Origin of the sequence: Microbacterium sp. zg.B48, assembly GCF_024623505.1 — a bacterium.
Classification (GTDB): Bacteria; Actinomycetota; Actinomycetes; order Actinomycetales; family Microbacteriaceae; genus Microbacterium.
Map to the genome: position 1 here is coordinate 57,672 of NZ_JANJFE010000014.1, position 43,782 is coordinate 101,453.

Consider the following 43,782-nt stretch of genomic DNA (forward strand, 5'->3'; position numbering starts at 1 on the left):
CGGGCTTGATCGGCTCGGAGTACAGCTCCTGCATCCGCTGCGTGGCGTCGCCGGCGTCGAGGGCGGCGATCTCGGCGAGGTACGGCTCCGGGTCGTCGTAGCGGGTCCACAGGCCCTCGAGATCCAGTACGCCCAGGCCGCCGAGCTGGCCGAGCATGATGGCGGTGGCCGGGCTGACGACCGAGTCCATCGGAGCACCGAGGACCGGGATGTCGAATTGGAACGCGTCGATCGACCACGCGGTGGAGACGTCCTCCGGGTTGCGGGTGCGGCGGGACGGAACGACCGCGATGTCGTCGAACGTATAGGCGCGACGCGCGCGCTTCGCGCGACCGATCTCGATCTCCATGCTCACACGATCAGCCTACCCGGGCCGGTTCGGGCCGCGGTGGCCACGGCGGTTCCTGCCGCGCCGACCGCGGCATCCCTCCCTCTCTGCACGACCCTCGGCTCCCCTGTCACAACACGCCGACCCGCGCGGCAGAACGCGACAGGCGAACCGGAACCCCTCTCCGCTCCCCTGTCACAACACGCCGACCCGAGGAGCAGAACGTGACAGGCGAACCGAAACCCCCCTCCGCTCACCTGTCACAACACGCCGACCCGAGGAGCAGAACGTGACAGGCGAGCCGGAAGGGAGGCAGCGCGGAGCGCCGGAAGGGAGGCAGCGCGGAGCGCCGGAACGGCGGGCAGCGCGGGAAGGGGGCGCCCGCTACGCGGCCGAATACCGTCCGGAGGCGACGGCCCGCGCGCGGGCCTTGGCGGCCTCCTCCTCGCGGTTCTTGGGCGGGGCGACCGCGACGAGGTCCTCGAGCAGGTGCGCGGTGACGTGCGCGATCTCGTGCACGGCGCGGTCGAAGGCCTCCTGGTTGGCCTTGGACGGCTTGGTCGTGCCCGCGATCTTGCGGACGTACTGCAGCGCGGCCGCGTGCACCTCTTCGGAGGTCGCCGCCGGCTCGAAGTTGTGAAGGGTGTGGATGTTGCGGCACATGCCGTCCACGGTACGCCGGGAGCGGCATCCGGCGCGAGGGAGGTCTCAGCGGCTGCGCAGCGCCCTGGTCAGCGGACCATCCAGGACGAACAGCAGGAACGCGATCGAACCCACCCACGGCGCCAGGACGACGACCCCGCCCGAGATCAGAACGGCGCTCAGCGCGGCCCGCGCCGCTGCCCGCACATCCTCCTCCGACATGTCCGGAAGCATCACGGCGCGATTGCGCACCGCCCACGTCCACTGCAGCCATCCGCACACGATCGCGAGGAAGAAGGTGACCGGCATGAGCAGACGCCCGGCCAGGAACTCGGAGTAGTCGGTGGTCAGGCTGGTGGCGAACGGGACAAGCACGATGAACAGCAACCGCGCGTTGTTGAGCCAGATCAGCGTGGCATCCACGCGGGCGATGTGCTCGAACTGCTGCACGTGCGTGGTCCACAGCAGGCACAGCAGCGCGAAACTGAGCCCGAAGTTCAGGAACAGCTCCCACATGCCGCCCAGCTCGGCCCACATCTGGGCGTCGGTGGCGACCTTGCCGAACGGGTGGGTGGTCAGATCCAGCACCAGCAAGGTCGCGGCGATCGCGAAGACGCCGTCCGTGAACGCCTCCAGGCGAGCCGTGGACTGCGTCGCCGCCGGGTGCCGTCGCGTCCGGATCATTCGCCCAGCGTAGGGGAACGGATGCCGCGGCACCGCCACCCCTCGCTTGCCTGCGTCGTCGCGTCCCACGGCGGGAGCGGGCTCGCGCCGAAGGCGGGAGCGGCCGACGCTCGGCCGGCGGGGGCGGACCTCACGCGGCCGGCGCGGCGCTCGCGCGGGCGCCCTCCTGCGCGGCGCTCCGGTCCGCGGCCCGCTGGTTGGCGATCGCCTCTTGGTCCGACGCATCCGGCGCCGCGGGCTCGCCGAGGCTCATCATGAGCCGGTTCGCCCAGGCGAAGAACGCGGCGGCCTCCACGACGTCCTGGATGTCCGCGGGCGAGAGCCCGACCTCGCGGAGACGGACGACGTGGTGCGCGGCGAAGCGGGGCGGCGAGGCGGTCAGCGCCGTGGTGGCGTCCGCGATGGCGCGCCAGCGCTCGTCCAGCTCGGTGTCGACGCCCTCCTCGAGGAGGCGGATCACGTCGGCTTCGCGCGTGGTGAAGGTGGCGGTGAAGCGCGCGTGCACGCTCGCGCACAGCTCGCAGCCGTTGTAGCGCGAGGCGACGGTCGCGGCGAGCTCGCGTTCACCGCGCGCAAGGCCCGGGCGGCCGAGGAAGATGGCGCGGTCCAGGTCGGTGCGGGTGGACAGGGCAGCGGGGTGCCAGGCGAGCAGCCGGAAGTACGGCGAGTCCGGCCACACGCTGGATTCGTACGCCTCGATCTGCGCGGGTGTCCCGGTGTCCGGCCCGACCGGAGTGATCCACGCGTGCCAGGCGCGCTCGGCGATGGTGAAGCGGGTGCTCATGCGTCCTCCTCCGCGAGCGCCAGCTCCTCCTGCACGCGCAGGGCGTGCGCGACGCGCACCTGGTAGCTGACGAATCCGACGATCTGGCTGATCACGATCACCTCGGCGGCGCTCCAGCCGGCCGCCGTCAGCGCGGTCAGGTCGTCTCGGGTGGATGCGGCGGGACGAGCGACGAGCAGGTCGACGTGGCGCAGGGCGGCGCGGATCCGACGGGGAGCGCGCACACCCGCTGCGCCGTCCGGGCCGTCGGTGGCCAGCGCGGCGGCCTCGGGGTGGGCGGTGCGAGCGAGGTACCACTCGGTGGCGGCCGCGTCTCGGTCCACCCATGCGGCGCGCGCGGCGATGAGGTGCCGCAGGTCGGCGTCGACGCCGGGCACCGGGTCGGCGAGCTCGACCTCGAACAGCGCATCGTAGGCGGCCTGCGCCGCTTCGCGCACGGCGGGACGGTGCGCGCGGGGGGCGTCGGAGTCGGTCTCGGCGATCTCGCGGATGACATCGGTCACGGTGCGGGGCGTCCTTCCGGGTGTGTTCCGGATGCCGCGGCATCCGTGATCGATTCGGCCAGGCGCAGCGGATCGTCGTCCTCGAGAGCGCGGCCGAGGTAGGCCTCGCGGACCCCCGGGTGGGCGAGCAGGGTCTGCGCGGACCCGGCGATGGCGATGTGTCCGGTGCGCAGGACGTAGCCGCGGTCGGCGACCTGCAGGGCCAATTCGGCGTTCTGCTCGACCATGAACACGCTCACCCCCCAGTCCGTGCGCATCGAGCCGATGAATTCCAGCACCCGCTCGACCACGATCGGCGCGAGCCCCATGGTGGGCTCGTCCATGCAGATCAGGCGCGGTCGGCTCATCAGGGCGCGTCCGAACGCGAGCATCTGCTGCTCGCCACCGGACATCGTGCCCGCGGCCTGCCGGCGCCGTTCGGCCAGGCGCGGGAAGAACGCGTACACCTCGGCGAGCGTGCGGCTCTTGGCCCGGCCCGGGCGGACGTAGGCCCCGGTGAGCAGGTTGTCCTCCACGGTCATCGCACCGAACACGCGCCGCGCTTCGGGAACCGAGGCGAGCCCGGCGGCGATGCGGCGGGGGGTGCTCCAGCGGGTGATGTCCTCGCCGGCGAAGTGCACGGTGCCGCGTACCGGTCGCACCAGTCCGAGGGCGGTCTTCATCGTGGTCGACTTGCCCGACGCGTTGCCGCCGAGCAGGGACACGACCTCGCCGGCGTCGAGGGTCAGCGACACATCGACCAGTGCCGGGCTGGCGCCGTAGTAGACGCTCACATCGCGGAATTCCAGCAGCGGCTCGGTCATTCCTGCACCGCCTCGGCGAAGGCTTTGCCCAGGTACGCCTCGATCACGCGGGGGTCGCGGCGGACCTGCTCGGGCGTGCCGTGCGCGATGACGCGCCCCTCGTCCAGGACGAGGACGCGGTCGCTGAGCCGGAACACCAGATCCAGCTTGTGCTCGACCAGCAGCACCGTCTGACCCTGCCGTTTCAGCTCCTGCAGCTGCTGCAGCACCTCGCCGGTCTCGGTCTGGTTCATCCCGGCAGTCGGCTCGTCCAGGACCAGCACGCGGGGACCGGAGACCAGGGCGCGCGCGATCTCGGTCCTGCGCCGGTTCGCATAGGACAGCGAATACGCGTAGTCGTCGACGCGCGGCGCGAGCCGCGTGCCGAACCGGTCCAGCTCCGCCACGACGTGGGCATGATCGGCCGCGTCCTGCCGTCGCCGCGCCCGCGACGGGAACAGGGCACCGAAGGTCTCGGCCAGCAGCGGGATCCAGCGGATCCCCGGGATGTGTCGCAGACGCGGCAGCGGACGCCCCACGCGCTGCACGGGCTCGAGTCCGACCAGCACGTTCTCGGCGATCGTGAGGTTGCCGATCACCCGGCCGTTCTGGAACGTCCGGGTCAGTCCCTTCTCCGCGATCCGGTACGCCTTGCGCCCGGAGATCCGCTCGCCGTCCAGCACCACCGTGCCGGCGTCGGCGGGCAGGGTGCCGCAGATCATGTTGAGTGTCGTGGTCTTGCCGCTGCCGTTCGGGCCCACGATGGAGAGCACCTCGCCGGCGCGCAACTGGAAGGACACGTCGTCGACGACGGTCAGCCCGCCGAACCGTTTGGACAGACCGGACACGTCCAGAACCGCGGCATCCGTCATGACACGACCTCCGATTCCACGCTCGCCCGCCGGCGTCGCCGCCCGAGGACCCGGTCGGACCGCGCCCAGATCCCCTGCGGTCGCAGCAGGATCAGCAGCAGCAGCACGACGCCGTAGAACAGCAGGCGCCAATCGGCGAGCGGCCGGAACAGCTCGGGGATGCCGACCAGGATGACCGCGCCGACGATGGCGCCCATCGGCGCGCGCAGACCGCCCAGGATCGCGATGGTCACCGCGAGCACGGACAGGGAGATGCCGAACTGGGACGGCTCGATGAACGTCACCTGCGCGGCGTACAGGGCACCGGCGAAGCCGGCCAGGACCGAGCCCAGCCCGAAGGCGAGGGACTTGTATGCGGCGGGGTGGATGCCGCTGGCCGCAGCCGCGATCTCGTCCTCGCGCACCGCGGCCCACGTGCGGCCCAGGTGCGACGAGCCGAGTCCGGACACCACCAGGAGTGCCAGGACCAGGATCGCGAACGTCAGCAGGTACATCCCGGTGGCGGAGTTCACCGACAGGCCGAACACGGTGGGGCGAGGGATGCCGAAGATGCCGCGGGCGCCGTTGGTGATGCCCCCGAGGTTCAGCGCCAGCGCCGCGATGAACGCCCCGGTGGCCAGCGTGGCCATGGACACGTAGTGCCCGCGCAGACGCCAGGTGGGAGCGGTGATCACGACGCTGAAGATGGCCGCGACCAGCCCGGCGGCCACGAAGCTGGCCCAGAAGTCCCAGCCCGCCTGGGTCACCAGCAGCGCCGACGTGTATGCGCCGATCGCGAGCGCCCCAGCCTGACCCAGCACGATCTGGCCGGCGAAGCCGCCGGCCAGGGTGACCGAGAGGGCGAACAGGGCGTAGATCCACACCAGTGCCCCGGTGCGAAGCAGGTAGTCCCCCGCGATGAGCGGTACCAGCGCGCCGGCGGCGATCAGTCCGACGGCGACCCACCGGTTCAGTCGCACCGGCTTGCCGGCACCGAAGAACGTGCCGGTCATGGGCTCGCTCGCGGTTGTGGAGCGTCGGCCCAGGATGCCGTTCGGCCTGATCCACAGCACCAGGATGAGCGCGCCGAAGGTGATCAGCTGGCGCACCGAATCGCCCCACAGGGCGACGCCGAACGCCTCGGCCACCCCGAGCACGAGGCCTCCCACGATCGCGCCGGGCAGCGAGCCGAGCCCGCCGATCGTGGCGGCCGCGAACGCCTGGATGCCGGCGGTGAATCCCATCGACGGCGACACGTTCGAGAAGTACATGCCCACGAGCACGCCCGCGACCCCGCCCAGGGCGGAGGCGACCACGAAGGAGACCGCCTGGATGCGCGCGACGGGGATGCCCATCTGCGCGGCGGCCTCGGCATCCTGCGATGTCGCCCGGATGGCGCGGCCCACCCGGGTCTTGGCCAGCACGATGGCCAGCACCGTGACGCACACGACGGCGACGCCGATGATGACGATCGCGATCGTGCCGAAGCGGAAGCCGAACAGCTCGAGGTTGCTGCGCTCCAGCAGCGGCGGAAAACGCCGGGTCTCGGCGCCGAACACGCGCTGCGAGGTGTTGTCGATGATGATGCCGGCTGCGAAGGTCGCCAGCAGCACGGCGATCCCCGGCGCGGCGCGCAGCGGCCGGACCGCGATCAGGTAGATCACGAAGCCGAGCAGGCTGGTGAAGACGATCACGCCCAGCAGCACGGCCCACAGCTGCCAGCCGAGCACTTCGGCGAAGAACCAGCCCAGCATGCCGCCGGCGGCGAAGACCGATCCCTGTGCGAAGTTGACGATGTTGGAGACGCCGAAGATCAGCGAGACCCCGACGGCCAGCAAGGCGTACGTCGAGCCCCCGACGATGCCGGCGAGAAGGATGTCCATTCGAGTCGATTATCCCAGCACGCCGGTGCGGGTTGCGCTGCGGCTTCCGCGCACCGGCATGCGCAGGGTCAGTCGCGCAGTTCGAACGCGCCGTCGCGGATGACGAGGGCGTACTGGTCGGCATCCACGACGCGGCGGTTATCGGCGAAGGTGATCGGCCCGTACAGGATCGTGTCGAAGTCGCTGCCCTCGGCCAGCGCATCGCGCAGGCTCTCCCGGGTCAGCTCGCCCGCCGTTGCCGCCTGCTCGGCGGCCTGGACGACCACGGAGAGGGCGTCGTACGCGCGGATGGCGTAATCGGGGGGCGTTTCGACGTCATACTCGGCGGCGAAGTCGGCGATGAAGGCCTGCACCTTCTCGTCCGGGTTGGCGGGCGTGAAGTAGCTCAGCGTCTGAACGCCTTCGGCCGCGTCGGCGGCCAGTTCGACGAACTGCTGGTTGTAGATCGAGCTGATGCCCACGATCGGCACATCGATGCCCAGCTCGCGCGCCTGAGCGGTGATCAGGGCGCCGTCGGCCGCATAGGAGATCAGGACGATGACCTCGGGGTCGGCGGCCTGCGCGGCCAGCAGCAGCGGGCGGAAGTCTGTGCTCTCCGGGTTGTAGCCGGTGGCGTAGACCTCCTCCAGACCGGCGTCCTCGGCACCTTCGGCGAAGAACCCGTGCGTGTTCAGGCCCCAGTCGGTGTCGTGGTAGAACACGGCGGCCTTGTCGCCCTGCTCGGCGGCGAACTCGGCCAGACGCGGCGCCTCGTACTCCTGGGACACCCAGGTCGCGAAGATGTAGTCGCCCGGGTCGGTGACCGTGGACGCGGACGCGGAGAAGGCGAACTGCGCCAGTCCGGCGGCCTGGTAGATCGGGCTGCCCGCGGCGGTGGCGGGCGTGCCGAAGTCGCCGAGCACGGAGAGGATGGACGCGTCGTCGACGAACTTCTGCGCGACCGAGGCCGCCTGGGCGGGGTCGGCCTGGGTGTCTTCGTAGACGAGCTCGACGTCGCGGCCGTCGACGCCGCCGGCGTCGTTGATCTGCGCGAGGGCCAGCTCGAAGCCCTGCTCGAAGTACTCGCCGTACTGCGCCTGGTCGCCGGTCTGCGGCAACGCGACGCCGAAGCGGACAGGCTCGGCGACGGAACCGGAGGTGTCGGCGCTTCCCGCGCCGGACGCGCAGGCCGAGAGGGCGAGGGCGAGCGCGGCAACGCCGGCGATCGCGACGGCAGGGCGGGACAAGCGCATGAGGACTCCTGGAAGGCTCGGGCTCGGCTACCTCGGGCGGTGCGGAGCAGTATGACGTTACGGAGGCGTCCGTCCGCGCTCGAATCCGGCGACACAGTGCGTCACAGTAGCCCTGAAAGGGCGGCGAATTCGCAGTGCCCGGGACCGACTGGGATGATCGAGCAGGACGACCGGACCGGAGGGCGCGAAATGGCAGTGTCGGGCGCGCGCATCGCCGTGATCGGAGCCAGCGTCCGCGGCACGGTGCTGGTGGAGCGGCTCCTGGCCAGCGCGCCGGAGCTCCTGGATGCGCCGCTGCGGATCGAGGTCTTCGACCCGCACCCGCCGGGATCAGGACGGATCTGGCGGGCGGGGCAGCGCCCCGAGCTGATCATGAACACCGTCGCGTCGCAGTCCACCGTGTTCTGCGACGAGACCGTCCGGTGCGCCGGCCCGGTCCGCCCGGGACCGACCCTCGCGCACTGGTGCGAACAGGTCAGCGGCGAGCCCGGGCTGGCCGACCTGCCCGAGGTCGTGCGCGCGGAGGCGGCCCGCACGGTCGCCGGCACCAGCCCCAGCCGACTGCTGTACGGCCACTACCTGCGCTGGTGCTTCGCGGCCATCGCGCAGGCCGCGCCCCCGACCATCGAGGTGGCGGTCACCGCGGAGCGGGTCATCGACCTGGTGCCGACCGGCAGCGGATTCCGCATCCGCACCGATGCCGGGCCCCGTGGCGTGGTCGACGCCGTGATCCTGGCGACCGGATGGCTGGCCCGCGACGATGGGCCGCGGCATCCGCTGATCGTCCCGCCCGACAACCCGATCGACCAGGACCTCTCCGCCATCGGCGCGGGCGAGACGATCGCCGTGCGGGGCCTGGGAATGGGCTTCTTCGACACGGTGAGTCTGCTCACCGAGGGTCGGGGCGGGTCCTTCGCGGAGCAGGCGGACGGAACGCTGCAGTACCTGCCCAGCGGGCGCGAGCCGCGCATCCTGGCCGGGTCCGGGCGCGGGGTGCCCTACCGCGCCAAGCCGCTGTTCGGCGGCGTCCCCGGCTTTCCCGCCCAGCGAGTGCTGCGCGGCGCGCTGCCCGCGCTCATCGCGCGCCGACCGGTCGATTTCACCGTCGACGTGCTGCCGCTGATCGAGCGCGACGCGCTGGTGGACGGGTACCAGACCCTCGCCCGCGTCCGGCCGCAGGCGGTATCGGATGCCGCCGCTCTCCTCTCCGCAATCGCGTCGGGCGAGGAGATCGACGCGCTGGTCGCCGCGCACGTTCCGGACCCCGCCGACCGCATCGACCTCGCTGCGGCGGGCGAGCCGCTGCGCGCCGCCGATCCGGAGGACGACATCGACGCGGTGATCGCCGAGGTGGTCGCCCGCGACGCGGTCGAGGCCGTCGCAGGCCTGGACAGCCCGCTGAAGGCCGCGCTGCACTCCTACCAGGCCGCGCGCAGTGCGCTGATCGACCTCGTCGCGTTCGGCGGGCTCACCCCGGACTCGTATGCCGCGTACCGGCGGTTCCTCGCGACGGCCGCGTCGTTCGGCAGCGGACCCCCGCTGGTGCGACCGCGGCAGCTGCTGGCGCTGCACCGCGCCGGCGTCGTCGCCTTCCTCGGCCCCGGGATGCGCGTGGACGCCGGCGAGGATGCGGTGACCGTCTCCGGTGACCGGCATCCGGCCGTGCGGGTGTCCGCGCTGGTGGAGGCGTGGCTGCCGCCGCAGACCGTGCAGCGCACCGCCGACCCGCTGCTGGGGGCGCTGCGCTCGCGCGGACTGGCGCGCCCGTGGCGGCACGCCGACGGGTCCGCCTCGGATGCCGTCGACATCCGCGCCGCCGATGGCGCCCTGGTCGGGGCCGACGGCACGGTCCTGGCCGGGCTGCACTCGATCGGCGTGCCGCACGAGGATGCCCGCGTGTACACGCTCATCGCGCCGGTCCCGGGGACGAATTCGCCGGTCCTGCGCGAGGCGGATGCCGCGGCCCGCGCCGCGCTCGCGCACGTCGCCGCCACGCGGAGGGCAGCGCGGGCCGCGCCCGCTCGGACGGTCCGTTCCGCGCCCGCCGATGAGGAGCCCGCCCATGCCTGACCGCTTTTCGCATCTGATCCTCGGCGGCGGCGTGATGGGACTCGCCACCGCCTGGGCGCTGACCCGCCGCGGACACCGCCCGCTGGTGCTGGAGCGCTTCGAGCGCGGGCACCGGCGCGGCGCGTCCCACGGCGCGACCCGCAACTACAACAACGCCTACGCGGAGCCGGCCTACCTGGACCTGCTCGAACGGGCACGAGGCGGGTGGGCCGACCTGGGCACCCCCGGCGGTGAGCCGCTGCTTCGCCTGCACGGCCTGGTCAGCCACGGGCGTCCCGCGGAGCTGATCGCCACCGAGGCTGCCCTGCACGACCGCGGCATCCCGGCCGAGCTCCTCAGCGGCACCGAGGCGGCACGACGGTGGCCGGGCATGCGCTTCGAGCAGACCGTGCTGCACTCGCCCGACGCCGGCGTCGTCCGCGCCTCCGCCGCACTGCGGGAACTGGAGCGGCGGATCGTCGCGCTCGGCGGCGAGGTGCGCTACGGGGCCGAGGTCACCGCGATCGAGCCGCGCCCGGACGAGGTCACGGTGCGCGTCCGCGACGACGCCGACCTCACGGCACCGGTCGCGGTCGTCACGGTCGGCGCGTGGAGCGCGCCGCTGCTGGCCGGACTGATCGCGCTGCCGCCGCTCACGGTCACCGAGGAGAGTCCCGCCCACTTCGCGGAGGTCGCCGCGCCCGCCGCCTGGCCGTCCTTCAACCACCTCGTGGGCGTCCCCGGCGACGTGTACGGCATGCCCACTCCGGGCGAGGGTATCAAGGTGGGGTTCCACCGGGTCGGCGCCGTGGTCGACCCCGACATCCGTCCGTTCACGCCCACGCACGAGGACGCGCTGCGCGCGTACGTGCGGGAGTGGATGCCGGGACTCGACGCGGACGCGGCATCCTTCATCAGCTGCACCTACACCTCGACGGAGGGCGGCCGATTCGTCCTGGACCGGCGCGGTTCGCTGGTGGTGGGCGCGGGCTTCTCCGGGCACGGGTTCAAGTTCGCGACCGGCATCGGCGAGACCCTCGCCGACCTCGCGGTCGATCCGGCCGCGCAGGCCGACCCGGTGTTCCGGCTGCCCTGACCGCGCGTTCGTCCGCGCGGGCAGGCCGGAACCGACGGCGGTTCGGGCCGCTCCGGTCCTCAGCGGCGACCTGACCCGCAGCGGCTGCCGGCAGCGCGCTACCGCCTGCTGTAGTTGGGTGCCTCGACCACGATCTGCACGTCGTGCGGGTGCGACTCCTTCAGCCCCGCGGCCGTGATGCGGACGAACTTGCCCTTCATCTTCAGCTCTTCGATCGTGCGCGCGCCGACGTAGAACATCGACTGCCGCAGGCCCCCGACGAGCTGGTAGGCGACGGCCCCGACCGGTCCGCGGTAGGCGACCTGACCCTCGATCCCCTCGGGGATCAGCTTGTCGTCGCTGGGGACGTCGGCCTGGAAGTAGCGGTCCTTCGAATACGAGGTCTTCTTGCCGCGCGTCTGCAGCGCGCCGAGCGAGCCCATGCCGCGGTACTGCTTGAACTGCTTGCCGCCCTGGAAGACGATCTCGCCCGGGGACTCGTCGGTGCCGGCCAGCAGCGAACCGAGCATGACGGTGTCCGCACCGGCGACCAGCGCCTTGGCGATGTCGCCGGAGTACTGCAGGCCGCCGTCGGCGATCACGGGGATGCCGGCTTCGCGCGCGGCGAGCGAGGCCTCGTACACGGCCGTGACCTGCGGCACGCCGACACCCGCGACGATGCGCGTGGTGCAGATCGAGCCCGGTCCGACACCGACCTTGACCGCGTCCACGCCGGCGTCGATGAGCGCCTGTGCGCCCTCGCGCGTCGCGACGTTGCCGCCGACGACGTCGATGTGCTCGAAGGACGGGTCGGCCTTGAGGCGACGGACGATGTCGATCACGCCGGCGGACTGCCCGTTGGCGGTGTCCACGACCAGGACGTCGACCCCGGCATCGCGCAGCGCCTCGGCGCGCTCCCAGGCGTCCCCGAAGAAGCCGATGGCGGCGCCGACGCGGAGCCGGCCGTGCTCGTCCTTGGTGGCGAGGGGGTACTTCTCGCTCTTGTCGAAGTCCTTCACCGTGATCAGTCCGGCCAGCTTGCCGTCCTCGTCGATCAGCGGCAGCTTCTCGACGCGGTGCTTGGCGAAGATCGCGATCACGTCGTTCGCGCCGATCCCGACCGGCGCGGTGACCAGGCCCTCGCTGGTCATGACGTCCTTGACCAGGGTCGTGCTGCGCTCGAAGCCGGACACGAACCGCATGTCGCGGTTGGTGACGATACCCACCAGCCGGCCGTCCTCGTTCACCACCGGAAGCCCCGAGATGCGGAACTGGGCGCACAGCGCCTCGACCTCGTCGACGGTGGCGTCCGGGGTGGTGGTGATCGGGTTGGAGATCATCCCCGACTCGCTGCGCTTGACGCGGTCGACCTGGGACGCCTGCTCTTCGATGGACAGGTTGCGGTGCAGGATGCCGAGCCCGCCCTCACGAGCGATGGCGATCGCCATCCGCGCTTCGGTGACCGTGTCCATCGCGCTGGAGACCAGCGGGGTGGCGACCGTGATGCGGCGGGTGACGCGCGAGGAGGTATCCGCCTCGCTGGGGATGACATCGGTGTGCCCGGGCAGAAGCAGGACGTCGTCGTAGGTCAATCCCACGAAACCGAAGGGGTCGGGCTGCTGCATGCGCTGCTCTTCCTGCGCCGCTCGGCGCGAAATGGGACGTCGACGGCCAGATTGCGGGAGGGGTGCTCCTCTTCAGATTCTAAAGCGTCGGCGGGGCCGATTTGTTCCCCCGCGGCTTCCGAGGTACACGCGCGGCCGCGGTGACGGACGCCCCGCGCTCCGAATACTTGTCCACAGCGTGTTGTAGGTGAAACAAGACCGACACATTACGCTCGTACCGTCGTCGTCACGGCTGATGCGACCCGTAGCGTCGAGCCGTGTGGCAGCCGGACTGGAGGTTACGTGGGTTCCACGACTACGCTCGCGGGGCGTTCGCTGAAATGGCTCATCATCGCCATCGGCACGCTGCTCGCAGCCACACTGCTCGTATTGCAGACGCCGGGCGCGGCTCGCGCCGACGCACCCGACGAACCCGGCGGTGACCAGGAGCAGACGTCGTTCTACTTCGCCGGCACGATCACGAACAAGGACGAGCCGCTCGCGGATGTCCGCGTGTCGGTGGAGGGCAACGGCTTCGACGCCGAGACGCTCACCGGCGCAGACGGACGCTGGCGCCTGTACGTCCCCGAGAAGGACACGTACTCCCTCGAAGTGGACGAGTCGACGCTCCCGGACGGGGTCATCGTCGAGAACAATCCGCGGGATGTCGAGTTCGGCCTAACCGGCTCCGCGATCGTCAACATCTTCCTGAGCCCCGGCGAGCGCACGCAGACCAGCTTCCTGGACCAGGTGCTGGACCGGCTGATGAACGGCCTGAACTTCGGGCTGCTGCTCGCCTTGGCCGCCATCGGCGTCTCGCTCATCTTCGGCACCACCGGTCTGACGAACTTCGCGCACGCGGAGATGATCACCTTCGGCGCGGTCATCGCGCTCGTGTTCGGCGTCTGGCTGGCCTGGCCGATGTGGATCGTGATCCCGGTGGTGATCCTGCTCGGCGGCGTGCTCGGCTGGACCCTGGATGCCGGGCTCTGGCAGCCTCTGCGGCGCAAGGGTCTCGGCCTGGTGCAGGTGATGATCGTCAGCATCGGTCTGTCGCTGGCTGGACGCTACCTGTTCCAGTTCTTCATCGGCGGCAGCACCTACCAGCTGCCCGGTGCCGGCGGAGCGCGCGACATCACACTCGGCCCGATCTCACTGTCCCTGCTCGATGTGATCTCGATGGGCATCAGCATCGTGCTGCTCGCGGCGGTGGCGTTCTGGCTGCTGCGCACGCGCATCGGCAAGGCGACGCGGGCGATCTCGGACAACCCCGGCCTGGCCGCGGCATCCGGGATCAACGTCGACCGCGTCATCCGGATCGTTTGGATCCTCTCGGCCGCGCTCGCCGCGATCGCGGGCGTGCTGTGGGCGTACTTCCGACCCGGGATCAAGTGGGACATGGGCACGCAGGTGCTGCTGCTCGTGTTCGCCGCCGTCACCCTGGGTGGTCTCGGCACGGCGTTCGGGGCACTCCTGGGCGCGATCATCGTCGGCATCCTGGTGGAGATCTCCACCCTGTGGATACCGCCCGACATGAAGTACGTGGGTGCCCTTGCGGTGCTGATCATCATCCTGCTCGTCCGACCTCAGGGCATCCTGGGTCGCAAAGAGAGACTCGGTTAGGGGGCGACATGGACTGGGGACAGATCTTCAACAACACGGCCTACTGGGTGTTCAGCCCGGAGACCATTGCCTACGCCCTCGCGGCAGTCGGACTGGCAGTGCAGTTCGGTTACGGCGGTCTGCTGAACTTCGGCATGGCCGGCTTCATGGCGCTCGGCGCTTACGGCTACGCGATCTCGATTCTGAGCTTCGGCCTGCCCTGGTGGGCCGGCATCCTGGTCGGCTGCCTGGCAGCGGTCGCGTTCGCCTTCATCCTGGGCATACCGACGCTGCGATTGCGCGCGGACTATCTGGCCATCGTGACGATCGCGGCGGCCGAGATCGTCAGGCTCTTCCTGACCACGCAGCTCTTCGACGAGTGGACCAACTCCGCCGACGGACTCAGCGGCTATCACGCCGGCTTCCGCGGGGCCAACCCGTTCCCGCCGGGCACGTACGGCTTCGGCCCGTGGCAGTGGACCGAAGCTCAGCTCTGGGTGCGCGTGTTCGGCGCCCTGCTGCTGGCGATCGCCGTCTACATCGTCTGGGCGATCATGCGCAGCCCGTGGGGCCGCGTCCTGAAGGGCATCCGCGAGGACGAGGACGCGGTGCGCTCGCTCGGCAAGAACGTGTTCGCCTACAAGATGCAGGCCCTGATCATCGGTGGCGTGTTCGGCGCGCTCGGCGGCGTGGTCTTCGCGCTCCCCTCGGCAGTGGTCCCGGCGACCTACACCACCTCGATCACGTTCTTCATCTGGACGATCCTGCTCCTCGGCGGCGCCGCGACGGTGTTCGGGCCGGTGCTGGGAGCTGTGATCTTCTGGGTGATCATGGGATTCCTCGGCAACGTGCTGCCCGCCCTGGCCAACTCCGGCATCCTGCCGTTGTCGTCGGTGCAGGCCGGAACGCTGCGCTTCATCCTGGTCGGCGTCGCCCTGATGCTGATCGTGATCTTCCGTCCACAGGGCATCCTCGGCAACAAGAGGGAGCTGACCTTTGTCAAATAACGGCTCGGCAGATAACGGCATGGCAGACAACGGCACGACCAACGGTGCGCCAGGTGACGGCACGGCGGCCACCGGCGGCGGTGAGGCGGTCGAGGTGACGCCGACCGGCAGCATCCGTCGCCCCAAGTCGGGCGGTCTGGCCAAGGGCGAGAACGTCCCGGGCGTCGCGAAGGTCGACCCCATCCTGATCGCCGACAACGTGACCCGCCGCTTCGGCGGCCTGCTGGCCGTCGATGTGGAGCACGTCGAGGTGCCGCGCGGCGTCATCACCGCGCTGATCGGGCCCAACGGCGCGGGCAAGACCACACTGTTCAACCTGCTGTGCGGATTCGACAAGCCGAACACGGGCACGTGGAGCTTCGACGGCAAGAACCTGTCCGGCATCCCGTCGTTCAAGGTCGCCCGGATGGGCCAGGTCCGCACGTTCCAGCTGACCAAGGCGCTCTCGCTGCTGACCGTGCTGGAGAACATGAAGCTCGGCGCCACCGGGCAGAAGGGCGAGGGCCTGTTCTCCAGCCTGATCCCTGCGATCTGGCGCAAGCAGGACGACGCGATCGAAGAGAAGGCGCGCGGCCTGCTGGAGCGCTTCAAGCTCGACGCGAAGGCCGAGGACTATGCGGCGAGCCTGTCCGGCGGGCAGCGCAAGCTGCTCGAGATGGCGCGGGCACTGATGAGCGACCCGACGCTGGTGATGCTCGACGAGCCGATGGCCGGTGTCAACCCGGCGCTGACCGAGTCGCTGCTGGATCACATCCTCGACCTGAAGGACCTCGGCATGACCGTGCTGTTCGTCGAGCACGACATGCACATGGTCCGTCACATCGCCGACTGGGTGATCGTGATGGCGGAGGGCCGCATCGTGGCCGAGGGCCCGCCGGAAACGGTCATGCACGACCAGGCCGTGATCGACGCGTACCTGGGCAGCCACCAGGACGTCGACCTCGGCGTGGTGACCGGCCGTGTCGCGGGCGAGCTCGGCGCTTCGGGCGCAGAGCTGCTCGACGAGATCAAAGAAGCGGAAGAGGCCGCGATCGCCGACGCCGAAGGAGAGCACCGATGATGGCATCCACGAGCACCGGATCCACCGGAGCCTCGGCGCACGCCGAGGGCAAGACCGACCGGATGGTCGTCGAGCTGAAGGACGTGGTCGCCGGCTACCTGCCCGGCGTGAACATCCTCAACGGCGCGAATCTGTACGCCCGCAAGGGCGAGCTGATCGGCATCATCGGCCCCAACGGCGCCGGCAAGTCGACGCTGCTGAAGGCCATCTTCGGGATGGTGAAGGTCCGCGAGGGAACGATCACCGTCAACGGCGAGAGCGTCATCGGTCTCAAGTCCGACCGGCTCGTCCAGCGCGGCGTCGGCTTCGTGCCGCAGACGAACAACGTCTTCCCCTCGCTGACGATCGAGGAGAACCTGCAGATGGGCCTCTTCCAGGCGCCGCGCACGTACAACGAGCGCCTGGAGTTCGTGACCGGGATCTTCGCCGAGCTCGGCAAGCGCCTCAAGCAGCGTGCCGGGTCGCTCTCCGGCGGGGAGCGGCAGATGGTCGCGATGTCCCGCGCACTGATGATGGACCCGGCCGTCCTGCTCCTGGACGAGCCGTCGGCGGGTCTGTCGCCGGTGCGGCAGGATGACGCGTTCATCCGCGTCTCCGACATCAACAACGCCGGCGTGACCACCATCATGGTGGAGCAGAACGCCCGCCGCTGCCTGCAGATCTGCGACCGCGGCTACGTCCTGGACCAGGGTCGCGACGCCTACGAAGGCACCGGCCGCGACCTGCTGAACGATCCGAAGGTCATCGGCCTGTACCTGGGCACGCTCGGCTCCGACGGGGTCTAGCGCCGTACGCAAGCCAGAAGCGGATGCCACGGCATCCGCTTCTGGCTTTTCCATGTCCGCCGGTGGACCGGGTCGACAAACGCGAAGGGCCCCGGATCGCTCCGGAGCCCTCGCTGCGTGCGGCTGGATCAGCCGATGCGCTCGAACATGTTGTCGGCACCAAACTCGAAGATGCCGACGGTGGCCTCGGTCGGGTCGCCGTTCTCATCGAACGTGATCGGACCGGACTTGCCGTCGTAGTCCGCGACGCCACCACCGAGGATGATGTCGGCGCACTCCGCGTACGTGGTGCACTTCTCACCGTCTCCGGTGCCGCCCGAAACTTCCTGCAGCTTGCCGGCGACCTCGGCGGGCTCCGTGGAGCCTGCCGACAGCGCAGCCAGTGCCAGGAGGATGACCGCGTCGTACGACTCGTTGGCGTACGAGAAGTCGGTCAGTTTCTCGTTGCCCTCGGCGACCCACCAGTCGCTGACGGCGGTCTGGAACTGCTCGTCAGCCTCGATCGGGCCGGCGGGCGTGGTGCCCTTGGCGCCTTCCATGCTGGCGGCAGCGGGCCACTTGGCGTCCGCGCCGAACTGCTTGAGGTTTCCGTCGACGAGGTACAGCTGGTCGGCGGGGTAGCCCGCTGCCAGCAGTGCCGGGCCGATCGTGAAGATCTCATCGAACGTGATCAGCAGGATCGCATCCGGGTTGGATGCCAGCAGCGCGCTGATCTGCGCGTCGAAGGTCGTGTCACCCGTGTTGTAGGACTGCTCCTCGACGATCGTGCCGCCGGTGCCGGTGAAGACCTCCTGGAAGACCTCGTTCAGGCCGGTGCCGTAGGAGTCGTTCTGGTACAGGACCGCGACGTTGCTGTGGCCGTCCTCGGCCAGCAGGTTGCCGAGCACCTCGCCCTGCAGCGTGTCCGAGGGGGCGGTGCGCCAGTACAGGCCGTTGTCGTCCCACGCCGTGAAGTCCAGCGACGTGTTGGCCGGCGAGAAGGTGATGATGCCCGCGGCGACGGCGTCGTCGAGGAACAGCTTCGTCACACCCGACGATGCGGCGCCGATGGCGGCCGTGACGCCCTCCGAGATGAGGGTCTGGATCGTGGTCGCGTAGGCCTTGTTGTCGGTGTCACCCGAGTCGCCCCACACGATGTCGTCGATCGTGAGACCCGTGGTGTCTGCGTAGTCGTTGACTTCCTGCGCGGCGAGGCCGACCCCGGCCTCCTCGGGCGGGCCGAGGAAGGAGAGGCTGCCGGTCTGGGGCAGGATCGTCCCGATCTTGAGTGTGAGGTCCTCTGTCGGCGCAGCGGGCTCCGAAGTCTCGGCGGTGCCGCCACCACCGGCACAGCCGGCGAGGACGAGGGCGCTGGCGCCGGCGATGGCGATCCCGCCGATCACCGTCCGCACGCGCGAGCGGGAGGCAGTGCCTCGGGAAAAGACGCTCATGTTGCTCCTTGCTGTGGTTGAACGCGGATCCGACTCGGGCGCCGATCCAGTTCCCCTAAACCTAACCGCGGACGTGTCTCGCCAATGTTGCCGTTCGTTAACGATCTGTAACGCAACTGCCGCGTCTCACCACCCTCAAAACCCCGCGAGACTGCATAGGCGCCACGAGACTGAGGTGGGTGACCCCGGTCTCGTGATGCCTATGCAGTCTCGCGGGCTGGAATACCGGGGTGAGGTATAAGGTTGCGCGTAGCGGGAACTACCCCCTAGGGGTATCGACGAGCGAAGGGCACGAGCCATGGGAATGACGAACGAGTACCAGGTGACCGGCATGAGCTGCGGGCACTGCGAGTCGGCGGTGCGCGGCGAGGTCGGCAAGCTCGAGGGCGTGGAGCAGATCGAGGTGAGCGCGGCCGACGGCCGCCTCGTCATCGTCTCGACCGGCGCGCTCGACGATGCCGCCGTACTGGCCGCCGTCGACGAGGCGGGCTACGAGGCCACCCGCATCTGATGGATGCCGCTCTGGCCGCCGAGGACGGCGGAACACCCGCGCTCCCCCGCTCGCGCGTCGAGCTGGAGATCGGCGGGATGACCTGCGCGTCATGCGCGAACCGCATCGAGAAGAAGCTGAACCGGCTCGAGGGCGTCACCGCCAGCGTCAACTACGCCACGGAGAAGGCGGTCGTCTCGACCGCCGCCGGCGTGGATCCCGCCGTGCTGATCGCCGAGGTCGAGAAGACCGGGTATACCGCGGCGCTCCCCCGCCCGCAGGCACCCGCGCAAGCCCCGCCCGAAGACCGCGAGCTGACCTCGCTCCGGCAGCGGCTGATCGGCGCGGTCGTGCTGTCCGTGCCGGTGATCGCGCTGTCGATGATCCCCGCGCTGCAGTTCACCTACTGGCAGTGGCTCTCGCTGGCGCTGGCTGCCCCGGTCGTCGTCTGGGCCGCGTGGCCCTTCCACCGGGCCGCGTGGATCAACCTGCGTCACGGCGCCGCCACGATGGACACGCTGATCTCGATCGGTGTCTCGGCGGCATTCCTGTGGTCGCTGTACGCGCTGTTCCTCGGCGATGCCGGCATGCCCGGCATGATGGAGGCCTTCGAGTGGACCGTGCAGCGCACCGACGGCGCCGGCAACATCTATCTCGAAGTCGCCGCCGGAGTGACGATGTTCGTCCTCGCCGGCCGGTACTTCGAACTGCGCTCCAAGCGCCGCGCCGGCGCCGCCCTGAGTGCGCTGCTCGAGCTGGGCGCGAAGGACGTCGCGGTCATCCGCGACGGTGTCGAAGGCCGGATCCCGATCTCCGCGTTGCGCGTCGGCGACGAGTTCGTGGTGCGACCGGGCGAGAAGATCGCCACGGACGGCGTGGTCGTCTCGGGGACATCGGCTGTGGACGCCTCGATGGTCACCGGCGAATCTGTGCCGGTCGAGGTGGGTGCCGGTGATGCCGTCGTGGGCGCCACCGTCAACGCGGGCGGGCGCCTGCACGTGCGGGCGACCCGGGTCGGGGATGACACCCAGCTGGCGCAGATGGCGCGGCTGGTCGAAGAGGCCCAGTCCGGCAAGGCCGACGTGCAGCGCCTCGCCGACCGCATCTCCGGCGTGTTCGTGCCGATCGTCCTGGTCATCTCCCTCGGCACCCTTGTCACCTGGCTGCTGCTGGGCAACCCGGTCGCCGCCGCGGTGACCGCCGCTGTGGCGGTCCTGATCATCGCCTGCCCGTGCGCGCTCGGGTTGGCCACACCCACCGCGCTCCTGGTCGGCACCGGCCGGGGCGCTCAGCTCGGCATCCTGATCAAGGGACCGGAGGTGCTCGAATCCACCCGGATGGTCGACACGATCCTGCTCGACAAGACCGGCACCGTCACCACCGGGCGCATGGCGCTGGTCGCTGTGATCACGGCGCCGGGGACCGACCGCACCGAGCTGCTGCGACTGGCCGGCGCGCTGGAGGATTCCTCTGAGCACCCGATCGGCCGGGCGATCGCCCTGGCCGCTGCCCGCGAGGCCGGCGAGCTGCCCACCGTGGAGTCGTTCCAGGCCACCGCGGGAGTGGGCGTCTCGGGCGTCGTCGACGGACATGCGGTCGTCGTGGGTCGCCAATCCCTGCTCGCGGAGTGGGCCATCCACCCGGACGCCGCGCTCGTCGCGGACAAGGACCGGGCCGAGGCGGAGGGGTCCTCCGCCGTGTTCGTGGCGTGGGACGACCACGCCCGCGGGGTGCTCGTCGTGGCGGACCGCGTCAAGGCCACCAGCCGCGAAGCCGTCGCGCAGTTCCGGCGGCTCGGGCTGCGGCCGGTGCTGCTGACCGGGGACAACGAGACCGTCGCCCGCCGCATCGCGGATGAGGTGGGCATCGAGCGCGTCATCGCGGGCGTTCTGCCGGACCAGAAGGTCTCGGTCGTGCGCGAGCTGCAGGCCGAGGGCCGAGTCGTCGCGATGGTCGGCGACGGTGTCAACGACGCCGCCGCACTCGCGCAGGCCGACCTGGGTCTGGCCATGGGCACGGGCACGGATGCCGCCATCGAAGCATCCGACATCACCCTGGTCCGCGGGGATCTGCGCAGCGCCGCCGACGCTATCCGGCTGTCGCGCCGCACGTTCGGCACCATCCGCGGCAACCTGTTCTGGGCCTTCGCCTACAACGTCGCGGCCATTCCTCTAGCGGCGATGGGGCTGCTCAATCCGATGATCGCGGGAGCGGCGATGGCGTTCTCGAGCGTCTTCGTCGTCGGCAACAGTCTGCGCCTGCGCCGCTTCCGGAGCCTGTCGAAGGACACACCGCCGAACGTTCCGGTCGGCTCGCGCGCGCTGCCGACCGTTATGGATTCCCACGCCAAGGAGCTGTCATGACCGACGTCCACACCCAGCACGGGTACATCACCGACAAAGAGAAGTACCTCAACCGCATGCGCCGCATCGAGGGTCAGGCCCGCGGCATCCACAAGATGGTCGAGGACGAGAAGTACTGCATCGACATCCTGACCCAGATCAGCGCGCTGACCAGCGCGCTGGAGGCCGTCGCGATCGGCCTGCTCGATGACCATCTGCGGCACTGCGTCGTGGATGCCGCACGCCTCGGCGGCGACGAGGCGGACGCCAAGATCTCCGAGGCGACGGCCGCGATCGCGCGGTTGGTGCGGTAACCGCGTCGGGGCCGGCCGCCAGGCCCGCGTCAGGTCAGCGCGCCGACGTCCGAGACGACGCGCGCGCGACGCGCGAACACCAGCGAGTCGACGGTGAGCACGATCAGCGCGAACCAGACCAGGCCGAACCCGATCCAGCGCTCCAGCGGCATCGGCTCGCCCAGCAGCCACGCGCCGGTGATGAACTGCAGGATCGGGGCGACGAACTGCAGCAGTCCGATCACGGTCAGCGGCACCCGCCGCGCGCCGGCGGCGAACAGGAGCAGCGGGACGGCGGTGACCACGCCCACCAGGCACAGCAGCACCGCGTGCCACGGGCCGGCAGCGCCCATCGTCAGTCCCGTCGTGGTGCTGACGACGAGAAGGATCGCGATCCCCACCGGTGCCAGCCAGAGCGTCTCGAGCGTCAGCCCGCTGACGGCGTCGACGGCGGGGCCGAGGCGCTTCTTGACCAGGCCATAGAGGCCGAACGAGAATGCCAGGGTCAGTGCGACCCAGGGGAAGGCGCCGTAGCCCACGACGATCACGCCCACCGCCACCGCGGCCAGCGCGAGGGCGATCCACTGCGTGGGGCGCAGGCGCTCGCGCAGCACCAGCACGCCCAGCACGACCGTGACGATCGGGTTGATGAAGTAGCCGAGGCTCGTCTCGATGACGTGCCCGGTCAGCGCGGCGAGGATGAAGACCTGCCAGTTGACGTAGATGAGCACACCGGCCAGCGCGGTCCACAGCAGCAACCGCGGCTGTCGCACGATGGCCGCGAGTCTGCGCCACCCGCGCACGACGGTCAGCAGGAGCGCGCAGAACCCGAGCGAGAGCACGATGCGCCAGGCGACCAGCTCCCACGGTCCGGTCGGAAGGAGCAGCAGGAAGTACAGGGGCAGGAACCCCCACAGCAGATAGGCCGAGAAGGCGTAGATGCCGCCGAGCGAACGCTCGCGCGCGGCATCCGCCGGTGCCGCGGGCGCGGAAGCCGGCCGGGCCGGCTCGGGTGAACCGGATGCCGCGTCGGGCGCGGAAGAGAGGTCACGGGTCACTCACCCAGCGTACGGGTGCGCACCCGGCCGCGGATGGCCGCGAGCGGGCCACCACCCGGGCCGTGGCGCGCACGGCGCGGCAGCCCGCCGCGCGGAGCGCACGTCCACGCCGGCACCGGCGGCGCACAACTCCTGCACAAGGAGGACCAGGCCCACGGTGGTCGGTGCGATCCCGGCGGCGTGGCGCACAGAACGCAGGAGTTGTGCGCCCCGGCGGGCGAGCGCGGGCATGCGAAAGGTCCGGATGCCGAGGCTTCCGGACCTTTCGTGAACTGCGGGTGTTAGCGGACGACGACCGCGAGGACGTCGCGCGCCGACAGAACGAGGAACTCGTCTGCACCGAACTTGACCTCGGTGCCGCCGTACTTGCTGTAGAGCACGACGTCGCCCACGGCGACGTCCAGCGGAACGCGGTTGCCGTTGTCGTCGATGCGACCGGGTCCGACCGCTACGACCTCGCCCTCCTGGGGCTTTTCCTTAGCGGTGTCCGGGATGACCAGACCGCTCGCCGTGGTCTGCTCGGCCTCGACCTGGCGGATGACGATGCGATCCTCGAGCGGCTTGATGGAAACCGACACGGGTGTACCTCTGCTTTCCTTGAAACTCAAGACTGGTTAGCACCCTCGAGGTGAGAGTGCTAAATCTCAGTCTAGGCAAGCACTGGCACTCATGCAACGTGAGTGCCAATTCCGGCGTAACACGGTTATGCGGGAAGTGTGCGCAGAAGCACCTTTCTGTGCCATGCTGGGGGGTGGTGCTCCAAATCTCAGGGGGTTAGCGGGCGCCGTCCGAGAGTTCATCGGCCTTCGTATCAGTGGTCGCGAATTGTGCTCCTCACTTCCGAAGAAGGAAGTGGGAACGATCCGTGGCAGTTCGGATGCCGACGCCGACGGCTCTCGCACAGAAGCCTCAGCGATGGTAGACATAACTGGGGGAAGTCGCACGTCTAGTTCTTGGGGGAACGAGACATGACAGAGGTGTCATATTTTCTGGCCGTCGATGTGGGGACGAGTCGGATAGCAGCAGCTACCGCACGCGTCGCGGCAGACGGAAGCATCGTCACGGCGCCGTTCGCGCTGGGCCGCAAGAGCGACAGTGTCGCCACGGTCGTATTCGTCGGAGACGGCGGGGAACTGTCCTTCGGCGATGCCGCCGAGCGGCGCGGAGTCACCCAGCCCGACCGGCTGATCCGCGAGTTCAAGCGCAGCATCGGCGACGAGGTTCCCATCGTCGTCGGCGACCGGTCACTGCCGGCCGAGCAGCTGTATGCCAAGACGGTCGCCTCGATCGTCGCGCTGGTCACCGAGCGCGAGGGACGGCGGCCCGAAGCCGTGTCGCTCACGCACCCCACCGCGTGGGGCGGCCACCGCATCGAGCTGATCCGCTCCGCCCTGCACCGCGAGGGCGTCGGCGAGGTCGAGCTGATCACCGAGCCCGAGGCCGCAGCGCGGCACTACGAGGCATCCCGCGCGCTGGAGATGGGCGAGACCCTCGCGGTCTACGACCTCGGCGGCGGCACATTCGACTCCGTCATCCTCCGCAAGGAGATCGACGGCTCCTTCGCCCTCGTGGGCGAGCCGGTCGGCATCGACAACCTCGGCGGCGTGGACTTCGACGACGCCGTGATGCGCCACGTCGTGACCGCCTCGGGTCTGGATGTCGGGTCGCTCGATATGACCGACCCCGCCATCCGCCTCTCGCTGTCCCAGCTGCGCCGCGAATCCGTGGACGCCAAAGAAGCCCTCTCCTTCGACTCCGAGGCCACCGTCCCGGTCGTCGTCCCCCCGACGCACACCAGCGTGCGACTCACGCGGTCCGAGTTCGAGGACATGATCAGCGGGTCGCTGGACAAGACGATGGACGCGCTGGACGACGCGCTCGAGGGCGCCGGCCTCGAGCCGGAAGCGCTCGAGTCGATCCTCCTGATCGGCGGCTCGTCCCGCATCCCGTTCGTCGCGCAGCGTCTGTCCGAGCGGTTCGACCGGCCGATCGCGATCGACGCGGACCCGAAGGCGGCCATCGCCCTGGGTGCCGCCCGCACGGCACTGATCCGCCTCAACGACAAGCACCTCGCCTTGGCCGGTGGCACTGCGCTGGCGCTGATCGGCGACAGCGCGGCCGGATCCGAACTCGCCCTGCTCGAGGCGGACACAGCGGTCGTGGACGGCGCACCCAACTTCGTCTCGCCGGTGAGCAAGGCACGCAAGTCCTCGCCGTTCGTTCTGGGCGGTGCTGCCCTGACCATCGCGGCGGCGATCGTCTTCGCGAGCACGATGACCGCGGGCTCCGGCACCGCCGACCGCTCGCCGTCCCCGACGACATCCACCGCCGCCCCCACGACGCCGGCGATCGCCGAGCCGGTCGTGCCGGGCGCACCGGTCGTCGAAGCGGCACCGGTGATCAACGACGACGCGCCCCGGCGGTCCACCGGAGCGAACCCGAATCCGCGTCGCAGCGCCACGCCGGTGGCCCCGCCCGCCACGCAGACCACGGCCAAGCCGACCACTCCGCCGAGCTCGAGTTCCAACCCGCCGGCGAACAACCCGTCCAACCCGCCGGCGAACAACGACCCGTCCAACCCGCCGGCGAACAACGAAGATCCGACGGACCCGTCCAACCCGCCCACGGACCCGTCCAACCCGCCGACCGACCCGTCCAACCCGCCCACGGACCCGTCCGACCCGCCGACCGACCCCACGGACCCGCCGACCGACCCCACGGACCCGCCGGTTGATCCACCGGTAGATCCGCCGGTCGATCCGCCGGTCGATCCGCCGGTCGAAGCTGACCCGGTGGTGGAACCGACGACGGCTCCTGATCCGGAACCGGCGCCGCCCGAAACCCCAGCCCCCACTGGTAGCCCGAGTCCCGACATCATCACCTGAACCTGACGATGTCAACCGTTCAGTCTGATGAGAATGTGCTGTCGGATGCCGAGGCCCTGTTCATCTGGGAGCGACAAGCACGTCCGGTGATGGAGTCGATCGCATCGGCGGGCGACAGCCCCGCGCGGGCGTTCGTGGTGGGCAACGCCGGATCGGGCAAGTCGACGATGCTGCGCGAGCTGCACCGACTCCTGGCCGACCAGAACGCCGACCCGGTCCTGTTCGGCGATGCGGTGGACGTGGCCCGCGTGCCCTCGGCGCACGTGCTGCTGGTCGATGACCTCCACCTGCTCGATTCCGCGCAGGTCGCCGCCATCCTGGAGCGCTCCGCGGATCCCGAAGCGGCGTTGGTCGTCGCGAGCCGTCCCTGGCCGCGCGCGGACGCCCTGACCAGCATCTCCCGGAGCCTGGAGCGCAGCCGACCCGCGATCGTGCTGGGTCACGTCTCGCGCTCCGATGTGCTGACGTATCTCCGCGCCGCGGATCAGGTCATCGCGGGTTCCTGCGTCGACGACATCCTGAGGTTCACCGGCGGCGTGTCCTGGCTCGTCTCCGAGGCGCTCGCGCTGCACGATGCCCGCGACTGCGCCGACGACAGCGGCCACCGTGCGGTCAAACGGGCCGTGGAGGATCGGATCGCCTACCGGCTGGACACGATCCCGGTCGAGCTGCGGCTCGAGATCGAAGCGCTGTGCGTCTCGCCGGCCGGTCACGACCGCATGCTCGCCGAGCGGGACGACATCATCGCACAGGGGTATGCCGAGGGTCTGCTGATGCGCAACGGCCAGCCGGTGCCGCTGGTGCGGGCGGCCGTTCGCTCCATCATTCCGGTCACGCGGCTGATCGACCTGAGCGCGAACGTCGCCGACGGCCTTGCCCTGTCCGCGGCGGCGGGAGATTCGAGCTACCGCAGCTGGGTCGGCGGCATCCAGGATCCGGCCATCGGCGCGGCCCTGGTGGAGCATGCCGATCGGGCGCTGGACGGCGACCCGCGCCGCGCGTTCGAGCTGTATGCGGGTGCACTGGACTGCGGCCTGAATCCGACCGGGCTCATCGGCCGGCAGGCGCAGGCCGCGTGGGCGTCCGGCAACCCCGACCTGGCCGCCTCGCTCCTGGACGGCGTGCCCACGACCGGGACGATCCCGGACAGCGACCGCGTCGCCGACACCTCAGCGGCCATTTGGTCCATGCGCGGAATGATGCGCATGAGCGACACCGTCTACCGTTCGCTGCCCCCGCAGAGCAGCGAGTCCAGGGCGCGCGCAACGATCGCCGCCTTCGGCGCGGGGCGGATGCCGGAGGCTGCCGAATCCGCACAGGCCTCCGGGCTGCCCTCCACCCTCCGCGTCGCGCTGGAGCTGCTGGATCGCGGCCTGCGCACGTCGATGACCAACGACGGCACGGAGTCCGCGATCGCCGATCTGGTGCGCGCGTCCGAGATGTACACCTCGGCGGCCACGTCCGCTCCGATCCCCGAACTGCCCGCCGTCATCGCCGCGATCGTGGCGATGAACGTCGGCGACCTGGACGTCGCGCACGACGTCATCGAGAACGCGATCCAGGGCGATCAGGGCGGCGAATGGGCACGGATGCGTCTGCTGCTGTGGCGCTCCTGGATCGCCGTCCAGAAGGCCCGGCCGGCTGAGGCACGGGATGCGCTGACGCATGCCCTGGAGACGTCCTCGACGCGTTCGACCCGCGACACGCTGCTGGCTCAGGCGATCCGCGTCGCGATCGCCCGGCGCTACGAGGACTCCGCAGCGCTGGAGGCCGCCTGGAGTGCGGCCCGCGACAGCATCCTGCACACCGAGGTCGATCTGTACTCGCTGCTGCCCCTGGCCGAGCTGGTCACCGCCGCCGCCCGCGTGGATGACCCGGAGCGGCTGCGGCCGCATTTCGTGCGCGGGCTCGGCATCATCGAACAGCTGGGCTCTCCCCCGGTGTGGTCCACACATCTGCACTGGGCGGGGATCCAGCACGGCATCCTGCTCAATCTGCCCGACGCGCTCGAACCGCACGCGCGCGCCCTCGTGTCGGCGACCGCCCACAGTCCCGTCGCTGCAGTGATGGCGCAGGCGGGCCGCGTGTGGACGGCGACCTTGGCGGGATCCGTGGATGCCGATGCCGTCGAGGCCGCCGCTCACGGCCTGGCCTCGGCGGGGCTGGGCTGGGACGGCGCACGGCTGGCCGGACACGGCGCGAACCGCACCACCGACCGGCGGATCTCTGCGCGACTGCTCTCGTGCGCACGCGAACTGCACCCTCAGGAGGTCACGCGCAAGGCCCCGCGCGCGGACGAGGAATCCACGCCGGGGACACCGGCCGGCCCCTCGGGATTCACGCTGAGCGAGCGCGAGCGCGACGTCGCACGGCTCGTGCTGCAGGGCAAGACGTACGCCGAGATCGGGGAGACGATCTTCATCTCGCCGCGCACGGCCGAACACCACATCGCCCACATCCGACGCCGCCTCGGGGCGACCTCCCGGTCTGATCTCATCGCGAAACTGCGCGTGGTCGTCGATCAAGGTGAGGGAACCGGGGAGCGCACCACTGGGCTGAACCCATGAACCCCGTACTGAACCCCCATCGCATCGGGGGAACCCCCGATGCCGCGAAAGGTAATTTCCAGAACAATATGAATAGCTTTATCGGACATATAGGAGTCGAGTCATGAGTACACCAGTTGCGACCATCGCAGACGCGTTGATCGAATTCATTCTGAGCCTGCTTCGTGACCCGTCGGCGGTGGAAGAATTCGACGCGAACCCCACGGGGATGCTGGCGAGCAACGGCCTGAGCGACGTGTGCGCGGACGACGTGCGGGCCGTTGCCCCCGTGGTCATCGACCGCCCCGAGGTCGACCCCCGCCCGACCCCCGCCCCGCCGAAGCCGTACCCGAGCGATGTCGTCAACGAGATCAAAACCATCACGAACAACTTCGTGACGATCGACAACCGGGCCACCATCGTGGACCAGTCGGTCAACCAGAACATCTGGACCGAGGGCGGCGACGTCACGCAGATCTTCGACAACGAAGCCATCGTCGCATCGGGCGACCAGGCCGTCGCCGCCGGCGACGACGCGCTGGTGGACAACTCCGACACCGACGTGGCGGTCGGCGACGTGTCGATCGGCAACGAGACCACCGACGTCGACATCGACGGTTCGTTCAACGACGACTCGACCGAGACCGACGACTCGGTCGACATGGATGCGGACGAGTCCTTCAACGACGACTCGACGAACACGGACGTGAGCGTCGACGTCGAGGACTCGTTCAACGATTACACCGAGACAGCAGTGGACACCGACGTGGACGTCGAGTTCGCCACTGAGGAGACGCTGTAAGCTCAGCCCGTGTCTGACGAGCAGAAATCACTTCCGAATCCGCGCGTCCCCGCTGTCCAGGGGCGCGCGGATTCGCGTGGGCCGGCTCCGCAGGGACGCCCGGAATCGCCGCGTCGCGAAGCACCCGCACGACCGCCGCTGTCCAGCCCGAACGCTCCGCCCGTGGTCGCGAAAGTCACCCCGCCGGCATCCGTGCGCTTCGCTCAGCTGTTCTGGATCCTGAGCTTCGCCGTCGGCGGATTCGCGGTCGTCTACTTCTTCATCATCCGCGAGAAGCAGCTGCCGCTGATCGGTGACGTGGTGCGCAGCGTGACCGAGGGTCGCAGCGACGAGATCTACACGACCGCCGCCGACATCATCTTCTGGTCGATCTTCGGCACCATGCTGGCGATCCTGCTCATCCAGATCACGCTGATGGTCTCGTTCATGGGACGACGGCCCAACGTGCGGTGGTGGCAGATGGGAACCGTGCTGCTGCAGGCGATCGTCGTGCTGCTATCGCTGGAGCTTGTCGCCGGCGGGAGCGACGGCGAGTTCCTCCGTCAGCTCCTCGTCATCCAGCTCGGTCTGGCGCTGCTCGGACTCCTCATCAGCACGATGCCCCCCGCCCTCGCCTGGTCCGCCCGTGGCGTCGACGTCCGCCGCGGTCCCCTCGGCGAAGCCGGCAGTCCCGAGCTCTGAGGCCATCTCCTCCAAGCTGCGGATCACGACGCGGCACACCTCGGTGGTGGCGCGCTCGGTGAGCGGAGACTGCGCCAGGGTGCGCCAGTGGATCAACTGGTCATCGATCAGCTGACGCAGCGCACTCGGGCCGGCACCCTCCTCAGCGGCGAGCCGCGAGGTGATCGGCGTCCCCTTGCCTCCCACGAGCCGCTCCGCCAGTACCGTGTTCTCCTTCGAGAGCGGCAGGCCGGAAGCGCGCATCCTCGCCAACAGCGAGAGCTCACGCAGGGTGTGCGCGGTCGCGTAGATGCGCTCGATGCCGGCCACCAAGTCCCCGGTCTCCGCACGCGGGTGGTCGTGGACGAGCTTGTCCAGCCCGTCCAGGACGCCCCGCACCTTGAGTGCGTCCGCCCGGGTGCGGAACTGGTTGCGCACGACCTGGTTCAGTTCGTTCAGCCCGCTCTGCTGGATCAGCCGTTCGGCCAGCTGCGACGAATCCGATGCGCCGCCGCGGACCAGGGTCGTCGCCAGTCGGACGCCGAAGATCCCGAAGCGTCCGAGCAGGTCACGGCGCGCGTCCTGGCTGACGGTGGTCACGTCGGTGGGGCGCACGAAGCGATCGGCTGAGACGAGCAGGCGATCGCGGGAGGCCTTGTCCAGCCGCGCGAGCTCGCGGAACGCCGCGAACTCCTTCTCACGCAGGGTGCGCGCGCCCTCCGCGAGCAGCCCCGCCACCGGCGTCACGCCCAGCGCCAGCGAGCCCAGGTCGCCGTCTCGCTCGTACCGCCGGGCGACGCGGCTCGCCGACAGGAGCGAGTCGATGCGACCCGAACCGACCTCGTCCGCCCGTGACAGCACGCCCACCGCGTTGACCGTCTGCGAGACGCCGGCGGCGGTGTCGCGGAAGGCCTCCAGGAACTTGACGTCCGACGCGTGCAGGTGGCGGAGCAGGTACACGATCGCGTCCGCCGACGAGGGAGACTCGTCGGGTGTCAGAAAGGTGGTGGAGCGCGCCGAGGTCTCCTGCGAAAGCGAGGCGATGCCGGGCGTATCGATGAGGATCACCGACTGCAGCCCCGAGGAGGGCCAGCCCACGTCGATGAACTTGACGTCCTCGGGAGGGATGCCGTCCAGCGTCAGCACCAGCTTGCCGCGCTCGCGCTTGACCGGCATGCGGCGCGGCTCACCTTCGCGAGGATGCAGGGTCACGTACGGCGTCGCGGAGTACCGGTACCAGGTGACGACCCGGGTGCACTCGCCGGCGTCAGTCGGCGCGATCTGCTCGCCCAGCATCGCGTTCAGCAGGGTCGACTTGCCGGCCTTGACCATGCCGGCCAGGGCCAGCCGCAACGGCTCCCGCAGGCGTCGGTCCAGGTCCTGCAGGACCTTGGTCGCCGCGGGATCGTCCTGGTAGACAGCGAAAGCGGACGCGATGAGATCGCTCGCGTCGTCGCGCACCGTTCTGCTCACCGGCTGATTGCCTCCCTGCGCACCGGCGGCAGCACGGGGATCTCGGAGCGCAGCGTCTCGAGCTGCTTGATCTGAGTCCGCAGCTGCGTCATCCGCTGGTCCGTGTCCGCGGCGAACGTGCCGGCAGCCTGCTTGGCGGCGAGCACCGACTCCGACAGCGAGCGGTGGAACTCGTCCGCGATGCCGCCGAAGTGGTCCCGCGCGGAACGCTGCACCAGGCGGAGCCGGTCCTTCAGCTGCTTGCTGACCTGGAAGGTGACCTCGTCGATGTACCGACGGACCAGGTTCTTCGCCTCGAACTGCCGGCGCGAGAGCCGCGAGCCCATGTCCTCGCGGTACGCGCGACGCCCCACCAGGATGCCGGCGAGCAGCGAGAGCGGGTTGATCAGGCTCAGGCCGATCAGCCCGGTGGCCAGGCCCACCATCAGCACACCACCGTACGAGCCGCGGACACCGATGTAGATCTTCTCGCCCGCGCCCATCTGGCCGGCGTTCAGCTTCGCGATGCCTTCGACCGGGTCCAGGACACCCTCGGTGTTGCCGACCTCGATGAGGGGCAGCTCGTTGCCGCCCTCGGCGAACAGCTCGGCGACCTCTTCGGACAGCCACCGCGAGCGCTCGTCGGTCCACACGAACGTCTCCGAGATGGCGGCCGCGACGCGCTGGTCGAGCCACTCGGTGATCTGGTCCCAGATCGGGCCAGGATCGCCCTCGTCGATGGATTTCTCCGCCTCGCGCTGCACCTTGCGCAGACGATCACGCAGGTCGTGCTCCATATCGGAGATGAGGTCGGCCACGCCGTCGCTCAGGGTGACCTGCCACCGGGAGGATCGGCCGCGGAACTCGTCGGCCCGCGCCTTCGCGTCCTCCAGCTGCGCGATCATCCGGGGGGTGTCCTCGGGATGCTCCAGCGCGTTCAGTTCGGAGCGCAGCGACATCGTCAGCTGATCGACGACCGAGGCCAGGTCGTGCACGGCGGCACGCTCGTGGATGACCTCGGCGCGCTCCAGCACCTCCCGGCGCAGGTGCGCGACGAGCGCCGGGAACCCGGACTCGTCGTTGAGTTCGCGATCCTGCAGCTCCGCCGCCATCATCCGCAGGTCGCTGGAGACCGTGAACATCGGCACCTCGCCGACCTCGCCCAGGTGCGAGCGGTCGAGGCGCTCGATCTGCCGCCAGTCCGGGTAGAGGTCGGTCTTGGCCAGCACGGCCGCGACGTTCGGGGACACGCGCATCGCGTGCTTGAGGAACTGGATCTCGGGCTCGGTGTACTCCTGCGAGGCATCCGAGACGAGCAGCACGGCGTGCGCCGACGAGAGAGCTGCCAGAGTGGTCAGCGAGTTCGACGAGTCCAGTCCCCCGACGCCGGGTGAGTCGACGATCCGCAGTCCGCCTTTGAGGATCTCGCGAGGAAGCAGCACTTCGGCCGACACGATCTGGCGCTCGTTGCCGGGGTTGCCCTTCTCCGAGACGAGATCACCCAGATCCTCGAGCGCGATCTCCTGGCGCTGGATGACGCCGGGACCGTCGGACTCGTGATGGATCAGGATCGCCGCAGAGGCCGTCTCGGCGTATCCGACCGACGTCGGCACGCTCGTGGCCACATCGTCATCGACCGGGCACGCGGGTGCGTTGACGAGCGCGTTGATGAGCTTGCTCTTGCCCTTCTTGAACTCTCCGACGACGATGACGCGCACGTTCGGGTCGCGCAGTCGCTCCTGCGTCTGCTCCAGCCGGGCGGCGAGGTCCTCCCGTCCTGAGGACGCCGCCAGCCGACCGACGTTTCCGATGACCCGGACCAGTGCTTCGGCCTTGGTGGTCTGCGCCGGCTGCGCCACGGGGGCGGCGTTCTGCTGCACGGGCGCTGCCACATTCCCCTTATCGGCCGCGCGCTGAACTTCTTTGCTCTCTGCCAAAACCAGCCCCCGTTGGTCGTCCCCCGTACCGTACAACGCTACGCCATCGAGCGGTATTCAGTCCGGTCGAGGGGAATTGCTCGATATGTGAGTCATGCGGTCAAAACGCCACTTGCCCGGCCACCCCCGAGAGGGTGGCCGGGCAAGTCAGTGTGTCGGGTTCTTCGTCCCGCTCCGGCTTACAGCTCGAAGTCGCCGGTGTTGGAGTCGGGGCTGAAGAAGTTGCCGCTGTTCTCCCACGAGACCTCGGCGTCGACGTCGACGTCGGTGTTCCACTCGTCGTTGAACGCGTCCTCGACTGCGACGTCGACGTCGTAGTTGTCCGAGAAGTCGTTGAACGAGTCGTTGATCAGCGTGTTGGTGGAGGCGTCGGTGTTGACCGAGTTGTCCTGGAAGGAGTCGCTGATCGTGGTGGTGTTCCACTCGTTGCCGGCCCAGATGTCGCCGATCTCGACGTTGACCACCGAGTTGTCGACCGTGGCGTCGTCACCGGCTGCAACGGCCTGGTCACCCGATGCCGTCTGTGCCTCGTTCTCGAAGCCCTGGAAGACGCTTCCACCACCGGTGTCGATGTTCTGGTTGACCGACTGGTCCACGATCGTGCTGCGGTTGTCGAGCGCCAGAGCGAAGTCGCCACCGCCGGCCGCGCCGCCCAGGCCACCCAGGTTCAGGTCGCCGAAGCCGGTGTTGTACTGGCGGATGCCAGCCGAGACCGAGTTGTCGTTGAGGATCTGGGTGTTGAACGAGTCGGTGAAGGTGTCCGAGTTGTCGTTGTACGAGTCGTTGACCGAGTTGTCGGAGTTGTCCGAGTTGTCCGAGTTGTCCGAGTTGTCCGAGTTGTCGGAGTTGTCCGAGTTGTCCGAGTTGTCGGAGTTGTCCGAGTTGTCCTCGATGGCGACGTCAACTGCCACCGACTCGTCGTTGAACGAGTCCTCGACGTCGACCGCGGTGTCGTTGTAAGAGTCCTCGTTACCCGAGTCCTCGACGTCAAGATTGGTCGAGTTGTCGTTGAGCGAGTCCTCGAGCTCGACGGCGACCGCGGTGTTACCCGAGTTGAGGTTGTTGTCCTCGATGTCGACGTCGGTCTCGTTGAACGCGTCGTCGACCTCGAGCGCAGCGTCGATGTTGGTCTGGACGCCCAGAAGGTTGAGGTTTTCGTCAGCCATGATGTTTCCCTTTGTTCGAAAGATTGCCCGGCGGCGTATTAGTTAGAGTTTGGGCTCTCCGGCTGCCCCCCACATCGGGGATGCCCCCCGCGCCTGCTACCCACCCCCCTGGGGGATTCGGCCGGGGGGTGGGTGCTCGAGTAGGGGTACCGGGATCCGCACCCCCGGCCGCGTGGGGACCGGACGCCGGATCGCGAGTGCGCGCGACCGTAGGCTGGATGGGTGGACCTGACCGAGTTGACCGCCCTGCTCACCCCCGAAGGCCTGCGGCTGCTGGATTCCACCGACGCCGTCGATTCGACCGAAGACGTGGCCCGCACCGTGACGCTGCTGCGCAAGGCGGGACACTCCCCCGAACTGGTATCCGCGGTCGTCGGCCAGGCACGGCTGCGCGTGCGGGCTCGCGCCAAGTTCGGCGACTTCGCCGATCGGATGCTGTTCACCCGGGCGGGCCTGGAGCAGGCCACGCGTCTCGCGGTAGCGGCCGGCCACGCGGGCCGGTTCCGCGCCGCCGGGATCACCACCGTGGCCGACCTGGGCTGCGGGATCGGGGGCGACGCCCTCGGGTTCGCCGCGCTCGGACTGCGCGTGGACGCGGTCGAAGCCGACGAGGTGACCGCCGCGATCGCCGCGTACAACCTCGCTCCGTTCGGGGATGCCGTCACCGTCCGCCACGGCACGGCCGAGTCGCTCGCGCCGACCGTCGCGGCATCCGAGAACCCCGTCGGGGTGTGGCTGGATCCGGCCCGCCGCACCTCGGGACACTCCGAGACCGCGCGCGTGCGCCCCGAGGATTACTCCCCCCCGCTGGACTGGGCGTTCGAGCTGGCGCAGCGCATCCCCACCGGGATCAAACTGGGGCCCGGGCTGGACCGCGGGATGATCCCCGACAACGTCGAGGCGCAGTGGGTCAGCGCGGACGGATCGACGGTCGAGCTGGTCCTGTGGTCCGGGCGCCTGGCGCGCGAGGGCGTGCGCCGAGCTGCGCTCGTGCTGCGCGGCGACGACGCCTGGGAGTTGACCTCCGCCACGGATGCCGCGGACGAACCCGTCCGGCCGCTCGGCGCGTTCGTGCACGAGCCGGACGGCTCGGTGATCCGCGCACGTCTGATCGGCGACGTCGCGCGGGCCCTGGACGCGGGGATGCTGTCGGATCAGATCGCGTACCTGACCTCGGATGCGGCGCTGACCAGTCCGTTCGTCGCCAGCTTCCGGGTGCGCGAGGTGCTGCCGACCGAGGTGCGGGCGCTCTCGCGCGCGCTGCGCGATCGCGGCATCGGCCGGCTCGAGATCAAGAAGCGGGGCGTGGACATCGATCCGGCCGCTTACCGCAAGCAGCTGAAGCTCCGCGGGGACGAGTCGGCGACCCTGATCCTCACCCGTGTCGGGTCCAAGCGGATCGCGATCCTCGCAGACCGGGTGCTCGACTAGCCAGGGCGGATCGCCGTCAGCCGAACATCCCCATGCGCGTCGCGGCGAAAAGCAGCCAGCCCGCGCTGTAGAGCAGCGAGACCACACCGAGCACGAGCGCCCACACCCCGACTGCCCGGCTCTCGATCGGGCGCCGCAGGGCGATGATCGCCGTCACGATCGCCGCCACGCCGAGCGGGATGCCCCAGCCCACGAACATCGACACGACGAATGCCACGATCGCAATCCCCAGCGCCCACGCCGCCATCCCGCGGGAGGGGACAGCCGGCTCGGCCTCGGCCCACAGCACCGGAGCGTCCAGGTCCGGGGCGGTCACGATCGGCGTGACACCGACCGGCGCGGTAGGCCACCGCTCGAACCCGCCGCGGTGCGTTCCAGGCAGCGCCGACTCCGCCTGCACAGGCGCGACGTCGGGTGACGGGGGCTCGACGGCCGCCCGAGGTGACGCGGGCTGGGGTGCGGGGGGCGCTGCCGGACGGAGGATCGCGGGCGAGGTCGCGTCCGGGCCCGGCCGTGCGGCGCCGGGCGCCACGGGCGGGGCGGGCGTGACGGGCGGGGCCGGCGCCACCGGTGCAGCCTGCGTGCCAGCTGCGGCGGGTGCCACCGGCGTGCCACGTGCGGGGGAAGCGGGGGAACCGTCCTGCGCACGCGCCGTCTGCTCGCGTCCTGCGCGCCGCAGCGACGGCACCGCCGGCGGTCCGGGCGCGATGCTCTGTTCGGCATCGGCAGCGCCCGCGCCGGAGTCCTCCGCGCGCGCGGGCGCGGCATCCGAAGCCTTCTCGTCCCCTGCGTCGCTCACGCCGCCTCCTCCGCGACCTGGATCTCGGTGACCGGCAGGGTGGAGTCCGCGCCGAATCCCCAGGCGGAGGGCTCGTTGCCGGCCATGATCAGCTCCGATGCCAATGCCGCGATCATCGCACCGTTGTCCGTGCACAGCGACAGGGGTGGGATGCGCAGGGCGACGCCCGCGGCATCCGCTCGCTCGATGGCGACCTCGCGCAGGCGGCGGTTGGCGATCACGCCGCCGCCGAGGAGCAGGCGCGGAACGCCGTGGTCGGCGCAGGCGGCGAGCGCCTTGGTGACCAGCACGTCCACGACGGCCTCACGGAAGGATGCCGCGACATCCGCGATCGGGACCGACCAATCGGCTTCGGGTTCCTGAGCCTGCCGAAGGGCGCGCTGCTCGGTCCAGCGGGCGACGGCGGTCTTCAGCCCCGAGAAGGAGAAGTCGTAGCGGTGCTTGGCCACATCGCTCGCCCGCGACAGTCCACGGGGGAACGCGATGGCGCGCGGGTCGCCCGATGCGGCAGCCCGATCGATCTCGGGGCCGCCGGGGTAGGGCAGCCCGAGCAGGCGCGCGACCTTGTCGAAGGCCTCGCCGGCGGCATCGTCCAGCGTCTCGCCGAGCAGCTCGACGTCCGAGGTGAGGTCGCGCACGAGCAGGAGCGAGGTGTGTCCGCCGCTGACCAGAAGCGCGACCGTGGGGTATTCCAGTGGCGGGGCTTCGGCGTCGAGGATGTCGGCGGCGATGTGCCCGACCAGGTGGTTGACGGCGTACAGCGGTGTGCCGAGCGAGACGGCGAGCGCCTTCGCGGCGCCGATGCCGACCATGAGGGCGCCGGCCAGCCCCGGGCCGGAGGTCACGGCGATCGCGTCGAGGTCCGCGAGCGATACCCCGGCTTCGGCGAGCGCCGCCTCGATCGAGGGCGTGAGCGCCTCGAGGTGCGCACGCGCCGCGACTTCGGGCACGACGCCGCCGTAGCGCGCGTGCTCGTCCATGCTGGAGGCGATCGTGTTGCTCAGCAGGGTGCGGCCGCGGACGATTCCGATCCCGGTCTCGTCGCAGCTGGTCTCGATGCCCAGAACCAGGGGCTCGGCGCGGTTCATGTGCACGCTCCCGCGTCGGTCTCCGGGGATCCCGGCGCATAACTCCTCACATCCGCGGCGGTGCCGGCGGCGGATGCGCGGGATTCCGGGGGTGTCGGATCGGTCTCGGACGTTTTTGCAGGAGTTATGCGCCGCGCGTCCGGCGCACCGGCGCCGGATCGGGTCGGGCGGGCACTCCAGCCGCGCAGATCCAGCCGCATCACGATGGCGTCCACATCGTCGGGCTGGTAGTACCGCGGCCGGCGCCCCACCTCGGCGAAGCCCTCCGAGGCGTACAGCGACTGTGCGACGGGGTTGTCCGCGCGGACCTCCAGGAACACGTCCCGCACGCCGCGACGCACCGCCTCGTCCAGCAGGGCGGTCAGCAGCGCCCGCCCGCGCCCCTGACCGCGGAATCCTTCGGCCAGCGCGATCGTCTGGATATCCGCATCCGTGCCGCCGCGCACGGCGCGCAGTCCGCCGTATCCGATGATGCGGCCCGCCTCCTCCACCACGACGTACCAGCCGTGCGGCGAGGCGAGTTCCTCGCGCATCATCGCCTCCGACCACGCGTCGGTCGGGAACGATGCGCGCTCGAGAGCCATGATCGCCCCGAGGTCGTCCGCCGTCGCGGCGCGCCGAGTCATGCCGTCACCCGCTTGGGTCCGTGCGGCATCGTCACGTCGGGCGAGCGCAGGTACAGCGGCTCGGTGCGGTCCGAGACGCGACCCGCTGCCACGGCCCGGCCGGCGACGATCGCGAGCATCGCTGCGGAGACCGCGGCGGCGTCACGCCGCTGCGCGCCCAGCTCGGCCAGCCGCGCGTCGAGCTCCTCTCGCGGGATCAGGGCCGGCTCGGCGGCGCGCACCGGGAGTCCGTCCGGGTCGATCCCGTCGTACACGGTGAACGCGAACTCGCGGCGGCGCGCATCGGTCACCACGGCGAATCGGGCGATCTCGGTGCCGCTCAGCGCGCCGGACAGGTAGACCTCCAGCGCGACGGCGTCGTGGCTGACCACCGGCACCACCGGGATGCCGCGGCCCAGCGCGAACGCGCGTGCTGCAGCGATTCCGACCCGCAGGCCGGTGAACGGCCCCGGGCCCATTCCCGCGGCGACGTGTGTGAGGGCTTCGGCGGAGGACTCGGGTGCGACGGATGCCGCGGCCAGCGTCGAGTGCAGCATCCCGCCGATCACCTCGGCGTGACCGAGGGGGTTCTCGCTCGCGGACTCGGCGAGCACCACCCCGTCGTCTTCGGCCACCGCCACAGCGGTGCCGACCGAGGTGTCGATGGCGAGGATCACCATTCCAGGGTAGTCGGCGACCGGTGCGGGGGCCTCCGACGGCGTCGCGGCTGCCGGCGGGCTCGCACGCGCGCCGTCGGGCTCGCACGCGCGCCGTCGGGCTCGCACGCGCGCCGTCGGGCTCGATCGACCGGGAACGCCTAGGGCCGACGCGAGACCGTGACGATGCGCGGCGCGTCGGCGTCCAGCTCCTGCGCGGCGCGCGTCGGGTCGCCGCACATCGTCTCGGCGCCGAGTCCGCCGAGCTGCCGCTCGAGTTCGACCTCCCACCACTGGTCGCGCAGTCCGTCCACCATGCCACTGCCCCACTCGACGATCACGACCGACCTGTCCACGTCGATGTCGAGGTCGTCCAGCTCGAGCGCCGAGCCGAGCCGGTACGCGTCGACGTGCACGAGCGGCGCACCGCCGACCAGCGACGGATGCGTCCGCGCGATCACGAAGGTCGGGCTCTGCACCGGTCCACGCACGCCGAGCCCGGCCGCGATGCCGCGCGTCAGGGTGGTCTTTCCCGCCCCGAGCGCGCCGGTCAGGACCACCAGATCCCCGGGGCGCAGCATCCCGCCGATGCGTTCGCCGAACGCCTCCATGTCGTCCGGGCTGCCGATCTCGTAGCGCCCCACGAGCGGATCCAGCCCGCTCATGCCGACACCTGTCGCCGGCCGACGCGCGGTCCGATGCGCGTGACGATCTCGTAGTTGATCGTGCCCGCGGCATCGGCCCATTCGTCTGCTGCCGGTGCACCCAGCGTGGGGTCGCCGAACAGCACCGCCTCGTCGCCGACGGCCACCTCGGCGTCGCCGACGTCGACGACGAACTGGTCCATCGCGATGCGTCCGGCCACCCGGTGGCGGCGGCCGCCGATCAAGACCGGCCCGGCGCCCGATGCCTGCCGCGGGACGCCGTCCGCATAGCCGAGCGGCACGAGCGCGAGGGTCGTCTCGCGGTCGGTGCGGTAGGCGTACCCGTAGGAGACCCCGTGTCCGGCGGGCACGCGCCGCACCGCCGCGACCCCGGCGCGCAGGGTCATCGCCGGCCGCAGGCCCAGCTCGGCCGAGGAGCGATCCGCGAACGGCGAAAGCCCGTAGAGCCCGATCCCGATGCGCACGCAGCCTAGCCGCGCCTCGGGGAGCGCGATCGCCGCGTGCGTGGCGGCGATATGGTGCAGCGGCGGGGCGAGTCCTGCGGATGCCGCGATCCCCACGCCCTCGTGGAACACCCGCAGTGCGGCCCGGTCGTCCTCGGCCGACGTGTTCGAGAGGTGGCTGAACAGTCCGATCACCCGCAGCTTGCCGATGCGCTCCAGCCGCGCCGCTTCGGCGAAGACGACCCGCTGGTCCTCGGGCGCGACGCCGTTGCGGGCCAGCCCGGTCTCCAGCTTGAGGTGCACCCCCACGGCACGATCGGCGGATGCCGCGGCCGCGGCCTGCAGCAATTGATCGACGTTCGAGATGCCGAGCTCGATCCCGGCCGACGCCGCCTCGACGAAGGAGGTGCCGGGGGCATGGAGCCACGCGAGGATCGGCGCCGTGATGCCGGCGCGGCGGAGGGCGAGCGCTTCGCCGATGTCGGCGACGCCCAGGCGGCTCGCGCCTCCCTCGAGCGCGGCGACGGCGGAACGCACGGCGCCGTGGCCGTAGCCGTCGGCTTTGACGACGGCGATGATCTCCGAGTCGGTCAGCGCCCGCAGGTGCCGGACGTTCGCCGTGATGGCCCCGACGTCGATGCTCGCCTCGCGCAGCACGCCCGCCGGCAGCCGGGTCACGCCGTCGCCTCCGCGTCGCGAGGAGCAGAGTGCGCCGCGGATGCGGGCGGGTTCACGGCGCTCGGGTGCGCGGCATCCCCCGACGCCTCGGCGATGACGAACGCGGTCGCGAACCCGGCGTCATGCGACATGGACAGGTGCAGCCCCGTGATGCCGCGCGCGGCGATGACGGCCGCGGTCGAGCCGGTCAGGGTGAACCACGGCCGCCCGGAGGCCTCCGGCGTGATCTCGATCTCGGTCCAGTGCACGCCGTCAGATCCCCCGAGGGCCTTGATCAGCGCCTCCTTGGCGGCGTAGCGGGCGGCGAGGGAGCGGGGTGCGCGCGTCTGCTCCGCGGGCGAGAAAAGGCGGTCCAGCAGACGCGGCGTGCGCTCCACCGTCCGCTCGAAGCGGGCGATGTCGACCAGGTCGACGCCGATTCCGACGATCACGGTCGCCCTCTCTTCAGCACCCCGCCACTGTATCCCGCCGAAGCGGACGTCCCGCCCGCTGCTCGCCCGCGGACGCTCCCGACCTGCGCCTGATCCCGACCCGACGCGGCGCGGCGCACAACTCCTGCACAATGGCGTCACCGCCGGCGCGAATGGCCGCAGTCGCCGCCGACGCAACCGAAGGGTCCCCAGGATTGCAGGAGTTACGCGCTTTGCGCGACCGAACATCCCGTCATGCCGGGGATGGACCGCGCAAGAGTGCCCGATTGCGACGCAGACTGCACCCCTGAAGCCGGCTGCCGCGGCAACCTCGCGCCGCCCCGGGGACCGCGGGCGCTGGAACCGCTCACCCCCGCCATCAGCCGCACGCAACCGCACGCAACCGCACGCAACCGCACGCCGCCGCACGCCGCCGCACGCCGGCCGGGCAACCGCCCGGCCGGCGAAGCCCTACTCGACGGTGACCGACTTGGCGAGGTTGCGGGGCTGGTCCACGTCCAGGCCCTTCGCCGTGGCCAGCCCCATCGCGAAGATGTGCAGCGGCACGACCGCCAGCAGCGGCTCGAAGAGGGGGCCGGCCAGTGGGATGCGCAGCACCTCGTCGGCGTGCGGCAGCACCGCGGCGTCGCCCTCTTCGGCGATCGCGATCACGCGCGCGCCGCGCGCACGGATCTCCTCGATGTTCGAGACGACCTTCTTGTGCAGCTCGGCGGACTCCCGCGGCGAGGGCACGATGACGAACACCGGCTGACCGGCCTCGATCAGCGCGATCGGGCCGTGCTTGAGCTCGCCGGCGGCGAAGCCCTCGGCGTGGATGTAGGCCAGCTCCTTGAGCTTGAGCGCACCCTCCATCGCGATCGGGTACCCGACGTGGCGGCCGAGGAACAGCACCGAGCGGGTGTCGGCCATCCAGTGCGCGAGCTGCTCGATGCGCTCCTGCTCTTCGGTGAGGATGCGGCGGATCTTGTCGGGGATCGCCTCCAGCTCGTCCACGAAGACCGTGGCGGCCTCGGCGTCCACGGTGCCGCGGACGCGGCCCAGGTGCAGCCCGAACAGGTACAGCGCGGTGATCTGCGCGACGAAGGCCTTGGTCGACGCGACGGCGACCTCGGGTCCGGCGTGCGTGTAGACGATCGCGTCGGATTCGCGGGGGATGGTGGCGCCCTGCGTGTTGCAGATCGACAGGGTCTTGGCGCCGTGCTCGCGGGCGTACTTGACGGCCATCAGCGTGTCCATGGTCTCGCCGGACTGGCTGATCGAGACCACCAGGGTGTCCGGGCCGATCACGGGATCGCGGTAGCGGAACTCGTGCGCGAGCTCCACGTCCACGGGGACGCGCGCCCACTGCTCGATCGCGTACTTGCCCACCGCACCGGCGTACGCGGCGGTCCCGCACGCGACGATGATGATGCGCTGGATGCCGGCGAACAGATCGTCCATGCCGTCCAGCTCCGGGATGACCACCTGGCCGCCGCGGGTGCGTCCGAGGACCGTCTTGAGCACGGCCTCCGGCTCTTCGCTGATCTCCTTGGCCATGAAGCTCGTCCAGCCACCCTTGTCCGCGGCCGCGGCATCCCACAGCACCTCGAACGGCTCCACCTCGACGGCGTTGCCGAAGAAGTCGGTGACCGAGACGCCGTCGGGAGTGATCGCGACGATCTGGTCCTGGCCGATCGCGAGGGCGTTGCGGGTGTGCTCGACGAACGCGGCGACGTCGGAACCGAGGAAGTTCTCGCCCTCGCCCAGGCCGATCACCAGCGGCGAGTTCCGCCGCGCGCCCACGACCAGGCCGGGGTGGTCTTCGTGCATGGCCAACAGTGTGAACGCGCCCTCGAGCCGGCTGACGACGGCACGGAACGCGGCGACGAGGTCACCGCCGGCCTTCTGGTACTCCCGGCCGAGGAGCACCGCGGCGGCCTCGGTGTCGGTCTCGCTGCGGAAGACGTAGCCTTCCGCGACCAGCTCCGCCTTGATCTCGGAGAAGTTCTCGATGATGCCGTTGTGGATGACGGCGAGCTTGTCGTCATCGGCCAGGTGCGGGTGCGCGTTGGTGTCGGTGGGTCCGCCGTGGGTCGCCCACCGGGTGTGCCCGATGCCGGTGGTTCCGTCGGCGAGGGGGTGCTCGACGAGGTCGTCGCGAAGCACCTTGAGCTTGCCGGCGCGCTTGCGCATCCCGAGCCCGCCGTCGCCGTCGATGACCGCGACCCCGGCGGAGTCGTAGCCCCGGTACTCGAGCCGCGCCAGCCCGGCGAGAAGGATGGCCTGGCTGTCGCGAGGGCCTACGTATCCGACGATTCCACACATGCGCCCAATCCTACGGTCGCGCGGCGCGCACATCCTGAGCGGCGGCCCAGGACACGGGATGCCGCGGCCACCCCTGGACGCAAAGCGCGGGCCTCCTCGGCCGGTCCGTGAGGAACGGAAGCGCGAGGAGGCCCACTTCCCCCGGATGGCCAACCCGAAGCGGCGTCGCTGGGGAGCGAACCGCGGTACTGCTGGGGACAGTCGGGGAAGCATGAACGGAGGCGGTCCGAGTGTATCGGGATGAGCGGGGGCCGCACGCCCCTTTTTTGCGGCGCGTCCCGCGAACAATTCCGGTACCTCCGTGCACATCCCGGAAAGAATTTCCTGTCCCCCATTTGGTGGACAAGGATTCCGGTGTAGTGTGATGCGCGCAGGCAGGCTGTCGCCTATGGGGGAAGCACGATGTGGGCTCTTTCTGCCGAGCTTTCGCGGGCGATCTGGGGGGAACCTCGCGAACCCTGACCCTGTGCGTGGGCCACCCGAATGGGCCTTAGGCACAGGGTCGGGTGCTGTCCGGGCTCTGGCTCTGCACGGGCGACCGAGTGAGCGTGGGCACCAGCACCGCTGCCGCCGCTTCGCCCCGGCTCGCCGAACGCCGACCGGGAGGACCGGCGACCGGCACCGTCGCCTCCGTTACCCTGGCCCTTCGCCGGTCATGCCCATCGCAGATGCGGCCACGGCGGGGGGGGGGGGGGGGGGGGGGGGGGGGGGGGGGGGGGGCGGGGGGGGGGGGGGCGGGGGGGCGATCGA

37 protein-coding genes (1 of these 37 cut by a window edge) are annotated in these 43,782 nt (G+C 70.3%); 13 read left to right on the top strand and 24 right to left on the bottom strand.

Features of this window, described 5'->3' with window-relative positions; all coding sequences use genetic code 11:
• From NQ152_RS11605 to NQ152_RS11645, 9 genes are all read right to left on the bottom strand, one after another.
• A protein-coding gene (locus tag NQ152_RS11605; protein ID WP_257501682.1) for a GuaB3 family IMP dehydrogenase-related protein crosses the window boundary here: on the bottom strand, nt 1-349 show its 5' portion. The gene continues 770 nt to the left of window position 1, outside the view; only the first 349 of its 1,119 coding nucleotides appear in the window; it begins with the start codon at nt 347-349; the stop codon falls past the left edge of the window.
• 363 nt (nt 350-712) lie between these two features.
• Nucleotides 713-991 (bottom strand): DUF2277 domain-containing protein, encoded by a 279-nt coding sequence (locus NQ152_RS11610; RefSeq protein WP_257501634.1) that lies wholly within the window; start codon nt 989-991, stop codon nt 713-715.
• A gap of 45 nt (nt 992-1,036) precedes the next feature.
• The gene (locus NQ152_RS11615; RefSeq protein WP_257524081.1) at nt 1,037-1,654 is read right to left on the bottom strand and encodes a TMEM175 family protein; all 618 of its coding nucleotides are present in this window, start codon (nt 1,652-1,654) and stop codon (nt 1,037-1,039) included.
• 130 nt (nt 1,655-1,784) lie between these two features.
• Nucleotides 1,785-2,438, bottom strand: coding sequence for a peroxidase-related enzyme (locus NQ152_RS11620; protein ID WP_257524082.1), 654 nt, complete (start codon nt 2,436-2,438; stop codon nt 1,785-1,787).
• On the bottom strand, nt 2,435-2,941 hold the full coding sequence (locus NQ152_RS11625; protein WP_257501631.1) for a hypothetical protein: 507 nt from the start codon (nt 2,939-2,941) through the stop codon (nt 2,435-2,437). The genes NQ152_RS11620 and NQ152_RS11625 overlap by 4 nt, the downstream gene beginning before the upstream one ends.
• Nucleotides 2,938-3,744 carry an ABC transporter ATP-binding protein gene (locus NQ152_RS11630; RefSeq protein ID WP_257524083.1) on the bottom strand — a complete coding sequence of 269 codons (807 nt, stop codon included), beginning with the start codon at nt 3,742-3,744 and terminating at the stop codon, nt 2,938-2,940. The genes NQ152_RS11625 and NQ152_RS11630 overlap by 4 nt, the downstream gene beginning before the upstream one ends.
• On the bottom strand, nt 3,741-4,595 hold the full coding sequence (locus NQ152_RS11635) for an ABC transporter ATP-binding protein (protein ID WP_257501629.1): 855 nt from the start codon (nt 4,593-4,595) through the stop codon (nt 3,741-3,743). The genes NQ152_RS11630 and NQ152_RS11635 overlap by 4 nt, the downstream gene beginning before the upstream one ends.
• On the bottom strand, nt 4,592-6,457 hold the full coding sequence (locus tag NQ152_RS11640; RefSeq protein WP_257501628.1) for an ABC transporter permease: 1,866 nt from the start codon (nt 6,455-6,457) through the stop codon (nt 4,592-4,594). Before NQ152_RS11640 ends, NQ152_RS11635 begins: the two co-directional genes overlap by 4 nt.
• A gap of 68 nt (nt 6,458-6,525) precedes the next feature.
• Nucleotides 6,526-7,689 carry an ABC transporter substrate-binding protein gene (locus tag NQ152_RS11645; RefSeq protein ID WP_257501627.1) on the bottom strand — a complete coding sequence of 388 codons (1,164 nt, stop codon included), beginning with the start codon at nt 7,687-7,689 and terminating at the stop codon, nt 6,526-6,528.
• A gap of 189 nt (nt 7,690-7,878) precedes the next feature.
• On the opposite strand from NQ152_RS11645, the gene NQ152_RS11650 reads away from it, so the two are divergent.
• The gene (locus tag NQ152_RS11650; RefSeq protein WP_257501626.1) at nt 7,879-9,759 is read left to right on the top strand and encodes an FAD/NAD(P)-binding domain-containing protein; all 1,881 of its coding nucleotides are present in this window, start codon (nt 7,879-7,881) and stop codon (nt 9,757-9,759) included.
• Nucleotides 9,752-10,834 carry an FAD-dependent oxidoreductase gene (locus tag NQ152_RS11655; RefSeq protein ID WP_257524084.1) on the top strand — a complete coding sequence of 361 codons (1,083 nt, stop codon included), beginning with the start codon at nt 9,752-9,754 and terminating at the stop codon, nt 10,832-10,834. Before NQ152_RS11650 ends, NQ152_RS11655 begins: the two co-directional genes overlap by 8 nt.
• Nucleotides 10,835-10,932: 98 nt before the next feature.
• Here the strand turns inward: NQ152_RS11655 and guaB are convergent, their stop codons facing one another.
• On the bottom strand, nt 10,933-12,438 hold the full coding sequence (guaB, locus tag NQ152_RS11660) for an IMP dehydrogenase (RefSeq protein WP_257524085.1): 1,506 nt from the start codon (nt 12,436-12,438) through the stop codon (nt 10,933-10,935).
• Nucleotides 12,439-12,720: 282 nt separating this feature from the next.
• Here guaB and NQ152_RS11665 point away from each other — a divergent pair, with 282 nt between their 5' ends.
• The 4 genes from NQ152_RS11665 (at nt 12,721) to NQ152_RS11680 (ending at nt 16,871) form a co-directional block, all read left to right on the top strand.
• Nucleotides 12,721-14,040 carry a branched-chain amino acid ABC transporter permease gene (locus tag NQ152_RS11665; RefSeq protein WP_257501623.1) on the top strand — a complete coding sequence of 440 codons (1,320 nt, stop codon included), beginning with the start codon at nt 12,721-12,723 and terminating at the stop codon, nt 14,038-14,040.
• Between the two features lie 8 nt (nt 14,041-14,048).
• The gene (locus NQ152_RS11670) at nt 14,049-15,026 is read left to right on the top strand and encodes a branched-chain amino acid ABC transporter permease (protein ID WP_257501622.1); all 978 of its coding nucleotides are present in this window, start codon (nt 14,049-14,051) and stop codon (nt 15,024-15,026) included.
• A gap of 19 nt (nt 15,027-15,045) precedes the next feature.
• Nucleotides 15,046-16,086, top strand: coding sequence for an ABC transporter ATP-binding protein (locus tag NQ152_RS11675; RefSeq protein WP_257501621.1), 1,041 nt, complete (start codon nt 15,046-15,048; stop codon nt 16,084-16,086).
• Nucleotides 16,087-16,148: 62 nt separating this feature from the next.
• A complete protein-coding gene (locus NQ152_RS11680) occupies nt 16,149-16,871 on the top strand; it encodes an ABC transporter ATP-binding protein (RefSeq protein WP_257501681.1) in 723 nt (240 codons plus the stop codon).
• 128 nt (nt 16,872-16,999) lie between these two features.
• On the opposite strand, the gene NQ152_RS11685 is transcribed toward NQ152_RS11680, so the two are convergent.
• On the bottom strand, nt 17,000-18,301 hold the full coding sequence (locus NQ152_RS11685; RefSeq protein WP_257501620.1) for an ABC transporter substrate-binding protein: 1,302 nt from the start codon (nt 18,299-18,301) through the stop codon (nt 17,000-17,002).
• Between the two features lie 298 nt (nt 18,302-18,599).
• On the opposite strand from NQ152_RS11685, the gene NQ152_RS11690 reads away from it, so the two are divergent.
• Genes NQ152_RS11690 through NQ152_RS11700 form a run of 3 tightly spaced genes read left to right on the top strand, consistent with a single transcriptional unit; the run spans nt 18,600 to nt 21,447 of the window.
• A complete protein-coding gene (locus tag NQ152_RS11690; protein ID WP_257524086.1) occupies nt 18,600-18,812 on the top strand; it encodes a heavy-metal-associated domain-containing protein in 213 nt (70 codons plus the stop codon).
• A complete protein-coding gene (locus NQ152_RS11695) occupies nt 18,812-21,154 on the top strand; it encodes a cation-translocating P-type ATPase (RefSeq protein WP_257524087.1) in 2,343 nt (780 codons plus the stop codon). Before NQ152_RS11690 ends, NQ152_RS11695 begins: the two co-directional genes overlap by 1 nt.
• Nucleotides 21,151-21,447 carry a metal-sensitive transcriptional regulator gene (locus tag NQ152_RS11700; RefSeq protein WP_257501617.1) on the top strand — a complete coding sequence of 99 codons (297 nt, stop codon included), beginning with the start codon at nt 21,151-21,153 and terminating at the stop codon, nt 21,445-21,447. Before NQ152_RS11695 ends, NQ152_RS11700 begins: the two co-directional genes overlap by 4 nt.
• 29 nt (nt 21,448-21,476) lie before the next feature.
• Here NQ152_RS11700 and rarD read toward each other — a convergent pair whose 3' ends face one another.
• Nucleotides 21,477-22,367, bottom strand: a complete 891-nt coding sequence (rarD, locus tag NQ152_RS11705) for an EamA family transporter RarD (RefSeq protein ID WP_257524103.1) — start codon at nt 22,365-22,367, stop codon at nt 21,477-21,479.
• A gap of 398 nt (nt 22,368-22,765) precedes the next feature.
• A complete protein-coding gene (gene groES, locus NQ152_RS11710) occupies nt 22,766-23,062 on the bottom strand; it encodes a co-chaperone GroES (protein ID WP_257501616.1) in 297 nt (98 codons plus the stop codon).
• A gap of 390 nt (nt 23,063-23,452) precedes the next feature.
• Between groES and NQ152_RS11715 the strand changes: the two genes are divergently transcribed.
• The 3 genes from NQ152_RS11715 to NQ152_RS11725 all read left to right on the top strand — a co-directional run bounded on the left by NQ152_RS11715 (nt 23,453) and on the right by NQ152_RS11725 (nt 28,717).
• A complete protein-coding gene (locus NQ152_RS11715; RefSeq protein WP_257524088.1) occupies nt 23,453-25,369 on the top strand; it encodes an Hsp70 family protein in 1,917 nt (638 codons plus the stop codon).
• A gap of 8 nt (nt 25,370-25,377) precedes the next feature.
• The gene (locus NQ152_RS11720) at nt 25,378-27,936 is read left to right on the top strand and encodes a helix-turn-helix transcriptional regulator (RefSeq protein WP_257524089.1); all 2,559 of its coding nucleotides are present in this window, start codon (nt 25,378-25,380) and stop codon (nt 27,934-27,936) included.
• Nucleotides 27,937-28,039: 103 nt separating this feature from the next.
• On the top strand, nt 28,040-28,717 hold the full coding sequence (locus NQ152_RS11725; RefSeq protein WP_257501613.1) for an IniB N-terminal domain-containing protein: 678 nt from the start codon (nt 28,040-28,042) through the stop codon (nt 28,715-28,717).
• Nucleotides 28,718-29,212: 495 nt separating this feature from the next.
• Here NQ152_RS11725 and NQ152_RS11730 read toward each other — a convergent pair whose 3' ends face one another.
• The 3 genes from NQ152_RS11730 to NQ152_RS11740 form a co-directional block, all read right to left on the bottom strand.
• A complete protein-coding gene (locus NQ152_RS11730) occupies nt 29,213-30,850 on the bottom strand; it encodes a dynamin family protein (RefSeq protein WP_257524090.1) in 1,638 nt (545 codons plus the stop codon).
• Entirely contained in the window at nt 30,847-32,721 is a 1,875-nt protein-coding gene (locus NQ152_RS11735) for a dynamin family protein (RefSeq protein WP_257524091.1), read from the bottom strand. The genes NQ152_RS11730 and NQ152_RS11735 overlap by 4 nt, the downstream gene beginning before the upstream one ends.
• A 224-nt stretch (nt 32,722-32,945) precedes the next feature.
• Complete coding sequence (locus NQ152_RS11740) at nt 32,946-33,932, bottom strand: hypothetical protein (RefSeq protein ID WP_257524092.1); 987 nt, start codon at nt 33,930-33,932, stop codon at nt 32,946-32,948.
• Between the two features lie 222 nt (nt 33,933-34,154).
• Between NQ152_RS11740 and NQ152_RS11745 the strand changes: the two genes are divergently transcribed.
• The gene (locus NQ152_RS11745; RefSeq protein ID WP_257524093.1) at nt 34,155-35,363 is read left to right on the top strand and encodes a class I SAM-dependent methyltransferase; all 1,209 of its coding nucleotides are present in this window, start codon (nt 34,155-34,157) and stop codon (nt 35,361-35,363) included.
• Between the two features lie 16 nt (nt 35,364-35,379).
• On the opposite strand, the gene NQ152_RS11750 is transcribed toward NQ152_RS11745, so the two are convergent.
• The 8 genes from NQ152_RS11750 to glmS all read right to left on the bottom strand — a co-directional run bounded on the left by NQ152_RS11750 (nt 35,380) and on the right by glmS (nt 43,032).
• Nucleotides 35,380-36,162, bottom strand: coding sequence for a hypothetical protein (locus tag NQ152_RS11750; RefSeq protein ID WP_257524094.1), 783 nt, complete (start codon nt 36,160-36,162; stop codon nt 35,380-35,382).
• Nucleotides 36,159-37,250 carry a tRNA (adenosine(37)-N6)-threonylcarbamoyltransferase complex transferase subunit TsaD gene (gene tsaD, locus NQ152_RS11755; RefSeq protein ID WP_257501608.1) on the bottom strand — a complete coding sequence of 364 codons (1,092 nt, stop codon included), beginning with the start codon at nt 37,248-37,250 and terminating at the stop codon, nt 36,159-36,161. The genes NQ152_RS11750 and tsaD overlap by 4 nt, the downstream gene beginning before the upstream one ends.
• Nucleotides 37,247-37,876, bottom strand: a complete 630-nt coding sequence (gene rimI, locus NQ152_RS11760) for a ribosomal protein S18-alanine N-acetyltransferase (RefSeq protein ID WP_257524095.1) — start codon at nt 37,874-37,876, stop codon at nt 37,247-37,249. The genes tsaD and rimI overlap by 4 nt, the downstream gene beginning before the upstream one ends.
• Nucleotides 37,873-38,532: a tRNA (adenosine(37)-N6)-threonylcarbamoyltransferase complex dimerization subunit type 1 TsaB gene (tsaB, locus tag NQ152_RS11765; RefSeq protein WP_257501606.1), complete on the bottom strand. Its 660-nt coding sequence runs from the start codon at nt 38,530-38,532 to the stop codon at nt 37,873-37,875. The genes rimI and tsaB overlap by 4 nt, the downstream gene beginning before the upstream one ends.
• A gap of 140 nt (nt 38,533-38,672) precedes the next feature.
• Entirely contained in the window at nt 38,673-39,176 is a 504-nt protein-coding gene (gene tsaE / locus NQ152_RS11770; protein WP_257524096.1) for a tRNA (adenosine(37)-N6)-threonylcarbamoyltransferase complex ATPase subunit type 1 TsaE, read from the bottom strand.
• Entirely contained in the window at nt 39,173-40,297 is a 1,125-nt protein-coding gene (gene alr / locus NQ152_RS11775) for an alanine racemase (protein WP_257524097.1), read from the bottom strand. Before alr ends, tsaE begins: the two co-directional genes overlap by 4 nt.
• Nucleotides 40,294-40,728: a holo-ACP synthase gene (locus NQ152_RS11780; protein ID WP_257524098.1), complete on the bottom strand. Its 435-nt coding sequence runs from the start codon at nt 40,726-40,728 to the stop codon at nt 40,294-40,296. The genes alr and NQ152_RS11780 overlap by 4 nt, the downstream gene beginning before the upstream one ends.
• 450 nt (nt 40,729-41,178) lie before the next feature.
• Nucleotides 41,179-43,032 carry a glutamine--fructose-6-phosphate transaminase (isomerizing) gene (gene glmS, locus NQ152_RS11785; protein ID WP_257524099.1) on the bottom strand — a complete coding sequence of 618 codons (1,854 nt, stop codon included), beginning with the start codon at nt 43,030-43,032 and terminating at the stop codon, nt 41,179-41,181.
• Between the last annotated feature and the right edge of the window lie 750 nt (nt 43,033-43,782).

Bases quoted from the DNA above. Each gene is read 5' to 3' on its own strand.
- NQ152_RS11610 (WP_257501634.1), bottom strand. From the start codon at position 991: ATGTGCCGCAACATCCACACCCTTCACAACTTCGAGCCGGCGGCGACC.
- NQ152_RS11615 (WP_257524081.1), bottom strand. From the start codon at position 1,654: ATGATCCGGACGCGACGGCACCCGGCGGCGACGCAGTCCACGGCTCGC.
- NQ152_RS11620 (WP_257524082.1), bottom strand. From the start codon at position 2,438: ATGAGCACCCGCTTCACCATCGCCGAGCGCGCCTGGCACGCGTGGATC.
- NQ152_RS11630 (WP_257524083.1), bottom strand. From the start codon at position 3,744: ATGACCGAGCCGCTGCTGGAATTCCGCGATGTGAGCGTCTACTACGGC.
- NQ152_RS11635 (WP_257501629.1), bottom strand. From the start codon at position 4,595: ATGACGGATGCCGCGGTTCTGGACGTGTCCGGTCTGTCCAAACGGTTC.
- NQ152_RS11640 (WP_257501628.1), bottom strand. From the start codon at position 6,457: ATGGACATCCTTCTCGCCGGCATCGTCGGGGGCTCGACGTACGCCTTG.
- NQ152_RS11645 (WP_257501627.1), bottom strand. From the start codon at position 7,689: ATGCGCTTGTCCCGCCCTGCCGTCGCGATCGCCGGCGTTGCCGCGCTC.
- NQ152_RS11650 (WP_257501626.1), top strand. From the start codon at position 7,879: ATGGCAGTGTCGGGCGCGCGCATCGCCGTGATCGGAGCCAGCGTCCGC.
- NQ152_RS11655 (WP_257524084.1), top strand. From the start codon at position 9,752: ATGCCTGACCGCTTTTCGCATCTGATCCTCGGCGGCGGCGTGATGGGA.
- guaB (WP_257524085.1), bottom strand. From the start codon at position 12,438: ATGCAGCAGCCCGACCCCTTCGGTTTCGTGGGATTGACCTACGACGAC.
- NQ152_RS11670 (WP_257501622.1), top strand. From the start codon at position 14,049: ATGGACTGGGGACAGATCTTCAACAACACGGCCTACTGGGTGTTCAGC.
- NQ152_RS11675 (WP_257501621.1), top strand. From the start codon at position 15,046: ATGGCAGACAACGGCACGACCAACGGTGCGCCAGGTGACGGCACGGCG.
- NQ152_RS11680 (WP_257501681.1), top strand. From the start codon at position 16,149: ATGGTCGTCGAGCTGAAGGACGTGGTCGCCGGCTACCTGCCCGGCGTG.
- NQ152_RS11685 (WP_257501620.1), bottom strand. From the start codon at position 18,301: ATGAGCGTCTTTTCCCGAGGCACTGCCTCCCGCTCGCGCGTGCGGACG.
- NQ152_RS11690 (WP_257524086.1), top strand. From the start codon at position 18,600: ATGGGAATGACGAACGAGTACCAGGTGACCGGCATGAGCTGCGGGCAC.
- NQ152_RS11695 (WP_257524087.1), top strand. From the start codon at position 18,812: ATGGATGCCGCTCTGGCCGCCGAGGACGGCGGAACACCCGCGCTCCCC.
- NQ152_RS11700 (WP_257501617.1), top strand. From the start codon at position 21,151: ATGACCGACGTCCACACCCAGCACGGGTACATCACCGACAAAGAGAAG.
- NQ152_RS11715 (WP_257524088.1), top strand. From the start codon at position 23,453: ATGACAGAGGTGTCATATTTTCTGGCCGTCGATGTGGGGACGAGTCGG.
- NQ152_RS11720 (WP_257524089.1), top strand. From the start codon at position 25,378: ATGTCAACCGTTCAGTCTGATGAGAATGTGCTGTCGGATGCCGAGGCC.
- NQ152_RS11725 (WP_257501613.1), top strand. From the start codon at position 28,040: ATGAGTACACCAGTTGCGACCATCGCAGACGCGTTGATCGAATTCATT.
- NQ152_RS11740 (WP_257524092.1), bottom strand. From the start codon at position 33,932: ATGGCTGACGAAAACCTCAACCTTCTGGGCGTCCAGACCAACATCGAC.
- tsaD (WP_257501608.1), bottom strand. From the start codon at position 37,250: ATGAACCGCGCCGAGCCCCTGGTTCTGGGCATCGAGACCAGCTGCGAC.
- rimI (WP_257524095.1), bottom strand. From the start codon at position 37,876: ATGACTCGGCGCGCCGCGACGGCGGACGACCTCGGGGCGATCATGGCT.
- tsaE (WP_257524096.1), bottom strand. From the start codon at position 39,176: ATGAGCGGGCTGGATCCGCTCGTGGGGCGCTACGAGATCGGCAGCCCG.
- glmS (WP_257524099.1), bottom strand. From the start codon at position 43,032: ATGTGTGGAATCGTCGGATACGTAGGCCCTCGCGACAGCCAGGCCATC.